This window comes from Amycolatopsis sp. 3B14 (assembly GCF_050958625.1).
GTDB lineage: Bacteria > Actinomycetota > Actinomycetes > Mycobacteriales > Pseudonocardiaceae > Amycolatopsis_E > Amycolatopsis_E thermoflava.
Genome location: NZ_JBHZEN010000045.1, coordinates 1 through 57,671, shown reverse-complemented (window position 1 = coordinate 57,671; position 57,671 = coordinate 1). Strand labels below are relative to the sequence as shown.

At 71.4% G+C, this 57,671-nt stretch carries 48 protein-coding genes, 1 other RNA gene and 1 pseudogene (1 of these 50 running past the window's edge); 31 read left to right on the top strand and 19 right to left on the bottom strand.

Going from position 1 to position 57,671, the window contains the following annotated elements; all coding sequences use genetic code 11:
* The 3 genes in view from ACCP09_RS24805 to ACCP09_RS24795 are tightly spaced (at most 15 nt apart) and all read left to right on the top strand, a layout consistent with a single transcriptional unit that may run on beyond the window.
* Positions 1–714: the 3' portion of a Nif3-like dinuclear metal center hexameric protein gene (locus tag ACCP09_RS24805; protein ID WP_433750649.1), read on the top strand. 93 nt of this gene lie to the left of the window's left edge; only the last 714 of its 807 coding nucleotides appear in the window; its start codon lies beyond the left edge, outside the window; it ends in the stop codon at positions 712–714.
* A 15-nt stretch (positions 715–729) separates the two neighbouring features.
* The gene (locus tag ACCP09_RS24800) at positions 730–1,467 is read left to right on the top strand and encodes a zinc ribbon domain-containing protein (protein ID WP_020419732.1); all 738 of its coding nucleotides are present in this window, start codon (positions 730–732) and stop codon (positions 1,465–1,467) included.
* Between the two features lie 2 nt (positions 1,468–1,469).
* A complete protein-coding gene (locus ACCP09_RS24795) occupies positions 1,470–2,543 on the top strand; it encodes a bifunctional RNase H/acid phosphatase (protein WP_433750748.1) in 1,074 nt (357 codons plus the stop codon).
* Between the two features lie 3 nt (positions 2,544–2,546).
* On the opposite strand, the gene ACCP09_RS24790 is transcribed toward ACCP09_RS24795, so the two are convergent.
* On the bottom strand, positions 2,547–3,407 hold the full coding sequence (locus tag ACCP09_RS24790; protein WP_433750645.1) for an AraC family transcriptional regulator: 861 nt from the start codon (positions 3,405–3,407) through the stop codon (positions 2,547–2,549).
* A 155-nt stretch (positions 3,408–3,562) separates the two neighbouring features.
* On the opposite strand from ACCP09_RS24790, the gene ACCP09_RS24785 reads away from it, so the two are divergent.
* Complete coding sequence (locus ACCP09_RS24785) at positions 3,563–4,633, top strand: aldo/keto reductase (RefSeq protein WP_433750642.1); 1,071 nt, start codon at positions 3,563–3,565, stop codon at positions 4,631–4,633.
* A gap of 268 nt (positions 4,634–4,901) precedes the next feature.
* On the opposite strand, the gene ACCP09_RS24780 is transcribed toward ACCP09_RS24785, so the two are convergent.
* The 3 genes from ACCP09_RS24780 to sfnG all read right to left on the bottom strand — a co-directional run bounded on the left by ACCP09_RS24780 (position 4,902) and on the right by sfnG (position 8,504).
* Entirely contained in the window at positions 4,902–6,071 is a 1,170-nt protein-coding gene (locus tag ACCP09_RS24780) for an SLC13 family permease (protein WP_433750746.1), read from the bottom strand.
* Between the two features lie 139 nt (positions 6,072–6,210).
* A complete protein-coding gene (locus tag ACCP09_RS24775; protein ID WP_433750639.1) occupies positions 6,211–7,386 on the bottom strand; it encodes an acyl-CoA dehydrogenase family protein in 1,176 nt (391 codons plus the stop codon).
* A complete protein-coding gene (gene sfnG, locus ACCP09_RS24770) occupies positions 7,383–8,504 on the bottom strand; it encodes a dimethylsulfone monooxygenase SfnG (RefSeq protein WP_433750636.1) in 1,122 nt (373 codons plus the stop codon). Before sfnG ends, ACCP09_RS24775 begins: the two co-directional genes overlap by 4 nt.
* A gap of 131 nt (positions 8,505–8,635) precedes the next feature.
* On the opposite strand from sfnG, the gene rnpB reads away from it, so the two are divergent.
* The 10 genes from rnpB (at position 8,636) to ACCP09_RS24720 (ending at position 22,184) form a co-directional block, all read left to right on the top strand.
* Positions 8,636–9,020: RNase P RNA component class A (gene rnpB, locus ACCP09_RS24765), an RNA gene on the top strand.
* Positions 9,021–9,061: 41 nt separating this feature from the next.
* Positions 9,062–9,934, top strand: coding sequence for an SCO6745 family protein (locus ACCP09_RS24760; protein ID WP_433750633.1), 873 nt, complete (start codon positions 9,062–9,064; stop codon positions 9,932–9,934).
* A 1,355-nt stretch (positions 9,935–11,289) separates the two neighbouring features.
* On the top strand, positions 11,290–11,556 hold the full coding sequence (locus tag ACCP09_RS24755) for a hypothetical protein (RefSeq protein ID WP_017987022.1): 267 nt from the start codon (positions 11,290–11,292) through the stop codon (positions 11,554–11,556).
* 18 nt (positions 11,557–11,574) lie between these two features.
* A complete protein-coding gene (locus ACCP09_RS24750) occupies positions 11,575–12,030 on the top strand; it encodes a hypothetical protein (protein WP_027932313.1) in 456 nt (151 codons plus the stop codon).
* A 10-nt stretch (positions 12,031–12,040) separates the two neighbouring features.
* The gene (locus tag ACCP09_RS24745) at positions 12,041–14,950 is read left to right on the top strand and encodes an ATP-binding protein (protein WP_433750629.1); all 2,910 of its coding nucleotides are present in this window, start codon (positions 12,041–12,043) and stop codon (positions 14,948–14,950) included.
* Entirely contained in the window at positions 14,947–17,007 is a 2,061-nt protein-coding gene (locus ACCP09_RS24740; protein ID WP_433750626.1) for a magnesium transporter, read from the top strand. Before ACCP09_RS24745 ends, ACCP09_RS24740 begins: the two co-directional genes overlap by 4 nt.
* Before the next feature lie 5 nt (positions 17,008–17,012).
* The gene (locus ACCP09_RS24735) at positions 17,013–17,609 is read left to right on the top strand and encodes a hypothetical protein (RefSeq protein WP_027932310.1); all 597 of its coding nucleotides are present in this window, start codon (positions 17,013–17,015) and stop codon (positions 17,607–17,609) included.
* A gap of 3 nt (positions 17,610–17,612) precedes the next feature.
* A complete protein-coding gene (locus tag ACCP09_RS24730; RefSeq protein ID WP_027932309.1) occupies positions 17,613–18,611 on the top strand; it encodes a C40 family peptidase in 999 nt (332 codons plus the stop codon).
* A 13-nt stretch (positions 18,612–18,624) separates the two neighbouring features.
* Positions 18,625–19,800, top strand: a complete 1,176-nt coding sequence (locus ACCP09_RS24725; protein WP_433750622.1) for a hypothetical protein — start codon at positions 18,625–18,627, stop codon at positions 19,798–19,800.
* Positions 19,801–20,138: 338 nt separating this feature from the next.
* The gene (locus ACCP09_RS24720) at positions 20,139–22,184 is read left to right on the top strand and encodes an NB-ARC domain-containing protein (RefSeq protein WP_433750619.1); all 2,046 of its coding nucleotides are present in this window, start codon (positions 20,139–20,141) and stop codon (positions 22,182–22,184) included.
* On the opposite strand, the gene ACCP09_RS24715 is transcribed toward ACCP09_RS24720, so the two are convergent.
* From ACCP09_RS24715 to ACCP09_RS24705, 3 genes are read right to left on the bottom strand one after another with little or no spacing between them, the layout of a single operon-like run.
* Positions 22,168–23,091, bottom strand: a complete 924-nt coding sequence (locus tag ACCP09_RS24715; protein WP_433750616.1) for a carbohydrate kinase family protein — start codon at positions 23,089–23,091, stop codon at positions 22,168–22,170. The genes ACCP09_RS24720 and ACCP09_RS24715 overlap by 17 nt on opposite strands.
* Positions 23,088–23,387 (bottom strand): hypothetical protein, encoded by a 300-nt coding sequence (locus tag ACCP09_RS24710; protein ID WP_433750613.1) that lies wholly within the window; start codon positions 23,385–23,387, stop codon positions 23,088–23,090. The genes ACCP09_RS24715 and ACCP09_RS24710 overlap by 4 nt, the downstream gene beginning before the upstream one ends.
* Positions 23,380–24,681 carry a hypothetical protein gene (locus tag ACCP09_RS24705; protein ID WP_433750610.1) on the bottom strand — a complete coding sequence of 434 codons (1,302 nt, stop codon included), beginning with the start codon at positions 24,679–24,681 and terminating at the stop codon, positions 23,380–23,382. Before ACCP09_RS24705 ends, ACCP09_RS24710 begins: the two co-directional genes overlap by 8 nt.
* Before the next feature lie 115 nt (positions 24,682–24,796).
* On the opposite strand from ACCP09_RS24705, the pseudogene ACCP09_RS24700 reads away from it, so the two are divergent.
* Together ACCP09_RS24700 and ACCP09_RS24695 are read left to right on the top strand one after the other, a co-directional pair.
* Positions 24,797–27,247: pseudogene (locus ACCP09_RS24700) on the top strand (tetratricopeptide repeat protein); the annotation flags it as partial.
* A 743-nt stretch (positions 27,248–27,990) separates the two neighbouring features.
* Positions 27,991–28,188 (top strand): hypothetical protein, encoded by a 198-nt coding sequence (locus ACCP09_RS24695; RefSeq protein ID WP_017987029.1) that lies wholly within the window; start codon positions 27,991–27,993, stop codon positions 28,186–28,188.
* A gap of 51 nt (positions 28,189–28,239) precedes the next feature.
* Here the strand turns inward: ACCP09_RS24695 and ACCP09_RS24690 are convergent, their stop codons facing one another.
* Positions 28,240–28,632, bottom strand: coding sequence for an SCO5389 family protein (locus tag ACCP09_RS24690; protein ID WP_017987030.1), 393 nt, complete (start codon positions 28,630–28,632; stop codon positions 28,240–28,242).
* Positions 28,633–28,653: 21 nt separating this feature from the next.
* Positions 28,654–29,616 carry an AAA family ATPase gene (locus tag ACCP09_RS24685; protein WP_433750606.1) on the bottom strand — a complete coding sequence of 321 codons (963 nt, stop codon included), beginning with the start codon at positions 29,614–29,616 and terminating at the stop codon, positions 28,654–28,656.
* A 125-nt stretch (positions 29,617–29,741) separates the two neighbouring features.
* On the opposite strand from ACCP09_RS24685, the gene ACCP09_RS24680 reads away from it, so the two are divergent.
* Genes ACCP09_RS24680 through ACCP09_RS24670 form a run of 3 tightly spaced genes read left to right on the top strand, consistent with a single transcriptional unit; the run spans position 29,742 to position 32,283 of the window.
* Positions 29,742–31,145 (top strand): RNB domain-containing ribonuclease, encoded by a 1,404-nt coding sequence (locus ACCP09_RS24680; protein WP_433750603.1) that lies wholly within the window; start codon positions 29,742–29,744, stop codon positions 31,143–31,145.
* A complete protein-coding gene (locus ACCP09_RS24675) occupies positions 31,142–31,516 on the top strand; it encodes a DUF4326 domain-containing protein (protein WP_433750600.1) in 375 nt (124 codons plus the stop codon). Before ACCP09_RS24680 ends, ACCP09_RS24675 begins: the two co-directional genes overlap by 4 nt.
* Positions 31,513–32,283, top strand: coding sequence for a helical backbone metal receptor (locus ACCP09_RS24670; protein WP_433750597.1), 771 nt, complete (start codon positions 31,513–31,515; stop codon positions 32,281–32,283). The genes ACCP09_RS24675 and ACCP09_RS24670 overlap by 4 nt, the downstream gene beginning before the upstream one ends.
* Here ACCP09_RS24670 and ACCP09_RS24665 read toward each other — a convergent pair.
* Positions 32,270–32,998, bottom strand: a complete 729-nt coding sequence (locus ACCP09_RS24665) for a cache domain-containing protein (RefSeq protein ID WP_123683775.1) — start codon at positions 32,996–32,998, stop codon at positions 32,270–32,272. The two genes, ACCP09_RS24670 and ACCP09_RS24665, sit on opposite strands and share 14 nt — an antisense overlap.
* Positions 32,999–33,032: 34 nt before the next feature.
* A complete protein-coding gene (locus ACCP09_RS24660) occupies positions 33,033–33,776 on the bottom strand; it encodes a FadR/GntR family transcriptional regulator (RefSeq protein ID WP_378336888.1) in 744 nt (247 codons plus the stop codon).
* Between the two features lie 134 nt (positions 33,777–33,910).
* Here ACCP09_RS24660 and ACCP09_RS24655 point away from each other — a divergent pair, with 134 nt between their 5' ends.
* Genes ACCP09_RS24655 through ACCP09_RS24630 form a run of 6 tightly spaced genes read left to right on the top strand, consistent with a single transcriptional unit; the run spans position 33,911 to position 40,311 of the window.
* Positions 33,911–35,332 carry a gamma-aminobutyraldehyde dehydrogenase gene (locus ACCP09_RS24655; RefSeq protein WP_123683774.1) on the top strand — a complete coding sequence of 474 codons (1,422 nt, stop codon included), beginning with the start codon at positions 33,911–33,913 and terminating at the stop codon, positions 35,330–35,332.
* Between the two features lie 5 nt (positions 35,333–35,337).
* On the top strand, positions 35,338–36,405 hold the full coding sequence (locus ACCP09_RS24650) for an ABC transporter ATP-binding protein (RefSeq protein ID WP_037324027.1): 1,068 nt from the start codon (positions 35,338–35,340) through the stop codon (positions 36,403–36,405).
* A gap of 12 nt (positions 36,406–36,417) precedes the next feature.
* Entirely contained in the window at positions 36,418–37,629 is a 1,212-nt protein-coding gene (locus ACCP09_RS24645; RefSeq protein WP_027932299.1) for an ABC transporter substrate-binding protein, read from the top strand.
* 1 nt (position 37,630) lies between these two features.
* Positions 37,631–38,488, top strand: a complete 858-nt coding sequence (locus ACCP09_RS24640) for an ABC transporter permease (protein ID WP_027932298.1) — start codon at positions 37,631–37,633, stop codon at positions 38,486–38,488.
* Between the two features lie 9 nt (positions 38,489–38,497).
* Positions 38,498–39,304: an ABC transporter permease gene (locus ACCP09_RS24635; RefSeq protein WP_433750590.1), complete on the top strand. Its 807-nt coding sequence runs from the start codon at positions 38,498–38,500 to the stop codon at positions 39,302–39,304.
* Positions 39,305–39,357: 53 nt separating this feature from the next.
* Positions 39,358–40,311, top strand: a complete 954-nt coding sequence (locus ACCP09_RS24630) for an undecaprenyl-diphosphate phosphatase (RefSeq protein ID WP_433750587.1) — start codon at positions 39,358–39,360, stop codon at positions 40,309–40,311.
* 37 nt (positions 40,312–40,348) lie between these two features.
* On the opposite strand, the gene panB is transcribed toward ACCP09_RS24630, so the two are convergent.
* The 3 genes from panB to ACCP09_RS24615 form a co-directional block, all read right to left on the bottom strand.
* Complete coding sequence (panB, locus tag ACCP09_RS24625) at positions 40,349–41,209, bottom strand: 3-methyl-2-oxobutanoate hydroxymethyltransferase (RefSeq protein WP_017987043.1); 861 nt, start codon at positions 41,207–41,209, stop codon at positions 40,349–40,351.
* A gap of 110 nt (positions 41,210–41,319) precedes the next feature.
* The gene (locus tag ACCP09_RS24620) at positions 41,320–41,901 is read right to left on the bottom strand and encodes a helix-turn-helix domain-containing protein (RefSeq protein WP_433750584.1); all 582 of its coding nucleotides are present in this window, start codon (positions 41,899–41,901) and stop codon (positions 41,320–41,322) included.
* 762 nt (positions 41,902–42,663) lie between these two features.
* Positions 42,664–43,371, bottom strand: a complete 708-nt coding sequence (locus ACCP09_RS24615) for a maleate cis-trans isomerase family protein (protein WP_433750581.1) — start codon at positions 43,369–43,371, stop codon at positions 42,664–42,666.
* 71 nt (positions 43,372–43,442) lie between these two features.
* Here ACCP09_RS24615 and ACCP09_RS24610 point away from each other — a divergent pair, with 71 nt between their 5' ends.
* Together ACCP09_RS24610 and ACCP09_RS24605 are read left to right on the top strand one after the other, a co-directional pair.
* Positions 43,443–43,850, top strand: a complete 408-nt coding sequence (locus ACCP09_RS24610) for an SRPBCC family protein (protein WP_037322648.1) — start codon at positions 43,443–43,445, stop codon at positions 43,848–43,850.
* A 9-nt stretch (positions 43,851–43,859) separates the two neighbouring features.
* A complete protein-coding gene (locus tag ACCP09_RS24605; protein WP_378336880.1) occupies positions 43,860–44,393 on the top strand; it encodes a methylated-DNA--[protein]-cysteine S-methyltransferase in 534 nt (177 codons plus the stop codon).
* A 665-nt stretch (positions 44,394–45,058) separates the two neighbouring features.
* Here ACCP09_RS24605 and ACCP09_RS24600 read toward each other — a convergent pair.
* The 3 genes from ACCP09_RS24600 to secA2 form a co-directional block, all read right to left on the bottom strand.
* Positions 45,059–45,610 carry a DinB family protein gene (locus ACCP09_RS24600; protein WP_433750577.1) on the bottom strand — a complete coding sequence of 184 codons (552 nt, stop codon included), beginning with the start codon at positions 45,608–45,610 and terminating at the stop codon, positions 45,059–45,061.
* Between the two features lie 64 nt (positions 45,611–45,674).
* Positions 45,675–47,384 carry an NAD+ synthase gene (locus tag ACCP09_RS24595; RefSeq protein ID WP_433750574.1) on the bottom strand — a complete coding sequence of 570 codons (1,710 nt, stop codon included), beginning with the start codon at positions 47,382–47,384 and terminating at the stop codon, positions 45,675–45,677.
* A gap of 33 nt (positions 47,385–47,417) precedes the next feature.
* A complete protein-coding gene (secA2, locus tag ACCP09_RS24590; protein WP_433750743.1) occupies positions 47,418–49,718 on the bottom strand; it encodes an accessory Sec system translocase SecA2 in 2,301 nt (766 codons plus the stop codon).
* A gap of 177 nt (positions 49,719–49,895) precedes the next feature.
* Between secA2 and ACCP09_RS24585 the strand changes: the two genes are divergently transcribed.
* On the top strand, positions 49,896–51,446 hold the full coding sequence (locus ACCP09_RS24585; RefSeq protein ID WP_027932289.1) for an alpha/beta hydrolase: 1,551 nt from the start codon (positions 49,896–49,898) through the stop codon (positions 51,444–51,446).
* Between the two features lie 22 nt (positions 51,447–51,468).
* Positions 51,469–53,025, top strand: coding sequence for an alpha/beta hydrolase (locus tag ACCP09_RS24580; protein WP_433750571.1), 1,557 nt, complete (start codon positions 51,469–51,471; stop codon positions 53,023–53,025).
* Here the strand turns inward: ACCP09_RS24580 and ACCP09_RS24575 are convergent.
* Positions 53,022–53,714: an LppX_LprAFG lipoprotein gene (locus ACCP09_RS24575; RefSeq protein ID WP_027932287.1), complete on the bottom strand. Its 693-nt coding sequence runs from the start codon at positions 53,712–53,714 to the stop codon at positions 53,022–53,024. The genes ACCP09_RS24580 and ACCP09_RS24575 overlap by 4 nt on opposite strands.
* 16 nt (positions 53,715–53,730) lie before the next feature.
* Positions 53,731–54,681, bottom strand: coding sequence for a GlxA family transcriptional regulator (locus ACCP09_RS24570; protein ID WP_378365115.1), 951 nt, complete (start codon positions 54,679–54,681; stop codon positions 53,731–53,733).
* On the opposite strand from ACCP09_RS24570, the gene ACCP09_RS24565 reads away from it, so the two are divergent.
* On the top strand, positions 54,680–56,035 hold the full coding sequence (locus tag ACCP09_RS24565) for an MFS transporter (RefSeq protein WP_231960651.1): 1,356 nt from the start codon (positions 54,680–54,682) through the stop codon (positions 56,033–56,035). The genes ACCP09_RS24570 and ACCP09_RS24565 overlap by 2 nt on opposite strands.
* A gap of 9 nt (positions 56,036–56,044) precedes the next feature.
* Positions 56,045–57,388 carry a type I glutamate--ammonia ligase gene (gene glnA, locus ACCP09_RS24560; protein ID WP_017987056.1) on the top strand — a complete coding sequence of 448 codons (1,344 nt, stop codon included), beginning with the start codon at positions 56,045–56,047 and terminating at the stop codon, positions 57,386–57,388.
* Positions 57,389–57,671: the final 283 nt, after the last annotated feature.

Below are 57,671 nucleotides of genomic sequence, written 5' to 3'. Positions count from 1 at the left end.
GACCCCGCCGAGCCGGTCACCGACGTCCTGATCTGCGTCGACCCGGTCGCGGCCACCATCGACGAGGCCATCGAGACCGGGGTCCAGCTGGTCGTCGCGCACCACCCGCTGCTGCTGCGCGGCGTGCACGGCGTGCCGGCCGACACCCCGAAGGGTGCGCTGGTGCACCGCCTCATCCGCGCCGGCATCGCCCTGTACTGCGCGCACACGAACGCCGACTCCGCCAACCCCGGGGTGTCCGACGCGCTCGCCGAGGCGATCGGGCTGCGGGTGCTGCGCCCGCTCGACCCGCACCCGGACGGCTCCACCGGCCTCGGCCGCATCGGCGAGCTGCCCGAGCCCGAGCCGTTCGCCGCGTTCGTGCGCCGGGTGGCCGCCGCCCTGCCCGCCACCGAGCCGGGCGTCCTCGGGGCGGGCGACCCGGACCGTCTCATTAGGACGGTGGCGGTGTCCGGCGGGGCCGGGGACAGCTTCCTCGGCGCCGCGACCGCGGCCGGCGTGGACGCCTACGTCACCGCCGACCTGCGGCACCACCCCGCGGGCGAGCACCTGGAAACCGGCGCGGACGCGCCCGCACTGGTCGGCCTGACCCACTGGGCCAGCGAGTGGCCGTGGTGCGGTCAAGCCTCGGCCGTCCTGCGGGACGCCTTTGCGGGTAACGTCAACGTTCACGTGTCCGCGCGCCGAACCGATCCGTGGACCATCCGTGCGTAATCCGAGGGAGTACCAGTGAAGGCAGAGCCAGCCGTCCAGCGTCAGCTGCTCGAGCTCGCGAAAGTGGATGCCGAGCTGTCCCGGGTCGAGCACCGCCGCCGCACCATGCCCGAGCTCGCCGAGATCGAGGGCATCCAGAAGACCCTGCGCGAGCTGCGCGACACGGCGATCCGGCACGAGACCGCCGCCTCCGACCTGGACCGCGAGATCGCCCGGCAGGAGAAGGAGATCGAGTCCGTCCGCGCCCGCGAGGACCGCGACCGCAAGCTGATCGACGGCGGCACCCTGCCCGCCAAGCAGGTCGCGGACCTGCAGCACGAGCTGGAGACACTGGCCCGGCGCCAGAGCGCGCTCGAGGACGACCTGCTGGAGCTGATGGAGCGCCGCGAAGCGCTCGGCCTGGACGTGCAGCGCACCGGCGCCGAGGTCGACAAGACCGAGCAGGCGCTGGCCGACGTCGAGGGCCGCCGCGACGAGACGCTCAAGGACCTGGACACCACGAAGGCCCGCCGCGAGGAGGACCGCGCCAAGCTGGTGCCGCGGTTCCCGGAGGGGCTGCTGAAGCTGTACGAGCGGGTCCGCGCGCACAAGGGCATCGGCGCCGCGCTGGTGCGGGCCCGGAAGTGCCTGGCCTGCAACATGGAGTTCGACCGCAACACCGTGTCCGAGCTCAAGGCGGCCGCCGAGGACGAGGTCGTGCAGTGCGAGAACTGCGGCGCGATCCTGGTGCGGACGGTGGAGTCGGGCCTGTGAGAGTGGTCGTCGAGGCCGATGGCGGTTCGCGGGGCAACCCCGGGCCTGCCGGGTACGGGGCCGTCGTCCGCGACGCCGTGACGGGCGCGGTCCTGGCCGAGCGCCAGGAGGGGCTCGGGGTGGCGACGAACAACTTCGCCGAGTACTCGGGCCTGATCGCCGGGCTGCGGGCGGCCGCCGAGGCGGGCGCCACCGAGGTGGACGTCCGGATGGACTCGAAGCTGGTGGTCGAGCAGATGTCCGGCCGCTGGAAGATCAAGCACGAGGCGTTGAAGCCGCTCGCCGAGCAGGCGCGTCAGCTGGCCGCCGGGTTCGCGGCCGTGCGCTACGAGTGGATCCCACGCGCGGAGAACGCACACGCCGACCGGCTCGCCAACGAGGCGATGGACACCCAGGCGGGCAAGAGCGCGGGCCCGGAGCGCACGACGCCGCAGAAATGGACCGGCGCGCAGGGCACCCCGACGCGGATGATGCTGCTACGGCACGGGCAGACCGCGATGTCGGTGGACCGCCGGTACTCGGGCCGCGGTGACGTGCCGCTGACCGAGCACGGCCTGCAGCAGGCCGCGGCTGCCGCGAAACGCCTCGCCGCGCTGCCGGACCTCGGCACGGACACCGCGATCGTGACGTCCCCGTTGACCAGGGCGAAGCAGACGGCCCAGTCGGTCGCCGACGCGCTCGGCGCCCGCGTGGAGACCCACCCCGGCCTGCTGGAGACCGATTTCGGCGAGTGGGAGGGGCTGACCTTCACCGAGGCCGCCCAGCGCGACCCCGAGCTGCACGGCCGGTGGCTGCGCGACCCGTCGGTGCCCGCGCCGGGCGGGGAGAGCTTCGACGAGGTGCACCTACGGGTCCGCCGCACGCGGGACGAGCTGGTCGAGAGCCACGCCGGCCGGACGATCATCGTCGTCAGCCACGTCACCCCGATCAAGTCCCTGCTGCGGCTCGGCCTGGACGCGGGGCCGTCGTTGCTGTTCCGGCTGCACCTGGACCTGGCGTCGCTGTCGATCGTGGAGTTCTACCCGGACGGCAACGCGTCGGTGCGCCTGGTCAACGACATCTCGCACCTGGCCTGAGCCTCACGGCAAGGCGGGCGCCGCGGCCCGCAGGCGCGCGGCGTCCCGGCCGGGTGGCGCGCCGAACAGGCGGCGGTACTCCCGGCTGAACTGCGACGGGCTGTCGTAGCCGACGAGGTGCCCGACGCCGGCGACGTCGTCCGGCCGGGCCAGCAGCAGTGACCGCGCCTCCTGCAGCCGGATCCGTTTCTGGAACTGCAGGGGGCTCATCGCGGTGACCGCGCGGAAGTGCCGGTGGAACGCCGAGGCGCTCAGCCCGCACAGCCGCGCGAGCTCCGCGATCCGCATCGGCTCGGCGTAGTTCTCCCTGATCCGGCCGATCGCGCGGCCGACGAGGCTCAGGCTGCTGTCGGCGAGGCCGATCTGACGCAGCGTCGGCCCGCACGGGCCGGTGAGCAGCCGCCAGAGGATCTCCCGCTCGATCAGCGGGGCGAGCACGGGCACGTCGGCGGGCCGGTCGAGCAGCCGCAGCAGCCGGGTCACGGCGTCGAGCAGGTCGGCGTCGGCGTCGCCGGTGTCGATGGCGGGCCCAGCCGGGGCGCGCGGGGCGGGCGCCTCCAGCAGCAGCGGCGCGATCGCCGACGGCCGCAGCACCAGCCCGGCGCCCAGCGACGGCGCCTCCAGGAACCGGCCGGTGACCGGCAACGCGGCGGTGACCAGCAGGAACTGGCCCGCCCGGTACTCGAACACGCGGTCGCCCAGCAGCAGCCGTTTCCCGCCCTGAGCCATCAGCACGAGCAGCGGTTCGGTGAGCGAGTGCTCCGGCTCGGTGGTGTCCACCCGGGACAGCAGCAGGCCGTCGACCGGCGTCCGCAGGTCCGGGCGGGCGTGGGCCGCGATGAGGTCGCGGATCTCGTCGAGCACCCCTCGACGGAACCACCCCGGCCGAGGAGGCACAAGCCCGATCCGGGCGGAGTCGAGAGGATCGTGCAAGAGCCCGCGCGGATCGGTCTACCTGGCACCGGCTGCCGCGGGCTTCGATGGGAGGACCATCCGGACCGACACGAGGAGCACCTCCCATGCCGCTCGACCACTACCTCACCCTGGGCCGATCCGGGCTGCGCGTCAGCCCGTACGCCCTCGGCGCGATGACCTTCGGCGACGACCCCGGTGGCGCCGGGTGCGGCGTCGAGGAGTCGGAGAAGATCCTGGCGACCTACCTCGACCGCGGCGGGAACTTCGTCGACACCGCGAACTTCTACACGAACGGGCATTCCGAGAAGATCCTCGGCGACTGGTTCGCCGCCCACCCGGGACGCCGCGACCGCGTGGTGCTGGCGACGAAGTTCTTCACCAACATGCACCCCGGCGACCCGAACGGCGGCGGCGCCGGACGGCGGTCGGTGATCGCCCAGCTCGACGAGTCGCTGCGCCGCCTGCGGGCCGATCACGTGGACCTGTACTGGCTGCACAACTGGGACCGCCACACCCCGGTCGAGGAGACGCTGCGGGCGCTCGACGACTTGGTCCGCGCCGGCAAGGTCCGCTACGTCGGCTTCTCGAACACGCCTGCGTGGGTCACCGCGCAGGCCCAGACCACGGCGCTGCTGCGGGGCTGGACGCCGCTGATCGCGCTGCAGGTCGAGTACTCGCTGCTGGCGCGCACGGTCGAAGGTGAGATCGCGCCGCTGGCCGCCGACCAGGGCCTCGGGCTGGTCGCGTGGAGCCCGCTGAAGAACGGTTTCCTGTCCGGCAAGTACCGCCGGGGCGCCGCGCCGGCCGATTCCGCCCGGGCGGCCTTCGTGGGCGGTCCCACGGAGTCCGAGTACCCGGTGATCGAGGTGGTGGCTGCGATCGCCGAGGAGCTGGGCACGACGTCCGCCGCGGTGTCGCTGGCGTGGCTGCGGGCGCGGGGAGTGGTGCCGATCCTGGGCGCCCGGCGCTTGAGCCATCTGGAGGACAACCTCGACGAGGTCGCCTTGCTGCCGGAGCACGTGCGCACCTTGGACGAGGTGTCGGCCCCGGAGCTGGCCTACCCGGCCCCGATGCACGGCGAGCAGCGAGCGATGCTCCAGTTCGCGGGCACCACGATCGACGGAGAGCCCTCGACGGTGTACCCGCCACTGGCCCCCGGCACGGTGCGCTACTAGCGTGCTCAGGGGCGGAGGCAGCCGGCCGGGAAGGGCAGTGCGACCGCCCGCGAGCGCCGGATGCGCGGCCTTCACCACACGCTCGCTTCGCGCGACAGGTGGAGGCGCCCGCGGCTTCAGCGCTGCGGCCCACCGGCGCGCCGCGGAACGCACCGCCGAATCCGATCTCCCGGCCAGCCTGGAAGGCCTGCCGGTCCCGGCGGAGGCGCCGCGCGTGTCCACATCTGCGGAGCATGCAGCCGCGCAGGCCGTCCAACATCGTCGGAGGTTAGAGCACCAGCCACAGCGCGACGGTCGCCGCCGCGAGGCTTGCCGGCACCGTCGCCAGGCCGAGCCGCGTGAACTCGCCCAGGCCAGGTGCGTCCCGGCCGAGCACGCGGCGCCACAGCAGCGTCGCGAGCGAGCCGAGGTACGTGGCGTTCGGCCCGATGTTCACGCCCAGCAGCACGGCGAGCAGCACCCCGGGCGCGGGGTGCGGGCCGAGCGCCGCCAGCAGGATCAGCGTCGCCGGGAGGTTGTTGACCAGGTTGGCCAGCGCGGCCGCCACGAACGCCGCCAGCAGCAGCCCGCCGAGGCTCGCCGTGTCCGGCAGCAACGCCCGCAGCGGGCCGCCGAGCAGGTGGTCCGACACCGCCTGCACGACGATCGCCAGCCCGAGCACGAACAGGCTGAGCAGCGGGTTCGCCGCCACCACCAGCTGGCGCGGGCTGGTCTCGCGCCGCGCGAGCGCCCGCACCGCCAGCACGGCGGCGGCGATCGCGGCCACCCACCCCGGCGCGAGCCCGATCAGCGGCCCCACCCCGAACCCGGCCAGCGTCAGCCCGATGACGACCAGCGCGAAGACCGGCGCGGCCCGGTCGACGGCGGGCGGCTCCACGGACCCGGCCAGGTCGCGCCGGAAGAACCACCCGAAGACCGCCAGCTCGACCGCGACGGTGACCAGCCACGGCAGGGCCATCAGCGCGGCGAACCCGGTGAAGGTCAGCCCGGACGCGGCGAAGGCCAGCAGGTTGGTCAGGTTCGAGACGGGCAGCAGCGTGGACGCCGAGTTGGCCAGGTGCGCGCACGCGTAGACGTGCGGCTTGGGCGGCAGGTCGAGCGTCCGCGTGGTGGCCAGGACGACCGGCGTCAGCAGGACGACGGTCGCGTCGAGGCTCAGCACCGCGGTCGTGCCCGCCGCCGCCGCGAAGGTCAACGCCAGCAGCCGTCGCGGACGGCCGCGGGAGGCGGTGGCCAGCCGGGCGCCGAGCCACCGGAACACACCCTCGCGGTCGGCGAGGTCGGCCAGCACGAGGATCGCCGCGAGGAACCCGAGCGTCGGCGCCATCGCGGTGACCTGCGCCAGCGCTTCACCGGGCGAGACCAGCCCGATGGCGAGCACGACGAGCGCGGCGGGCACGGCGACCAGCGCCTCCGGCAACCCGCGCGGGCGCGCCATGGCGAACCCGAGAACGGCGGCGAGCGCTCCGAGACTCCCGACCGCCGCGACCACGCCCTCAACGCTAGCGGCTCCGCCCACGGGTGAAGGCCACCCCCGCGCCCGAGCGCTGCGGGGGTGGCCTTCCGGCAACAGGTGGCTACGTGTACCAGCTCGGCTCGGGGAGGCGGCCGTTCAGCGCGTAGTCCCCGACCTCCCGCCGCTTGTACGGCAGCGGGTCGTGCAGCGAGTGCGTGCGCAGGTTCCGCCAGAACCGGTCCAGCCCGTACTTCGTGGCGCTCGCCCGCGCGCCGGTCAGCTCGAAGATCTTCGTGCCGATCTCCAGCCCGGTGTCCACGATCCGCTGCTTGGCCGCGGCGATCAGCACCGCCACCTCGCCGCGCGCCTCGGGCGTCAGCTCCTCCCGCGGCGCGTGCAGGAGCGGCGAGATCGCCGCCCCGGCCCGGTCCACCAAGGCTTCCGCCGCCCACAGCTTGGCCTGCAGGTCGCCGTAGCCCTCCAGCACGTACCACTCCTCGGTGGCGGACGCCTTGTCGTCCCCGCCGTAGGGCCAGGCGCGGGTCCGCTCACGCGTGTAGGCCAGCGCCGACTCCAGCGCCCCCTGCGCGATACCGAGGTAGAAATTGGTGAACACCAACTGGATGGTGGGCACGTTCAGCGTGTTGTAGACGAGCGGCTGGAATTTCCGGTCCACGTATCCGGCGGCGTCCGACCACGGCACGCGCACGTCGGAAATGGTCACGCTGCCCGATTCGGTGAGCCGTTGCCCGATGTTGTCCCAGTCGTCGTGGAACACGATTCCCGGCTGTTTCGACGGCACGATCGCGAAGATGTGCTCGTCGGTCCCTTCCAGGACGCCCTCCAGCACGGTCAGGTCCGACACCTTGCTGCCGGTGGAGAACGACTTGTGCCCGTGGTAGACGAGCTCGTCGCCGTCCTGCGTGATCTTCAGGTCCGAGTCGCGCGGGTTGACCGCGCCGCCGAAGAAGAAGTTGTTCTTCGTGTACAGCTCCTCGACCGCGGCGATCTGCGCGTCGGTGCCGACCAGGCGCGCCGCCCACGCCCACAGGTAGTGGTAGCCGAGGAGCTGGCCGATCGAGCCGTCCGCCTTGGCGATCTCCCGGATCACCTGGTAGGCGGTCTCCCAGGTCTGCCCGCCGCCGCCGTGCTCGGCGGGCCCGAGCAGGGTGACCAGGCCGTGGTCCTTGAGCAGCTGGACTTCGGCGTAGGGCGTGTTGTTCGCACGGTCGCGCTCGACGGCGTCGACCGCCAGCTGGGCGGCGACCTCGCGGGCGCGGGCGATCCAGTCGGTCACGAGAAGCTCCCTACGGGCTCGGGGGTGGCGGCGGTGGCGTCGAGCTCCTTCTCGAGCTCGCGGATGACGGGCAGCACTTCGCGGCCGAAGTACTCGACGTCCTCGTGGTAGTGCAGGAAACCGAGCAGCAGCAGGTCCGCCCCGCGCCGCTTGTACTCCACCGCCCGGCGCGCGATCTGCTCCGGCGTGCCGATGAGCCCGGTGCGGAACCCGTCGTTGTACTGGACCAGGTCGGCGAACTCGGAGTCCGCCCACATGCCCTTCTTGTCCGATGTCGAGCGCCCGGCCTGCTGGACCGCGGACCGGAAGCCCTCGACGGCCTGGACGTCGGCCTTGTCCACGATCTCGCGCAGCACGTCCCGCGCCTCGGCCTCGGTGTCCCTGGCGATCACGAACCCGTTCAGCCCGAACCGCACCGCGTGGTTGTGCTCCGCCGCGTAACCGCGGACCTCGGCGACCTGCTCGCTGAAGCCGTCGAAGTCCTTGCCGTTGCTGAAGTACCAGTCCGACACACGGCCGGCCAGCTTGCGCGCGGCGGTCGAGTTGCCGCCCTGGAACACCTCCGGGTGCGGACGGTCCGGTGTGGACAGCGGTTTGGGCTTGATGTCGAAGTCGTGGATCCGGTAGAAGTCGCCGCGGAACTCGGCCGCGTCGTTCGTCCACAGTTCCTTGAGGACGCGGATGAACTCCTCGGACCGCCGGTAGCGTTCGTCGTGCTCCAGCCACGGCTCGCCGAGGCCGGTGAACTCGTCCTTGAACCAGCCGCTCACCACGTTCACCGCGGCCCGGCCGCCGGACAGCACGTCCGCGCTGGCCACGAACTTCGCCAGCACCCCGGGGTGCCACAGTCCGGGGTGGACGGCCGCGATCACCTTGAGCCGCTGGGTCGCCAGCAGCAGCGCCAGGCTGAACCCGGTGGACTCGTGCTGATAGGCGGCGCCGTAACTGGCGGTGTAGCGGACCTGGGTGAGGGCGTACTCGAATCCGTTGTTCTCGGCGAGCACGGCGAGCTCTCGGTTGTAGTCGTAACCCCAGTCGGTGCGTTGTTCGATGCGGCTGGTGACCAGTCCGCCACTGACGTTGGGCACCCAATATGCGAATTTGAGTGGTGCGGGCATGAAGGCTCCACAGAAATGGTTTCGGGAATTGTGCGTCGACGGCCGCGCGATCTGATTCCGAGTAAAGCGGCGGGCAGGGGGAGGGGCAACCGACGTCCACGGCGTGGGAACGGTTACCCTGAGTGGGCGGACGAGTTGGCCGGGCGGTCGCGAGGGGTCACTCCCTCGAGGAAAGTCCGGACTCCACAGGGCAGGGTGGTTGCTAACCGCAACCCGGGGCGACCCGCGGGACAGTGCCACAGAAAACAGACCGCCCCGGCTTCACCGCCGGGGTAAGGGTGAAACGGTGGTGTAAGAGACCACCAGCACCCCGGGTGACCGGGGTGGCTAGGTAAACCCCACCCGGAGCAAGGCCAAGAGGGCGCCGCGAGGCGCCTGCGCAGGCGATCGAGGGCGGCCCGTCCGATGCCTGCGGGTAGGCCGCTCGAGCCTGCCGGCAACGGCAGGCCTAGATGGATGGCCGCCGCCGCGGTTCCGGCCGCGGAACAGGATCCGGCTTACAGGCCAACTCGTCCGCCCCTTTCCCGCCGGCCCGCCGGTGGCCTACGGTCGGGCTCGTGGATCACGCAGAAGCCCGCGACGTCGCGTTCCGGTGCCACCGGGTGCTCGAACCGCTGCACTCGTTCGTCTACTTCGCGCCCGAGGCGGAGCAGGAGCTGACCGCGACCGGGCTGCGGCCCGGCCGGATGGGCTACTTCGCCAGCCGGGCCGCGCCGATGGGCCCGGTCGGCGCGGGCGTCGTCGCGGCCACGTTCTACAACTTCAACCCGGAGCTGGTCGCCAGGCACATCCCGCGGGCGTGGACGCTCGCCTCGCCGGGGCGGATCCTGGAGGCCCGGCTGGCCGCGGCCGACGCCGGGCTGCGCCGCGTGCTGGGCGAGGAGCTGATCACCTCGCCGCGGCTCGCGGAGGCGGCGGAGCTGGCGCGCTCGGCGGCGTCGGTGTTGAGTCCGGAGGGGCGCCCGTTGTACGCGGGGCACGCGGAGCTGGAGTGGCCGTCGGAGCCGCACCTGGTCCTCTGGCACGCGGCGACGCTGCTGCGGGAGTACCGCGGCGACGGGCACATCGCGGCGCTGGTCGGGCACGGGCTGAGCGGGCTGGCCGCGCTGATCACCTACACGGCGACCGGGAAGGGCTTCCTGGAGCCGGTCGCGAAGACGACGCGCGGCTGGTCTGATGAGCAGTGGGCCACGGGCGTCGAGCAGCTGCGCGAGCAGGGCCTGCTCGACGCCGACGGCCGGCTCACGTCGGAGGGCGCCGTGCTGCGGCAGAGCATCGAAGAGCAGACGAACGCCTCCGCGACGGCCCCGTGGCGCCACCTGGGCGCCGAGAAGGCCGCGCGACTGCACGAGCTGGCCCGCGAACTGTCGCGGCACGCGGTCGCCCACGGCGCCTTCCCAGACGGAATCTTCGCGACGGCGCGGGCCTGAGCCCGGTCCGCGCCGCGTCGCGGGCGAGGCTTCCCGCCGCTACCAGCGGCTGAGGCCTGTCCCAAGCACGCTCACTCCCGCGCGGCTGCGCCCTGCTCACCGGCTGTGCGAGCTGGCGCGGCGGCCGTCACCTGTGGCGTCCTGCCGGGCGGAATCTTTGCGACGGCGCGGGCGTGCGCCCGGTCCGCGCCGCGTGGCGGGCGCGGCTTCCCGTGGGCGCCCGCGACCGAGGCAAGCCAAGCGGCTGCGTCCTGCTCACCGCACGCCCACGCGGCTGCGCGATCTGGCGCTCGAGCTGTTGCTTATTTCCCGGGTTGCGCACGCTGCCCCATCCAGCACTGGTGCGCGCCCTGCGCGGCGGGCCGTCGCCCACTGCGCTCACCTCCCGGATTGGATCTTCGCGGCGGCGCGAACCCGCCCCGGCCCACCCGTGGCCACGCCCCGGCGTCCCGCGGCCGCTGCCCGAGGCCGAGTGGCTTCACCCGCTCCGCCTGCTCCCCGCGCAGCCGCGAAGCAGTGGCCGACCGGCCGCGCCGAGCTCGCCTTCCCGGGTTGCGCACGCTGATCCCCGCGATTGCGGCAGGATGTCGCCACGGTGCTTCCCCAGAACAATCTCCGTGGCGGGGCCCAACCGCTCGCAGCCACGGCCGACGCCGGCCCGTAGCACCGCACCGGCGAAATCTCACCTTCCGTGAGAACGCAAGCGTTCGCGCTCGCCCTCCGTCACCGCGGCGCCCTCGGAAACTGCTCCCCACCCACCTGGCGCCGCGCTGCACATGTCGATCACCCGCTGTTCACCGCGCTCTCCGGACCACCGCGTCCCACCGCGTCCCACCGCGGCGCTCGCCACAGTGAGCGCTTACACCTGAGTCCACCCGAAAGTGCGTACCGATCACGGATCGTGAGGGCAAAACGGGTCCACCTGGGCGCTGCGTGACCGCGTTCGCCGGATCGAATGATCGACTCGCCCGGAGAAGTCGTCACGCCCGGGTACATGCCATGCGGCCGATCGGGGCATGCCACACTGTTGCTCGCGCCATCGAGGAGCGATACCGCACACCCAGAGTGAAGCGTGATTGCGCCTGTGGGTGAGTCCCTACCCACACTAGGAAATCCGGGTGCAGGGGGTTAACCCTGAGCGGTCTTGCCACGATGATGGAGGGCGACGAGTTCAGGAGAAGTGGCCGTACTGTGCCTGGTGTGGATGGACTGCCGTTCGACAGAGAGCGCTTTGACCGTCACAGCTTGTGACGCCATGATGGGCTAGAACAGACCGGACCGGACTTTCCGACCTCGTGGGCCTGCCCCGCGCCGACCCACCCGACACCCACACTCCTCGCACCTGGGAGTACGCGATGACCATGATGACACTTGTGCAGCAGCTGGCGCAGGGCGAGATCAGGACCCGTGGAGTCCAGCAGTGGCTCCTCGACAACATCATCCCCCTGGTCCTGCTCGCCGTCGCGCTGCTGCTGCTCTGGCTCGGTGGCGGCAAAGGCGACAACGCCGGCGTCATGCGCCGCCTGGCCGGTGTGGTGATCGCGCTTGCGATCGTCGGCCTCGCCGTGAGCGGGCTCGGCGTCAACGTCGGCGAGTGGATCGCCGGCTTGTTCACCAGCTGACGGCGCGGGGTAACGCGCGTGCGGATTCGAACCGATGACGAGGTCTACCGGGTCGACGCGGTCTGGCTCGGCCCGCCGAAGGCGACGTTCCCGTGGCGGGCCCGCTACGTGGCCTGGGGCGTCGGCATCCCGGTGTTCCTCGTCGTCCTGGCGGTGGAACGGCAGCTCGGCTTCGGGTTCGGCTTCTTCTCCACCGCGTGGGCGTTCGTCATCACGATCTTGATCACCCGGATGATCACCGCCAAGATCAGTCACGAGCGTCCGCTCGGAGCCGTCATGACGATGTGGCTGCGCGAGCTGCAGACGCCCCGCGAGAAGACCTCCGGAGAGGGCGGTGCGGTCACGGCCACGAAGATCCGCGTGCGGAACCAGCGGCCGCTGCCCAAGCACAAACGGCACCTCGCCGCGGCGGGGTCGCATCCTCACCACCAGACAGCACGACCGCGTGGCGCGCGCTCTTCGGCGCCACGGTAGGAGGTAGAGGTTGTTCGGAAGCGGCGGACGCCGGAAGGCCGGGAAGTCCGACCCGAGCGGGGCTGCGCAGTGGCCGCCGCAGCCGGGTCGCGCCCCCGGCAAGCAGGGCCGCCGGCTCCCCGGTGAGCAGGCGATTCCCAGCTATACCCCGTCGATCTCCCTGCGAACCATCGACGGGCACCTGGTGCGCACCGAGAACGAGGTCTACGCCTGGTACCGGCTGGCGCCGCAGCGGTGGTCGTTCCGGTCGGACTCGCAGCGGCGCGACCTCATCGCCGCGATCGCCGGCCAGTATGCGGAGCTGCAGGGCCGCTGGCTGCACCTGCGCGTCACCACCCGCCCGTACCCGATCCGGATGTGGGCCGAGGCGCACGTCCACAACGCCATCCGCCGCCCGCCGGACGTGCCGGGCGCGCTGTCGTTCGACGACTACCTGATCGGCGAGCAGCAGCAGCTCCTCGGCCGGTCGATGGCGGAGAAAGAGGTCTACATCGGGGTGCAGGTGCAGACCCGGCGGGTCGTCGACCGCGCGGTCGAGCGCGCCGCCCCGCTGCTCCGCCGCATCCTGCCCGAGGCCGTCGACGCCGAGCTGGCCGCGCTGGACTCCGAGGTCGAGCACCTGGACCAGGTGATCGGATCGTCCGGCCTGGAAGGCCGCCCGGTGCACGCCGAGGAGATGTCCTGGCTGATGCACCGCTCGTGCTCGCTCGGCCTGCCCGCGCCCCGGCACCTGCCCGCCGTGCCCGGCGCGGCGTGGGAGCCGGAGGACCTGGCCAGCTTCACCGACGCGGCGGATTTCCACGCCGAGCCGTACGCCCCGACCCTCACGGTGCGCGGCCGCACCGGGTCGAACGCCGGGGTGCAGCGGCACCTCGCGGTGCTGACCGTCGGGCAGATGCACGGCCTGCAGATCCCCGAGGTCGACGACCCGTGGGTGCAGCACGCCGACCGGCTGCCCGCCTCGGTGGAGTGGTCGGCCCGCATCTACGTGCGCCGCCCCGAGGAGGTGGCCGGCGAGCTGCAGCGCCAGATGAACAAGGTGCGCTCGCAGGTCAAGCACTACACCGACGAGCACGAGCTGGAGCCGCCGCAGTCGCTGGCGCGGCAGGCGACCCGCGTGCTGGAGATCGACGACGAGATGACGTCGGGCTTCACGGCGCTGGCCACGCGAGTGCGGTCGTGGTGGCGGCTGGCGGTGTCCGGCGACAGCGAGCGCGAGGCGCTGCGGCTGGCCCAGCAGCTGCTCGACCTGTACAAGCCGAAGATCGCGATCGAGCACCCGGAGGCGCAGTACGCGCTGGCGCGGGAGTTCATCCCGGGCGAGCCGCTGTCCTCGTCGGCGTACATGCGCCGCGGTTCGGTGGTGTGGGCCGCGGCGGCGGTGCCGACGGCGACGGCCGAGGTCGGCGACCGGCGCGGCATCCTGCTCGGCGAGACGGTCACCGCGACCCGGCGCCCGGTGGCCTGGGACCCGTGGATGGCGCAGGAGATCCGGGACGGCTCCGGTCTGACCGCGATGGTGGCCGGTCTTGGTGGCGGCAAGTCGTTCCTCGGCGGCGGCATCGTCTACAAGACGCTGCGGGCCGGGGCGCACTGGACGCTGCTGGACCCGTCCGGCCCGCTGTCCCGGTTGTGCGACCTGCCGGAGATCCGGCCGTACGCGCGGCCCATCAACTTGCTGAATGCACAACCCGGCATCCTGAACCCGTACCGCGTGGTGGCCGAGCCGCTGCTCGAGCACTTCATGGACGAGGAGGACCCGGAGCGGGCGTGGCGGCGTGAGCGGGCGCTGGCCGGCGCGACCCGGCGGCGGCTCGTGCTGGACGTGCTCACCGGCGTGCTGCCGTATGAGGTCGCGCGGATGCCGCAGAGCCGGATCGTGCTGCTCCGGGCGGTGCGTGCCGTCGGCGGCCGCTACGACGCCGACCCCGGCCAGGTGATCGACGCGCTGCGCCGGGACTCCAGCGAGCACCACGAGCACGCGGTGGTGGTGGCGGACTTCCTGGACGAGATGCGCGAGCGCATGTCGCTGCTGATCCCGGAGAACGACGCCGACCCGTACTCGGAGACGCGGGACGACCGGCTGACGGTGCTGACGATGGCCGGGCTGACGCTGCCGAAGGACGGCGTGGGCCGCGAGCACTGGACCGACGCCGAGGCGCTCGGTGTCGAGATGCTGAACCTGGCGGCGTGGCTGACGCAGCGGTCGGTGTACGAGAAGCCGAAGGACCTGCGCAAGGGCGTGTGGATCGACGAGGCGTTCTTCCTGTCCGAGGTGCCGACCGGTCGGGTGCTGATGAACCGGTTCGCGCGTGACTCGCGGAAGTGGAACGTCCGGGTGCTGCTGTCTTCGCAGATCCCCGCGGACTTCCTGAAGATCCAGGGTTTCGTCGCGCTGCTGGACTCGGTGTTCGTCGGGCGCCTCGACGACGACGAGGCGCAGGCCGACGCGCTGCGGCTGTTGAAGGTGCCGGTCGGGGTCGGGTACGAGCAGGTGGTCGCGTCGCTGGGCAGGCGGCCCGGCGCGCAGCGCGGCCTGGAGCGCGACCGCGAGCCGAGGCAGTTCATCTTCGGCGACGGCGCCGGTGGCGTGGAGCGGATCCGGGTGGACTTCTCCGGGCCGCACCTGGCCCACCTGCGCGCGTCGCTGGACACGACGCCGGGTTCGAAGGACGCCCTGCCCGCGGACACGCACGCCCGGGACGCGGAGGCGCCGCGCGAGCAGCAGCACGTGGCGGCCCCGCCCCCGGACGACGAGCTCGAGCCGGACCTGGAGCTGGCCGCCGAGCGCGACCTGGGGCTCACGGAGGAGCAGATCCTCGCCGAGGACGTGCCGGGCTCCGGGAGTTCTGCGGGCTCGGACGGCGCCGAGGGCGAACGAGCCGGTGCGGGCAAGCGCGGCGGCTGGGACGCCGCATGACGCTCGTGACGATCCTGAGCGTGCTAGCGCTGGCCGGTGGCTGGCACGCGCTGCGGAGGGGCTTGAAGAACCGGGGCGGCCGGCGCAAGAGACCGTCCCGGTGGGCGGCCGTCGTGGCGGTCGCACTGCTGATGGGCTTCCAGACGACGGTGATGGCGCCGTCCGCCGCCGCGGCGGCGTGTGGTGAGGCGCCGAATCCCGAGCGGCCCGGTTCCGGTCTGGTGGGTGCTCTCGACCCACCCGCCCGGCACGGTGAGAACGGCAGCGCCTACCTGGACTACAGCTACGCCGGGACGGTCTGGTACGTCTACCAGACCGACTGCGGACCGTTGTCCGGCATCACGAACCCGAACACGACCATCGACACCTGGGCGGGCAACCAGCTTTTCAACATCGGCAAGAACATCGTCGGTGCGACGAACTCCCTGCACTACACGGTGATGGAGGGCGGGCTCCTCAACCCGATCTACAACGCGGTGAAGTCGGGCGCGGAGAAGGTCTACAACAACGTCTACGCGCAGCTCTTCGGCTTGTTCGCCCTGGTGCTCGCCATCATGATGTTCCGCAACATCTGGCGTGGCGACCTGTCGACGGTGAGCAAACGCGGGCTCTACGCCCTCGGTGCCGTGTGGCTGGCGGCCTCGTCGATGGCGATGTTGCAGTACTTCGACCCCATCGACCGGGCCATCGTGCAGACCAGCACCAACATCCAGGCCGGGTTCGTCGACAACTCGGGTGACCGGATCGTCCGCGAAGTGCTGCCGACGGACCTGTACAACCAGGTCATCTACAACAACTGGCTGCGTGGCGAGTTCGGCGCGCCGGACGCGCCGCAGGCGCAGCAGTTCGGGCGCCCGCTGCTCGACGCGCAGGCCTTCACGTGGACGCAGATCCGCAACGGCGACGACGCCAACCAGGGTGTGGTGGACGCGAAGAAGGCCGCGTACAAGAACATCTCCACGCAGCTGGGGCCCGCGACCCAGTACTTCACGGGTGAGGGCGGCAGCCGGACGGGGTCCGGGTTCCTCGCACTCGGCCAGAGCCTGGTCTACGCGTTGTTCCAGCTGCTGGCCAAGGCTTCGGTGCTGCTGGCTCAGGTGCTGATCCGGCTGTTCGTCCTGACGGCGCCGTTGATCGGTCTGGTCGCCCTGGTCCACCACGACATCCTGCGCCGCGTAGCGCGGTTGCTCGGGGCGGTCGGTTTCAACCTGCTCGTCCTCTCCGTGCTCGCCGGCGTGCACGCCCTTCTCCTGCAGGCGATCTTCGCCGCGGGGAACTCGCTGTCGATCCTCACCCAGATGGTCATGGCGGGCCTCGTGACCGTCCTGCTGTTCCTCGTCGGCAGGCCCGTTCGCCGTCTGTGGCAGATGGTCGAGATGTCCGTCGGCATGGTGGGGTCCTCCATTCCGGCCCCGAGCGGTGGCCTGTTCAGCCGCTTCCGGAAGAAGCAGGGGCCGACCCCGCAGGACGAGTTCTGGGAGAGCGTCCGCGAGGGCGAGGAGAGCGAGGTCGCCAGTCCGACCGGGTCGGCGGGCCGCGGGCGTCCCGAGGCGACCGTCTTCGCCACGGCTCAGCGTCTCGACGGCGCCGGCGCCATGGCCGCCCGCCCGGCCGCCGCCTGGTCCGGCGCGCCCTGGCCCGGTGGTGGGCCGGCGCTGCCGGGACACGCCAGGCCGGGCCTGCCCGCCGGCGGCGGCCACCAGCCCGCGTATGCCGGCTACACACCGGAGGGCGCGGACCCGGACGCGTTCGTCTACTCCGCGCCACCCGGCACCACCCGCCGCGCGGATGGCTGGATGCCGCCCGTCGCGCAGCGGCCCAGCCGCCGCGTCGACACCTCGCCCGTCTACGACCGCGGCTGGGACGAACCCGACCCCGTCGTCGTCCCGTCGCGCATCTCGCGGCCGGGCATGAGCGCCACCCCGGCGCAGCGGCCGGAACCGCGCCGCGCCGGGCAGGAACTCGTCGGCGGCAAGCCGGTCCACGTGCTGTACCGGCCCTCGCGCGGGCTCGAGGTGCGCGACGACTCCCGTGACACCGACCGGATCGTGCGGTGATGTAGATGCCGATCCGCACCAACCGCGGCCGCGCCGCCGTCTACCGCCGCATCTGGGGTTTCCCGCTGCGCTCGCCCGCCCACCTCGTCGGCACCGCCGTCGCGGTGATCGCGTTGATCGTGGCCATCGGCATCGTCGTGCCGCAGCTCCTCGGCAACCCGAACCGCTCGGGGCCGGAGCCGGTCCGCATCCAGGACCCCGGCGCGAGCAGCAGCCCGACCAGCGCGGGCTCCTCGCCGGCCCCGATGTCGACCCGGCTCACCGCGCCTCTGCTGCAGCCGACCTCCGCCGCGCCTGACCCGGCGGCCCTGCAGACCGCGAAGCAGTGGGCCACCGCGTGGGCGACCCACCCGGCAGGCATGACCAACGCGCAGTGGCTGGAGGGCCTCCGTCCACTCACGACGGAGGAGTACCTGCCGGAGATGTCCACTGTGGACCCGGCGAACATCCCGGCCACGAGGGTCACCGGCGAACCCACCGTCACGAAGTCCTACACCAGTTCCGTCGAGGTGCTCGTCCCGACGGACGGCCCGAAGCTGTCGATCACCGTCGCGAAGACCCCGTCCGGCTGGCTCGTCACCGGCTACGACCAGGCGAGCTGATCCATGCGGCTGGGTGTCCTCGTCGGCGTTCTCGTCGCCGTCCTCTTCGCAGGGGTCGCGACCGTCGGTGTCGTGACGAAGGTCGTCAGCGACCAGCAGCAGGCCCAGATGCAGGCCGCCTACACCAACGTCAGCTGCGACGCGGCGATCGGCCCGAGCGTGCCGGGTACCGACCAAGGCGCCGCGCAGGCCGCGAAGCTCAACGACGAGCAGCGCTACATCATCAGCCAGATCATCGAGATCGGCAAGCAGCGCGGCCTGTCACCGCGGGCGTGGCAGATCGCGATCCAGGCCGGCATGACCGAATCCGGCATGCGGAACCTGAACTACGGCGACCGCGACTCGCTGGGCATCTTCCAGATGCGCCCGTCGATGGGCTGGGGCACGGTCGCGCAGCTGCAGGACATCCCGTACCAGATCAACAAGTTCTACAACGTCCTGCTCACCGTGCCGGACTGGGACAAGCAGCGTCCCGGCGCGTCGGCGCAGGACGTGGAGCGGTCCGCGTTCCCCGAGCGCTACCACAAGTGGGAGCAGATGGCGGCCCACCTGGTCGAGAACCTGGGCCAGGTCGCGGACATGGTCGGCTGCGGTCAGAGCGCGGGCCTGGTGCTGCCGCCCAACAACGCCGCGGCCGCCGCGATCCAGTTCGCGCTGGGGGAGCAGGGCAAGCCGTACGTGTGGGGCGCGACCGGGCCGAACTCCTACGACTGCTCCGGCCTGATGCTGCGGGCCTACGAGGCGGCGGGCATCACGCTCAGCCGGGTGTCGCGGGACCAGTACAAGAACGGCGCGATGCTTCCGGTGCGTGACGCCCAACCCGGTGACCTGCTCTTCTGGGCGTACGACCCGTCGAACCCGGCGACCATCCACCACGTCGCGATGTACCTTGGCGACGGGAAGATCGTGGAGGCCCAGCAGACCGGCGTGCCGGTGCACACCCGGAAGGTCTCCTGGAACGAAGACGAGCTTGTGCCGCAGGCAGTCCGGCCCGGCGTGTAGAAGGTGGTGCCCCGTGGCGAAGAAGTTCGGTAAGCGCAACAAGAAGCCGGCGCAACTCAACGACCTGTTCGGCGCCCCGCCGCCCCCGCCGCGGCCGGGCCCGCCCGCGTCGAGCACGCCTCTCGCCGACTACTTGTCGCAGGGGTTGCCGGGGGTGGACGAGGGTTACGTCGTGCTGCCGCGTTCGCTCGCGGAGTCGATGTCGCTGCCGTGGCAGCAGCAGATGGCCGGGTTGCTGTCGCAGTTCCACCAGACGCACCGGTCACTGTCCTGGCCGGTCTACCGCACCGTGCCGTCGCGCTACGAGAAGCTCGTCGACCTGGACGAGGAGCAGCTCGCCGAGGTCGGCTACCTGGTCGAGATCGACGCCGACGGCGACATGGTCTACCGCGAGCGCAGCGGGCGGAAGGTGGAGGAGCCGGAGAACACGACGGTCCTGGTGCCCTGCCTCGACCCGATCCCGCCGCGCGGGCAGGCCCGCCGTGAGGCCGCGGCGCCCGCCCCGGACCCGGACGCCCCCCGCGCCGCGCCGATGATCATCCCGCCCGCGCCGGTGTGGCGGACCACGCCGACCACGCCGTCACCCGAGGTGCCGCCGCTGCCGGAGCCGCCGAAGAAGCTCGCCGCGCCACGCACGCCACCCGGAACAGGCCCGGCCGAGGCCGCTCCGGCCGCCGCGCCGGCGGGAGGCGCGATGCCGGGCACGCCCGGCCCGGCTGCGCCCGACGCCGGTCCGGGCGCTGTGCCTTCGGGAGCTGCGATGCCAGGCACGCCCGGCCCCGCCGCCCCCGACGCCGGTCCGGCCGCTGCTCCGGCTGGAGCCGCGACGCCGGGTCAGGCCGCGCCGCCCGGAACCGGGCCGGCCGCGCCCGAGGCCGGCCCAGCCACGCCGGCGGGTGGCGCGATGCCGGGCCAGGGCACGCCGCCCGAGCAGCGCGTGACGGACCCGAAGGCCTGGCGCACGATGGAGCCCCCGGAGGAGCCGCCCCGGTTCACAAAGCCGCTGCCCCCGCAGCCCCAGCCGACCCCCGCGGCCGGCATCCCGCTCACCAGGGCCACCGACCCGGAGCCGACGCCGCCGCAGGGCACGCCGCAGGTGAACCGCGACTGGTTCGAGCCGGACAACCCGGAGCACGAGTTCGGCCCGACCGGCCAGCCGACGGAGCTGCCGTACCGATACCGCCCCTGACCGACTAGCGGGCGTGTAGCCGCGCCCGCTAGCACCACGGCGCCGGCTCCGGCGACTGTGCCGCGCCGCGAAGCTGCGTCGACTACCACCATCGCGCTGGGTGCGCTCACTGCCGTGGCTGTGCTGAGGTGCGGAGTCGCACAGCTGTCACGGCCGTGCAGTGCCGTGCGGAGCACCGATCGCGCTGACTGCTGCAACGGGTCTGCCGACCCACTACCACGACCGCGCCCAGCCGCGGAGCGCTGCTCGTCACAGCGCCACGGTGCATTTTTCCGACGCCGCCTGTTGCACGCCGTACTACTTTGGAGTGAGTAGGGCAGCGTGACGGGGGGTTGACGGTGCGTGATCACCTGAACTCGGTGTCGGGAGCGGTCGAGGGCGCCGTGGTCCAGGCCCGCTCGGTGCACGGCAACGTCTACATCTCGCAACCCGCGTCGATCTCGGTCGTGCCGCGGCAGCTCTCGCCACCGCCTGCCGGGTTCGTCGGCCGCGACGCGGAACTGGCCCTGCTGGACGAAACACCGGCCGAAGGCGGTGTCGTCGTGCTCAAGGGGCCGGGCGGGGTCGGCAAGACAGCCCTTGCGCTGGCCTGGCTCGACCACGTCCAGCACCGCTTCCCCGCCGGGCAGCTGCACGGTGAGCTCGCTCTCCCCACAGGTGAACCGGTGGCGCCGGAGGACGTGCTCGGCCAGTTCCTCCGCGCGCTCGGCGTGCCGGCCGCGCAGGTCCCGGCCGGGCTGGCCGAGCGGACCGCGCTGTACCGGTCCGTGACGGCAGGCAAGGCGCTCGCCGTTCTGCTCGACGACGCGGTCTCGGCCGCGCAGGTCCGGGTGCTGGTCCCGGTGTCCGGTGTCGCGGTCGTGACCACGCGCCGTGCGCTGCTCGGACTCCTCGCCACCGGGGCGCGAGTGGTGCCGGTCGGCCCGCTCGCGGTGGAGGCCGCGTTGACGCTCCTGGAAGCGCGCATCGGGACCGCCCGGCTGGCGGAGGAGGAGGAAGCCGCGCGCGAACTGGTCGGCTTCTGCGGCGGGCTGCCCATCGCGTTGTGCGTCGTAGCCGCCAGGGTCGCGGCGCGGCCCCGACGTCCGTTGGCCCGGTTGGTGGCCGAGCTGGCGGACGAGCACGCCCGGCTCGACCGGCTGTCAGCGGAGGGGGACCTGTCAGTGCGTTCTACTTTGGACGGTGCGTACGACGATCTGCCGGAGGACCTCGGACGCCTCTACCGCGCCCTGGCCCTGCACCCCGGCGACGGCTTCGGCCCCGAGGTCGTCGCCGCGATGCTCGCCGTCGATGTCGGCACGGCTCAGGACGGGCTGGACGCGCTGGTCGACGCCAGCCTCGCCGAGGAGATCGAGGAGGGTTGCTACCGGCTGCACGATCTGGTCCGCGTGCACGCGCACGGCCAGGCGCTCGCCCAGGACAGCGAGGACGAGCGTGCTGGCGTGGTGCGCCGGATCGCCCGCTGGTACCTGTATGCGGCGCACCGGGCGAACCGCGTCGTGATGCCGGCCAGGGAGATCATCAGTTCCGGGCCCGAACCCGCGGAGTTCGCCTGGCCGCGCGCGCTGGCGCAGCACAACTCCGCACTGGACTGGCTGGAGGCGCACCGCGCCACCGTGCTCGCACTGGGGAGGGAAGCGCTGGGGCGGTCCTGGCCGCGGCTGGCCCTCGAACTGGCGGATGCGCTGCAGCCGTTGCTGAAACTGCACAAGCACCGCGCCGACATGTTCGCGAGCATCGACCTGGCACTGCGAGCCGCCGACGCCGATGGTGACGCCGCCCTGCGGGACCGAATGCGCAAACGACTGGCGCGCCAGCATCTCGCCCGCGGCGAATGGGAGGTCGCGCAGGCGCACGCGGTCGATCTCCTGCGTGGTAGCCAGGCCCGCGGCGACCGGCGCGGTGAAGCCGGCGCACTGAAGACCCTCGGCCTGGTCGCGGTCGAACGCGGTGACCTGACGGACGCGGTCACATCGTTTCGCTCGACGGCCGAGATCCTGCGCTCACTCGGCCGAAGCCGCGGTGAGGCCCTCGCACTGATCAATCTGAGCGAAGCGCTCGTGGGCCTGGGCCACCATGGGCCTGCGATCGAGGAGGCGAGCCGGGCGCGCCAGCTGCTGACGACGCTCAATCGGCCGGATCCGTACAACGTCGCCAGAGCTGTCGCCGCTCTTGGGCGAGCGCACCTCGCGGCCGGCGAAATCGGTCAGGCGCGCCCGCTACTCGAACACGCCCTGACCGCTTTCGCCGACCAAGGTGCCGACCACGAACGGGCCCGCGCGCACCAGCTGCTCGCCCAGCTGGCCCGCCGTGTCGGCGACGAGGACCAAGCCCGGCGGCACGACGACCTCGCCCAGACGCTGCTCGCTACGCGAGCGTGGTGATCGGTGGCAGGCCTGGCGACCGGCACAGTTCGGCCAGGAGGGCCGCATCGAGCCCGGGTTCCTCGTCGGGCCGGCCACCGACCTTCCAGCCTGCCGCCAGCACCGCCCGCCGCAGCGCCCGACCGGGATCCCCCGAGGCGAAATAGCCGTGTGTGAAGGTGCCGAGCAACGTGTCTCCGGCTCCCGCCATGAAGCGGACACCACGCGGGCTGACCGATCCGACGCGCCAGATGCGCCGGTGCGCCCTGAGCCCGAGGACAGCTCCATCCGCGCCGCATCCGACCAGGACCACGTCGGTTCCGTAGCGGGTCCACATGGCGCGGACCCAGTCCTCGGGGCTCATCGGAAGTTTTTCGTGCGAGCACGCCAGCACGTGCGCGCTGCGCATCCAGTCCCGGTTGTGCCGGGACTCGGCATCGTCCACCAGGTGGAGGTCCGTGACGATCGGGATGCCACGCTCGGTGGCGGCGGGGATGAGCGGACGGGTAAACCCGATGTTCGTCAGGATCGCTGCTGTGCAGCCGTCGGTTACAGCCCGCTCGAACCGCTCTGCGGGATACGAGAGGCGGGCCGTGCCGCGGAGGTCGGTGGCGCCACACCGGGTTCCGCCGCGGTCGTAAAGCACCATCGACCGGGGCTGGCTAGCGCACTGCAAGGTGGTGGGCCCGGCCAGTCCGTGGCGGCTCAGCCCCGACTCGGCCATCCGGCCCAGCAGGTCGGTGCCGACGAAGGTGGCGAGAGTGACTCGCTCACCGAGTCGCTGGAGGGTGCGGGCGACGGTCCAGCCGACCCCCGCGAGGCGGACGTCGATGTCGCCGGGGTGTGTCGTGCTGGACACGAGCGGGATGGGAAAGGACTCGAACTGGCGCGCCATCCGCACAGTGACCGCACCGGCGACGAAGATCATGACGTCACCGCCTTCCGGTGCGTCTCGCGAGCGTGTTCGCCGAGCGTCTGCCAGTTGATGCGTCCGCCGAAGACGGGTCTGACGACATGTGGAGCGTGCCCGCGCGCGGCGAGGAGCGCCCACTGACCGCTCTCGTGCCGGACCGCGACGACCAGGCAACCGGGGAAGTTGGCGAAGGCACTGCACAACTGCCAGGACGCCCGCGCCAGGGTGTGGGCCTCCAAGAGGAGGATGTCCGCGCATTGCAGACAGCAACGGCTCGCGGAACCAAGACGGGCGAGGACTTCGTCAGACACCGCGGCCTCCGTGGGTGCGCAGGGAAGCCGGCGCGACGGCCCGGTGCTTTCCGGGCACCGGGAGCCGCAAGAGGCGGTACATCTCTTCGCGGAGCAGCCGGTGTGCTTGTCCTGGCCGGGAGGTCAGCCGCTGCGCCACCTGCGGTCCCCAGTTCGCCGGTGGTGCCTGGTGGAGCTGCGGCTCGATCGGCTGGAAGCGCAGCAGGCGCGGCGCATGCCGGCCGACGTACGCCTGCGCGGACTCGTCGTCCAGCTCTCCGAGCGGGATGTCGGTGTGCAAGACCGGTTTGCCCAGCGCCGCCGCGTACACGGTTGTCGAGCCGTGATCGCCGATGACGCGGTCGGCTGCCACGACGACGGCCTTCCAGTCGGTCTCGGGTTCGATCAGCAACAGGCCGGCCGCGCGCTCTTCGGCCAGCCAGGCCTTCAGCTGGCGTCGTCCGTGACCGGCCCACGCTGCCGGGTGGACCATCGCCGCCACCCGATACCGATCCGGATCGAGTTGGCTCAGCAGAGTTCCGAGCAGTTCCGGATGCCGGCCGAACAAGGAGTGGCGCCCCCAGGTCGAGGTGACGAGGACCAGTTCCTGGTCGGGGCCGATGTCGAGCTCGCGCCGGTAGTCGTTCCGGTGTCCGGCGCTCGCGGCGAGCTGGTCGAAGCACGGATCGCCGGCGACCAGCGCGACGCCGGTCGCCTCCGGGCACTGCTCGGCGAGCACCGCGAGCTGGGCCTCGTGAGAGAGCACGATCGACGCCGGCACGACTCGTCCGGCCTTGACCAGGTGTTCCGGGCCGAGACCGTACACGCTGCGGCGACCTGGAGCTCCGGTTCCGGCCAGCGGGGTCTTCTTCGCGTGTCCCGCGCCGTGCGGCAGGACGAGCATCGGTGCGTGTACTTCGGCGATCCCGCCGTAGGCTGCCGCGAGACCGAGGTCGAACCGTTCGCGGACCGCCTGCTCCCACGGGATCTCCAGCGCCCCGGCGCTGCGCAGCAAGTCGCTGACGCCTTCGCTGAACACATCCGGCGCCTGGGTGAAGACGGCCTGAACCGCATGGTCCTCTTCGACCAAGCCGAGCACGTCGAGCAACCGCTGCCCGGTGACGATGGTGTGCACGACGACGAGGACCGTGCGGCAGCCACGGCGGGTCACCCAGCGGTCGGCGTCCGGCCCCACCGGCACGGCCGACCATCTTTTGTCGATCATCTCTCGCTCCCCTCTGCGATGGTGCGGTCCAGCATCGGGAGGGGCACGACCAAAACAGTTGCAACAACCGGGCAACGCATTGCTCGCCATTGCGCCGGATAACGATGGAGTATCGGAAAGAGGCGCGGTCGGCGGATCGTTGCCGCAGAGGTGACACTTCTTGTCGAGTGGGCCGCATCCGAACGGTGTGCGGGGGCGAATACCAATGGAATTTCGAATTCTGGGGCCGGTGCGCGTCAACGCGCCGGAAGCACTCGGTGAGCTTCGTTCGGTGAAGCGCCGTGGACTGCTGTCGATCGTGCTGCTGCACGCGAATCAGCGCATGCACGAGGAAAAGCTGCTGAACTGGCTGTGGCGGGACGAGGACGGCAGCGAAAACCTCGCGGAGTTGCGCCGGACCATCACGAAGGTCCGTGGTGTTCTGAGGCGCACATCCAGCCGTCCGGAACTGCGCCGGGAAGGTGAATTCCTCCGCCTCGAGGTGGACCCGGAGCTGGTCGATTTCCACGTCTTCCAGCGGCTCGCTCAGGAAGGCGCCGTCGCGTTGGAAAGGCGAGAGCACCGGGCGGCGGTGTCTCTTCTGGGCAGGGCACTGGAACTCTGGCCGGAACCCGTCGCCTTCGAAAACGTTCCGCTGTCCTGGGCGCGCCGGACCAGCGAACGGCTGATCGGACGCGAGCTGGTTCCCGCGTGCCGCAACTACTACGCGGCGCACCTCGCGCTGGAGCACCACGATCTCGTCGTTTCTCAACTACGCCAACGTTCGGCGTTGCTCGAGCGTGACGAAACGATCGCGGCCGTCTACGCCCAGGCGCTCGCCGTCGTCGAGGATGCGGACGCGGTGGCGGACTTCCGCGAGCAGTTCACCGACGGGTTCCGTGAGCAGTTCGGGACCGAGCCGAGCGAACGTTTCTTCGCGCTCTGCAGCCGGCTGATCGACGAGCAGCCGCCCGCTTCGGCGTACGGTCTTCCCGAGCCGCCCTGCCTGCTGCCCCGCGACGTTCCTGAGTTCGTCGGCCGGGAGAACCTCCTCGCCACGCTGGATGACTGGCTCGTCGCCGACGACGTACCAGCTGTCGCCGCACTGGACGGTCTACCTGGCGCGGGCAAGACCGCGATCGCTAAACACTGGGCGCGAACCCGGGCCGATCACTTCGTGCACGGCCAGCTCTACGCGGATCTCGAGGGCTTCGGTCCCGCGCGTCCGCTGGCTCCCTCTGCCGTCCTGGCCCGGTTCCTCACGGTGCTGGGTGTGCGCCAGGAGGATCTACCGCACACCGTCGAGGAACGGGTGATGTTGCTCCGGCACAAGCTCCGTGGCCGCCGGGTGCTCGTGGTCCTCGACAACGTCCGCGACGCGACGCACGTGCGGCCCCTGCTCGACGCCACCGCGCCGTGCTCGGTGGTGGTGACGAGCCGGAACAGGCTGGGGCTGGCGGATTGCCGACATCTGACGGTTCCCAGCATGTCCGCGCACGAGGCGATCGCGCTGCTGCACCGGCGGATCCGCGACGCACGGGCTAGGCGCGAGGTCGGCGCGCTGCGGAACCTCGCGCGCCTGTGCGATGGGCTTCCGCTGGGGCTGAGGATCGCTGCCGAATACGTGGCCGCGCGGTCCGACGTCGCGATCGGGGACCTGGTGGGTCAGCTCGGTTCCCGGCAACGGCTCCTGGACCTGACCAGTCCGGGGGACAGCGAATACCGAAGTCTGCGCGCGGTCTTCGCGTCGTCGTTCGCGCTCCTGCGCCCGGACGCGCAGAGATTGTTGCGCCTGCTCGGGATGCACCCGAGCGCGTCCGTCACCATCCCGGTGGCGGCGGCGATGGCCGGAACGCCGCTGACGGAAATCGAGGATGCCTTCGCGATCCTGCTCGGCGCACGGCTGGTCGACCAGAAGACCGTGGCAGGTTACCGGCTGCACGATCTGGTCCACGCCTACGCGGGCGACAGCGCGCGCCGCTACCTCGGTGAGGCGGAGCGACGTGAGGCCTTCGTGCGGATGGTGGAGTTCTACCGGACCACCGTCGACAACGCTGTGCGCGTGATCGCGCCATCGCTGACCGAGGTCCCGGCGATGGCGGTGCCGCCAGGCGTGACGCCCCTCGAATTCGCCGGCCCGGATGATGCGCTGGAGTGGTGCACCGAACAGCGAGCGCAGGTGCTGGCAGTCAGCCGGGTGGCCGCGGAGGAGGGGCTGCACGAACAGGTGTGGCGCATCATCGGCCGTTTCGCGGAGATCCTGAAGCGACACGGTGACCCGCGGGAAGTCGTCGAGGTGCACGAAGTGGCGCTGCGCTCGGCCCAGATCGCGGCGTCGCGACTGGGGGAGGCGATGCTCACGAACAACCTGGGTTCGGTGCTCCTCCGGGTTGAGGAGTTCGAGCAGGCGGAGATCGCGTTCAAGCGCGCGCTGGAGTTGAGCCGGGAACTGGGGGATGACCTCGGGTTAGCCGTCGCGTTGCACAACTCGGGTCACGCGGCGTTCCTGCGCGGGAACCTCGCGCGTGCCGGCCGGCTGTTCGCCGAAGGTCTCGAACTCTTCACCAGACTCGAGTTCGGGCCCGGCCGGTGCAAGGCTTACCTCCACCTCGGCGACATCGAGTGGCGGCTGGGCCGGCGCGACGCGGCGTCGCTCTGCTACCAGCACGCTCTGGCCATCGAACGCGACCCGGACGTGCTGGCCAAGCTGGCCGCGTTCCACCAGGAGGCCGGTGAGCCGGCAGTTGCCGCCGAGTACGGCCGGGAGGCTCTCCGCATGCACCGGGAGGCGCGGCACGAGCGGGCGACGTGCGGCGATCTGATCGTCCTGGCCAAGGCGCTGCACGACCTGGCTGACCACGAAGAGGCGATGAGTTGCGCGCGCGAGGCGACGGGGCTGGCTGAGGGCTGCGGGGACTTGCGGTCGAAAGCCGCGGCCCTGGAGTGGACGGCTGCTTGTGAGCAGGCGCTGGGGGCTTGGGACCGGGCGGTGGACTCCTGGACCAGCGCCGCGGACCTGTTCGAAGAACTTGGGGACAGCCGGGCGGCGCGGGTACGCGCCCGGCTGGCGGAGGCCGGCGCTGCCCGGGTGATGCCCGAACAGCGTCAGGCCGGAGACGGGTCAGTTGAGGATCTGCGTGATCTGCCAGCAGGCCGGAGCCATGACGAGCGTCGTGACGAAGGGCTTCGACCGGCTGAGCCGGATCAGGCAGCGGCCGAGGGCCGCGGTGATCGTCGTGATCATGCCGCACATTGGAGCACTGTGACGCGGTTTACCAATCCACGGGGCGTCCCTCCGGGGTAGCCCGATTGTGGGTACAATGGGTGTTTCCGCTACTCCTGATAGCACAGTGTTCAAGGCGCATCGCTCGCCGGTGTCGACCGGGTGACAGCGGGGCCGCTGGGTGCGAAGCTCGGTGCATGGCGAAGAGCAAGGACCCGAACCCGGACCAGGGCTGGTACTACAACACCCGCACCGGCGAGGTCGAGCACCTCGAGCGGTCGCGGTCCATCGACCTCCTCGGCCCCTACCCCGACGAGGCCACGGCCAAGCGCGCGCTCGAGATCGCCCGTGAGCGCACCAAGAAGGCCGACGAGGAAGACGCCAAGTGGCGCTGACGTGACAGGGCCCCGGACCGCAGCCGGTCCGGGGCCCTTCCGTCGGGAACCTCAGCAGTCGCGCAGTGCGGGGCTCTGGTTGCGCAGCTGGCCGGCCGGGGAGATGAACTCCCGGTACGCGTCGCTGTCCACGGCGGCCGGGCGGAAGGCCGCGACGCGGTGGCAGTTCTGGAACGCCAGCTTCATGCCGAAGTGCCGCTCCAGCCCACCGCGGATCGCGTCCGAAGCCAGCGCCCGCAGCAGCTGGCCCCGTTCCTTCTCGCTCGGCGGCGGGGTCGCGTGGTCGGCGAAGTCGGCGGCGCCGCCCTCGAGGTCCGCGGCCACTTCGCTGATCACCTGCCACGCGTAGGGCAGCGAGTCGCGCACGCAGGCGACGAACTCGGCGTCGCTCACCTCACCGGATTCGGCTCGGGCGAGCAGGTCGGCGGGTACATCGAGGGACATCTTGCTCCTTTCGATTTCTTCCTACGCCCCGGCCAGCGCTGGCGGGCCGGGCACGAACTCGGGGTCCACCTGCTCGGCCAGGTCCACTCCCGCGCGCTCGTTGCCCCACGACCGGGCGTTGCGCAGGTGGAACTCGACGGCCTGGCGGTGGAACTTCGCCCAGTCCCGCGGTGTGGCATCCACAGTGGACTGGATGGTGGCGAGGGCGTCCAGGTTGTGCGGCTCCAGCGCGGTGATCGGCCGCGCCCGGCCGCGCTCGGCGGCGCGCACGTGCGACGATCCGGACAGCCAGCACAGCAGGTCCGAACCCAGCTGGTCGCGCAGGAACTCGACGTCCTCGTCGTCGGTGACCTTGTTCCCGACCACCGCGAGCCGCACGCCGAAGTCACGCGCGTACTCGGCGTACTGCCGGTACACGCCGACGCTGCGCAGCGTCGGCTCGCAGACCAGGAACGTCACGTCGAAGCGGGTGAACAGGCCGGAGGCGAACGCGTCGGCGCCCGCGGTCATGTCCATCACCACGTACTCGCCCGTGTCGTCGACCAGGTGGTTCAGCAGCAGCTCCGCCGCGCCGACCTTCGAGTGGTAGCAGGCCACCCCCAGATCGTCTTCGGTGAACTGCCCGGTCACGCCCAGCCGCACCCCGGCGACGTCGCGGAAGCACGCCGCGAAGACCGGGTTGTCCTCGAACGGCCGCACCAGCCGCGAACCGCGCCCCGGCGGCGTCGTCTTGATCATCGCCTCGGCGCTCGTGATCCGCGGGTTGTCGCCGCGCAGCCAGTCCTTGATCAGGGGGAGGTGCTCGCCGAGCGTCGGCAGCGCGGCCGCCTCCTCCGTGGAGGCGCCCAGCGCGACGGCGAGGTGCTGGTTGATGTCGGCGTCGATGGCCAGTACGGGGTGGCCGGAACCGGAGAGATAAGCGGCGAACAGCGAGGTCAGCGTCGTCTTCCCGCTTCCGCCCTTGCCGACAAAGGCGACTTTCACAGTGTGCGCACCCTTCAGGTAGATGAAAACGATATCGCTTTTCGACGGTGTGCGGGCAAGATACACCCGTCCGGCTCAACCCCGAACGGGCGACCGGAACGGCCATACCGGGTTAGGGTCTAGGTGTGCCCCACGTCGTGACCAGCACGAACTCGGCGGACGGCGGGTTCGCCCGGCTGCGCGCCGAGTTCGAGCTGCCGGAGGACTTCGACCCGGCCGTACTGGCCGAGGCCGAGGGCGTCGTGATGGACCCGTCCGGACTGGCCGCAGACCGCGCCGACGCGACCGACCTGCCCCTGGTCACGCTCGATCCGCCGGGCGCGAAGGACCTCGACCAGGCCATCCTGATCGAGCGGCGCGCAGGCGGCTTCCGCGTGCACTACGCGATCGCCGACCTCGCCGCGTTCGTCGCGCCGGGCGGCCCGATCGACCGCGAGGCCCGCCGCCGCGGCCAGACCCTCTACCTGCCCGACGGCACCGTGCCGCTGCACCCGCCGGTGCTGTCGGAGGGCGCGGCGAGCCTGCTGCCGCGCGAGGTCCGGCCCGCCGTGCTGTGGACCCTGGACCTCGACCGCGACGGCGAACTCCTCCACGCCACCGTGCGCCGCGCGCTCGTCCGCTCCACCGACCAACTCGACTACGCGACCGAGGACCCGGCCGCGCCGCACCCGTCGATCGCCGCCCTGCCCGAGCTGGGCACGCTCCGCCGGGAACTGGCGGTGCGCCGCGGCGCGGTCGAACCGCAGCTGCCGGACCGGATCATCGGCGCGAACGGCGGCGACTGGGTGCTCGGCATGCGGCCGCGCACGAGACTCGAGGCCTGGAACGCGGAGATCTCCCTGCTCACCGGGATGGCCGCGGCGCGGATGATGATCGACGCAAAGATCGGCCTGCTGCGCACCTTGCCCGAGCCGGACGCCGAAACCCTCCACTGGCTGCGTGGCGCGGCCCGCGCGCTGGGCATCGACTGGCCCGCCGGGACGAGCGTGGCCGAGCTGCTCGCCGGGCTCGATCCGGCCCAGCCGGAGTCGATGGCCTTCTACACCGACACCACCCGCCTGCTGCGCGGCGCCGGCTACACCACATTCGACGGCGAACTGCCCGAGGTCGTCACGCACGCCGGCATCGGCGCCCCGTACGCGCACGTCACCGCGCCCATCCGGCGACTGGCCGACCGGTTCGCCACCGAGGTGTGCCTGGCCGTCAGCGCCGGCGACCCGGTTCCCGCGTGGGCCCGCACCGCGCTGACCGAGCTGCCCGGCCTGATGAGCGCGTCGGACCTGCTCGCCGCGCGGGTGGAGAAGGCCTGCCTGGACCAGGTCGAGGCGTGGATGCTGGCCGACCGCGTCGGCGAGACCTTCGAGGCGGTCGTCCTGCGGGCGGAGGAGAACCGCGCGGAGATCCTGCTGGCCGATCCGCCGGTGATGGCGCGGTGCGCGGGGGAGAACCTGCCGGAGGGCCGCCGCATCAGCGTCCGGCTCACCGCGGTGGACGTCGACAAGCGGAAGGTGTCGTTCGAGCGGGCATGAGCGACTGGACCGACGAGGAACGCGAGCTGGCGCAGCGCGTGCGCGACGGCCACGCGGTGGTCGTCAACGTGCGGAAGTCGGGCCCGCACAAGAACCTCGTGCCGTGGTTGGTGGAGCACGACCTGATCACCTACATCGGGCACAGGGGCAACCGGCACTCCTGGCCGGAGTCCGACTTCGCGAACCCGTTCGTCAAAGAGGGCAAGACCGACCGCGCCGCCATGGTGCGCCACTACCGCGAGTACCTGGACGGGCGGCCGGACCTGCTGGCCCGGCTGGACGAACTGTCCGGCCGGGCGCTGGGCTGCTGGTGCGTGCCGGAACCCTGCCACGGCGACGTCCTGCTGGCACACCTCGAAGGAGACCGATGACGCTGTTCGACGACCTCGGGGAGGACGTGCCGCTGCGTGGCACGCCCCGGCGCGTGGTCTCGCTGGTCCCGGCGCTGACGGAAGCGGTCGAGGCGACCGTGCCGGGCCGCATCGCCGGCGCCACCGACTACTGCACCCACCCGGACAGCCTGCAGGTGTCGCGAGTGGGCGGCTCGAAGTACCCGAAGGTCGACGACGTCCTCGCGCTGCGCCCGGACCTGGTGCTCGCCAACTCCGAGGAGAACCGCCCGGAGGACGTGGAACGCCTGCGCGCCAACGGTGTCCCGGTGTGGGTGATGGAGGCGCCGGCGACCGTTCCGCACGCGCTGGCGTCGCTGCGCCGCCTGCTGACCCAGGCGTTCGAGGTGTCCGAACCGGACTGGCTGGTGACCGCCGAGGAACTGTGGCGGGAGGCGGCGCCCGAGCGCGTGCGTGCCGTGATCCCGGTGTGGCGCAAGCCGTGGATCGTGCTCGGCCGGGACACGTTCGGCGGCGACGTGCTGCACCGCCTCGGGGTCGCCAACGTCTACGCCGACCACGAAGACCGGTACCCGCGCCCGAAGATCGACGAGCTGCGGGCGCGGTTCGCCGACGGCGCCGACCTGCTGGTGCTGCCCGACGAGCCGTACCTGTTCACCGACATCGACGGCCCCGAGGCGTTCCCGGACGTGCCGTACGTGCTGGTCTCCGGCCGCTACCTGACCTGGTACGGACCGTCCCTCGTGGACGCCCACCGCGAGCTGTCGGCAGCGTTCAGCGCCTGGTGACGAGCAGCGCGATCGGCGCGTCCCCGCAGCGCAGCAGCACCGTGTCCGCGTCGTGCACCGGCTGCGCGCCGCCGTTCCACCAGGACGCGATGTCCGGATCCCGCACCAGCGAACCGGTCGCCTGGCGGGCCGTGTTGGCGGCGATCACGCGGCCCTGCGCGTTGATCACCGCCGCCCGTCCGTCGACCCGCCGCAGCTTCGGCAGCAGCAGCCGCTCGAACTCGTGCACGAACACGTCCGCGCCGACGACCCCGGCGAACGCGCCGTCGCGCAGCACCGGGACGGTGAAGGTCAGCGTGTACTCGTCGGTGCACAGGTAGTCGACGTACGGCCCGGTGATGTGGCGGCGACCGGAATCCCGCGGCACGGTGAACCACGACTGCCGCGTGTAGTCCAGGAAGTGGTCGCTGGCCGGGTCGAGGCTGATGAACAGCTGCGCGGGCGGGCCGCCCGGCGTGCACGTCCACCATTCGAACCCGAAACGCTGGTCGGCGAGCGCGTCCGGGGCGGCGATGAAACCGGCGCCCACCACCCGTTCGCCCAGCGCCGCGAGCACGTCCGGGCGCAGCGCGTCCAGGTCGGCGGCGCGGACCGGGCCCGGTCTGCCGAGGATCGCGGTGGCCGCGGCGACGGCAGGCGCCAGCCGCCCGAAGACGCCCTCGACGATGCCGGACACCTCTTCGGCGATGTCCTCGCCGGCCAGCGTGTCGTTCACGATGCCGCCCCTGGTGTAGTCGAGGTGTCGAAGCTTAGGACCCGAGTAGGTCAAGATGCACCTCACCCAATCGGTCGATGGTGTCCAGGATGTGCTGCTCGGTCAGCTTGCGGGCGAGTTCGCCGTCGGCCTGGGAGATCGCCGCGGCGATGGCCCGGTGCTCGGTGCACGCCGTCACCGGATCGTGGTGCCCGAGCGGCAGCCACAGCAGCGCGCCCTGTTCGCTCTGCAACCGGATCTCCTGGTGCGTGAGGCGCGGGGACTGGGACGCGGCGGCGACCTCCAGGTGGAACTGCCGCTCGGCGCGGGCGGCCGCGGTGCCGGCCGCGCCGTCCATGTCCTCGGCGGCGAGCTGGAGGCGCGCGATGTCCTCGGTGGAGCTGCGCTCGGCCGCCAGCCGGGCCGCGGCGCCGGCGATCGCCACGTAGTCGTCGCCGATGTCCCGCAGCTCGCTGAGCGAGACCTCACGCAGGCGCGCCCGCCACGTCTCGTCGTTCTCCTCCGGCGGCGCGCAGACGAAGCTGCCGCCGCCGCGGCCTCTCTTCGTCTGCACCAGACCCTGCTGCCGGAGGGCCACCAGCGCCTCCCGCACGGTCACGGTCGACACCCCGAACTGCTCGGCGAGCTCGGCCTCGCTGGGCAGTTGCTCCTGGTCGGCGAGGACACCCAGCGTGATCGCGTCCACCAGCCGCCGGGCGACGAGCTCGGCCCGCCCGGTCTGGTCCAGGGGCGCGAACAGGACTGATCGCGCGCTGGGGGACGTCAACGGCCTTCGCATCGGGCTCCTTCTTTCGGGTACCGCCGCGAACAATCCTGCCTCAAAGACTTGTCCTATGAAATATGGTCTTATATGTTTTCCGGCCATCGGGGTGACCGACACCGCACCGTCCCCGCTGAGCCAGGAGCCTGCCCGTGCACCAGCTGAAGCACTTCATCGACGGCGAACCCGCGGATTCCGCGGACGGCGCCGTCGCCGAGATCATCGATCCGGTCACCGGACGGCCGTACTGCACCGCGCCGGTCGGCGGCGCGCAGGACGTGGACCGCGCCCTGCGTGCGGCGGCCCGGGCCTTCGAGCAGTGGCGCGAGACCACACCCGGCGACCGCCAGGCCGCGTTGCTGAAGATCGCCGACGCCGTCGAGCGCCGCGCCGAGGAGATCGTCCGCGTCGAGTCGGCGAACACGGGCAAGCCGCTGGCCGTGACCACAGCCGAAGAGATCCCCGTGCTCATCGACCAGTTGCGGTTCTTCGCCGGGGCCGCCCGCGCGCTGGAAGGCCGCGCCGCGGGGGAATACCTCACCGGGCACACCTCCTACGTCCGGCGCGAGCCGATCGGGGTGTGCGCGCAGGTGACGCCGTGGAACTACCCGCTGATGATGGCGATCTGGAAGATCGCGCCCGCGCTGGCGGCCGGGAACACCGTGGTGCTCAAGCCGTCCGACACGACGCCGGCGTCCACTGTGCTCCTCGCCGAGATCGCCGCGGAGTTCCTGCCGCCGGGCGTGCTCAACGTCGTCTGCGGTGACCGGGCCACCGGCAGGGCGCTGGTCGAGCACGACATCCCGGCGATGGTGTCGATCACCGGCTCGGTCCGGGCAGGCATCGAGGTCGCCGGCTCCGCGGCCGCCGACCTCAAGCGCGTCCACCTGGAACTGGGCGGCAAGGCGCCGGTGATCGTCTTCCCGGACGCCGACATCGACGACGCGGCCGAGACCATCGCGGGCGCCGGCTTCTTCAACGCGGGCCAGGACTGCACGGCCGCCACCCGCGTGCTCGTCCACGACGACGTGCACGACGAGTTCGTGGCCGCGCTGACCCGGCACGCGGAGGCGACGAAGACCGGGCTGCCGGACGACCCGGACGTGCTCTACGGGCCGCTCAACAGCGCCGCGCACCTCGCGAAGGTCGCCGGGTTCATCGAGCGGCTGCCCGCGCACGCGACCGTCCACACTGGCGGCAAGCGCGCCCGCGACGAGGGTTTCTTCTTCGAGCCCACCGTGGTCTCCGGTGTCCGGCAGGACGACGAGATCTCGCAGAACGAGGTGTTCGGCCCGGTCATCACGGTGCAGCGGTTCAGCGGCGACGACGAGGCGCTGGCCGCGGCCAACGGCGTCGAGTACGGGCTCGCGTCGTCGATCTGGACCGCCGACCACCGCCGCGCGATGCGCCTGTCCGCGAAGCTCGACTTCGGCTGCGTGTGGATCAACACGCACATCCCGCTGGTGGCCGAGATGCCGCACGGCGGGTTCAAGAAGTCCGGCTACGGCAAGGACCTCTCGCTCTACGGGCTCGAGGACTACACCCGTGTCAAGCACGTCATGACGGCCTGGTGATCGACATGTCGCCCAACCAAGCTCCCGCACTGGCCGAAAAGACCGCCCCGGCGGAGACCACGAGCGCGATCCGGCTGCGTGGCCTGCGCAAGGAGTTCGGCTCCGTGGTCGCCGTCGAAGGCGTCGACCTGGACATCGCGCAGGGCGAGTTCTTCTCGATGCTCGGCCCGTCCGGCTCGGGCAAGACGACCGTGCTGCGCATGATCGCCGGGTTCGAGCTGCCCACGTCCGGGACGGTCGAACTGGCCGGCCGCGACGTCACCCGGCTGGCGCCGTTCGAGCGGGACGTCAACACCGTGTTCCAGGACTACGCGCTGTTCCCCCACATGACCGTGCAGCAGAACGTCGAGTACGGGTTGCGGGTCAAGAAGGTGCCCCGCGCGCAGCGCCGCGAACGCGCCCGCGAGGCGCTGCGGACCGTCCACTTGGAAGGGTTCGAGGGCCGCAAACCCACACAGCTCTCCGGCGGTCAGCGGCAACGCGTGGCGCTGGCCCGCGCGCTCGTCAACCGCCCCAAGGTGCTGCTGCTCGACGAACCCCTCGGCGCGCTGGACCTGAAACTGCGGCACGCCATGCAGACCGAGCTGAAGCAGATCCAGCGCGACGTCGGCATCACGTTCATCTTCGTGACGCACGACCAGGACGAGGCGCTGACGATGAGCGACCGCATCGCCGTGTTCAACACCGGCGGGATCGAACAGGTCGGCACCCCGAGCGAGGTGTACGAGGAGCCGGCCACCGCGTTCGTCGCCGGGTTCGTCGGCACGTCGAACCTGCTGTCCGGCGACAGCGCCGAGGCGGTGCTCGGCACGCGCGGCGTGTTCAGCATCCGGCCGGAGAAGATCCGCATCGACCCGGACCTGTCACAACCGGCCGCCGTCGGCGAAATCTCCGCGACGGGCACGGTGACCAGCACCTCCTACGCCGGCGCCACCGTCCGCTACGTGGTGGCGCTCGACGTCGGCGGGCAGCTCTCGGTGGTCCGGCAGAACGCCGGCGCACCCCTCGAACTTGCCGACAACCGAGTCCGCCTGTGTTGGCGGCAAGAGCACAACTTCCGCATAACCGAGTAAGGAGCCATCCAGATGCGCAACAGCCGGACCCTGCGCTTGATCGCGGGGCTGATGTGTGCGGGGACCGCGGTCGCGGCCTGCGGCACGTCGAGCACTTCGTCCAGCTCGTCCAGCGCGGGCGGGCAGGGCTTCACCCCGCCCAAGCTCGAAGCCCTCTCCCAGCTCGGTCAGCCCGAGGGCGCGCTGAACATCCTGGCCTGGCCCGGTTACGCGGAAAACGGGTCCAACGACCCCAACGTCGACTGGGTGACCCCGTTCGAGCAGGCCACCGGCTGCAAGGTCAACGTCAAGACCTTCGGCACCTCCGACGAGGCCGTCAGCCTCATGAAGACCGGCCAGTACGACGTCATCTCCGCCTCCGGTGACGCCTCGCTGCGGCTCATCGCCGCCGGCGACACCGAACCGGTCAACACCAGCCTCATCCCGAACTACGCCGACGTCTTCGACTTCCTCAAGAACAAGCCGTGGAACAGCGTGAACAACGTCTCCTACGGCGTGCCGCACGGCTGGGGCGCCAACGTCCTCACCTACCGCACCGACCAGGTCAGCCCCGCGCCGACGTCGTGGTCGGTGGTCTTCGACGCGAACTCCCCGTACAAGGGCAAGGTCACCGCGTACGACTCGCCGATCTACATCGCCGACGCCGCGCTGTACCTGATGAAGACCAAGCCGGAACTGGGCATCAAGAACCCCTACGCACTGGACGACAAGCAGTTCCAGGCCGCGGTCGACCTGCTCAAGCAGCAGCGCCCGCTGGTGTCGGAGTACTGGTCGGACTACCTCAAGGAAAGCCAGGCGCTGAAGAACGGCGACGCCGTCATCGGCACCGCGTGGCAGGTGACGGTCAACCTGACCAAGTCCGAGGGCGCGCCGCTCGAGTCGACCCTGCCCGTCGAGGGCGCCACCGGCTGGTCGGACACCTGGATGGTGGCCACCAAGTCGCCGCACAAGACCTGCGCCTACAAGTGGCTCGACCACATCGTCAGCCCGCAGGCCAACGCGAAGGTCGCCGAGTACTTCGGCGAGGCCCCGGCCAACCCGAAGGCCTGCTCGCTGACCGCGGACGCCAAGCACTGCGAGACCTACCACGCCGGTGACGCCGCCTACGCGAGCCAGATCTGGTACTGGACCACGCCGATCGCGCAGTGCGTCGACGGCCGCACCGACGTCAAGTGCAAGGACTACGGCGAGTGGACTCGCGCGTGGACGGAGATCAAGGGCTGACATGAGCATCGCCGCCAGTGTGTCGGGATTCCTGTACCGCAAACCCAGGTTGCGGCTGGGCATGCTGCTCAGCGCGCCACTGCTCTGGCTGGGCCTGGCCTACCTCGGCGCACTGGCGGCGTTGTTCGTCACCGCCTTCTGGCACACCGACACGTTCACCGGCCAGGTCGTCACCGAGTGGTCGCTGGACAACTTCGCGACCCTGTTCACCGACGAGGTCTACCGCACGATCACGTTCCGCACCCTCGGGATCGCGGTGGCGGTGACGGTGATCGACGCGGTCATCGCCTTCCCGATGGCCTTCTACATGGCCAAGTTCGCCTCGCCGCGGGCGCAGCGGATCCTGGTGATCGCGGTGATGACGCCGCTGTGGGCCAGTTACCTCGTCAAGGCGTACTCGTGGCGGGTCATGCTGTCGGGCAATGGGCTGGTTGGGTGGCTCTTCGGCGCCACCCCCGGCTACGGCCTGACCGCCACCATCCTCACGCTGTCCTACCTGTGGCTGCCCTACATGATCCTGCCGATCTACGCGGGACTGGACCGGTTGCCGAACTCGCTCGTCGAGGCGTCGAGCGACCTGGGCGGCCGGTCGTGGCGGACGTTCCGGTCGGTGGTGCTGCCGCTGACGTTCCCCGCGATCGTGGCCGGGTCGATCTTCACGTTCTCGCTGACGCTGGGCGACTACATCACCGTCAAGATCGTCGGTGGCGCCGGCCAGATGCTCGGCAACGTCGTCTACGACAACATCGGCGCGGCGAACAACCTCCCCTTCGCGGCGACGGTCGCGACGGTGCCGGTCGTGATCATGCTCGTCTACCTCGCCGCGGTGCGCCGGACCGGTGCGCTGGACAACCTCTAGGCGGTCCCCATGATGCTTTCGAAGAAGACCAAGTACGTGCTGCTCGCCGCGCTGGTGCTCGGGCTCGCCGTGATCTACGTGCCGCTGCTGGTGGTGCTGCTGAACTCGGTCAACAGCGACACCACGTTCGGCTGGCCGCCGTCCGGGTTCACGCTCGAATGGTGGGGCCGCGCGGCGCAGAACGAGGGTGTGCTGCGGGCGTTGTGGACCAGCCTGCAGGCGGGGCTGGCGGCCACCGCGATCGCCCTGGTGCTCGGCATGATGGCGGCGTTCGCGCTGCAGCGGTACCGGTTCTTCGGCAAGGACACGGTTTCGCTGCTGATCATCCTGCCGATCGCGCTGCCCGGCATCGTCACCGGCATCGCGCTGAACAACGCCTTCCTCACCATCCTGGGTGTCGACCTCGGCCTGTTCACCGCGATCGTCGCGCACGCCACGTTCTGCATCGTCGTGGTGTTCAACAACGTCGTCGCGCGGCTGCGGCGGATGGGCGGCAACCTCGAAGAGGCGTCCATGGACCTCGGGGCCGACGGGATCACCACGTTCCGGCTGGTCACGTTCCCGATGCTGCGGTCGGCGCTGCTCGCGGGCGGGCTGCTGGCGTTCGCGCTGTCGTTCGACGAGATCATCGTGACCACGTTCACCCTCGGCGCCGGGCTGCAGACGCTGCCGATCTGGATCCTGGACAACCTGTTCCGGCCCAACCAGGCGCCGGTGGTCAACGTGGTCGCCGCGGTGCTGATCGTGGTGTCGACGGTCCCGGTGTACCTGGCGCAGCGGCTGTCCGGGGACACGGCCAGCGGCGGGCGGCTGTAGCGCCTCGGGTATTTTCGGCGGACGGTTTCCGGCGGTCGGAAAAGAGGTCCGCGATGTCCGCTGTGACATATTTCGAGGCGATTGTCGTCGGCGCTTTGCAGGGCGTGTCGGAATTGTTTCCGGTGTCCAGCCTCGGGCACAGCATCCTGATTCCGGCGTGGCTGGGCGGTTCCTGGGCGCAGGACCTGAGCATGGGCGGCGAATCGCCGTACCTGGCGGTGCTGGTCGCGATGCACGTCGCGACCGCACTGGCGCTGGTGGTTTTCTACCGGCGGGACTGGGTGCGCATCGTGCGCGGGTTGTGGACTTCGGTGCGTGACCGCCGTGTGTCCGACGCCGACCAGCGGTTGGCGTGGTTGCTGGTGCTGGCGACGATCCCGGTCGGGCTGGCCGGGTTGCTGCTGGAAAGCGCGTTGCGGGACTTCCTCGGCAAACCGGTGCCGACCGCGGTGTTCCTGGCGCTCAACGGGGTCGTGCTGCTGGCCGTGGAGCGGTCCGCGCGTGCTGCACGCCGGCCGGTCCCGGTCGCGCCGGTGCCCGAGCCGTCGGAGGTGACGCGGGACTTTTCGGCGGAGATCACGATGCCGATCCGGATCATCCGGGCCGAGGAGGCCGCCGACCGCCGTCTGGCGCGGCTCGGCGTCGGCGAGGCGGTGCTGATCGGGGCGGCGCAAATCCTCGCGTTGTTCCCCGGGATCAGCCGGTCCGGCATCACGATGGTGGCCGGCCTGCGGCGGGGTTTGTCGCACGAGGACGCCGCGCGGTTCGCGTTCCTGCTGGCCACGCCGGTGATTCTGGCCGCGGGGGTGCTGAAGTTGCCGTCGCTGTTCACGCCGGCGAACCAGGCCTCCCTCGGGCCTGCGCTGGTGGGCAGCCTGGTTGCCGGGGTGGCCGCGTACCTGGCGCTGCGATTCCTGACGCGTTATTTCGAGACGCGCACTTTGACGCCGTTCGCGATTTATTGCGTGATCGCCGGGCTCGGGAGTCTCGCGTATTTCCTGGCGTGACTGCCGCCCGCCACATGAGGGCGGGCGGCAGGGGCCGTCAGTGGAAGGCGTGCTCGGGCGCGGGGAACTCGCCGCGGCGCACTTCGTCGGCGAAGGCGGCCGCCGCGCCGGACAGGGCGCCGGCGAGGTCGGCGTACCGCTTGACGAAGCGGGGCGCCTTGCCGCGGCGCAGGCCGGCCATGTCCTGCCACACCAGCACCTGGGCGTCGCAGTCCGGGCCAGCCCCGATGCCGACCGTCGGGATCTTCAGCTCGTGCGTGACCTGCTTCGCGACTTCGGCCGGCACCATCTCCATGACCACGGCGAACGCGCCGGCTTCCTGGAGCGCGAGCGCGTCGGCGATCAGGTCGGCGCCCGCCTCGCCGCGGCCCTGGACCCGGTAGCCGCCGAGGTTGTGCTCGCTCTGCGGGGTGAAGCCGATGTGACCCATGACGGGCACGCCCGCGCCGGTGAGGGCCTCGACGTGCGGCGCGAACCGGCGGCCGCCTTCGAGTTTGACCGCGTGCGCTCGGCCTTCCTTCATGAAGCGGACGGCGGTGGCGAGGGCCTGTTCGGGGGAGAGCTGGTAGGAGCCGAACGGCAGGTCCGCGACGACGAGCGCGCGTTTCGCGGCGCGGGTGACGGCGCGGACGAGGGGGAGCAGCTCGTCGACGGTCACCGGGAGCGAGGTCTCGTAGCCGAAGACGTTGTTGGCGGCCGAGTCGCCGACGAGGAGCACCGGGATGCCGGCCTCGTCGAACAGTTCGGCCGTGTACATGTCGTAGGTGGTGAGCATGGGCCACGGCTCGCCGCGGCGCTTGAGTTCCTGCAGGTGGGGGATGCGGACCTTCTTGGCCGGGGCGCCGGAAGCCGGGCCGGAGCCGTACGGGGCCGCGGTCTCGCCGCTGGTGGTGGACATCTTCGTCGACCGTCCTTCCCTCGAGGCCCTCGTCGGGTCCCCGGGTCGTGGATCTGGGAAACCAAGCGTGACACCAGGACGTGAGGCATCCCAAGGAGCTGCGATGAGCTTCACACGTCGGTGGTTCCGAGCAGCCGCCGGAGGGCCGTCGGCGGGCGGCCGACGTGTTCCTTGACGGTCCGGGTGAGGTGGGCCTGGTCGGCGAAGCCGAGGTCGGCCGCGAGTCCTGCCAGGTCGGTTTCGCCGCCTTCGAGGCGTTCCAGCACCACCCCGACGCGGACCCGGTTGCGGTAGCGGGTGAGGGGCACGCCCATTTCGCGGGTGAAGGCGCGGCTGAGCCGGAAGGGGGAGACGTGGAGTAGTTCGGCGAGGGAGAGGAGGGTGCCGGCGGCCGGGTGCCGCTCGACGATGGCGATGCGCGCTCTGGCGACGATGTCCCGGTCGGTGGCCCGGGCGCCGAGGTGCGGTGACGCCCGGGTGTCGAGGTGGGGCGCAGGCCCGATGGCGGCGCGGGTGAGGGCGAGGAGGCTTTCCGGCAGCGCGTAGTCGGAGTCGGCCTGCCGGGTGGACGCGATGAACCGCCGGTGGGCGAGCTCGAGCGCGGCGTCGACGTAGACGGCCGGAGTGGCCGGCCGATGCTCCCCGAAGAGCGAGGCCCACAGCGAGGGCGCGAACTGGATGGCGGTGCACACGTCACCACCCCCGGGATGAGCGAAGGTCTCTTCTTGATCCGGCAGCGAGAGGTAGCCAACGGTCGGATCGGCCTCGAAGACCCCGGCGCGCGTCCGGCGCCGGAACCAGCCCCGCCGAACGAGCACCAGTTCCGGCGCGGAGCGCCCCTCAGGCGCCGACCACCCGCGATGCCGACCCCCACAACGCACAACCCGCACCGCGACGCCCGCCCGCGAGGCAATCGAGAGAACGGCCACCATGCGCGCGACGGTACCCCGCAGGTACGACAATTCCGGGGCGTCTTGGTGCGGCACCGGCGCCCTTGAGACCCGCCCCCGGAGGCTCGACGCCTGCCGCTCTACCGCCCCGGCGCTCTGCGGTGCCGGCGCTCTGCCGTGCCGGCACGGTGCCGTGCTGCGCTCTACCGCCCCGGCGCTTTGCCGTGCCGGCGCTCTGCCGTGCTGCGCTCTACAGCCCCGGCGCTCTGCCGCCCCGGCGCTTTGCCGCCCCGGCGCTTTGCCGTGCTGGCGCTTTGCCGTGCCGCGCTCTGCCGTGCTGGCACTCTGCCGTGCCGAAGCCCTGCCGCCCCCGGGGCCCTGCCGCTCGGGCACCCAAGCATCCAGCCACCCTGCCGCCTCGGCGGCGTGCAGTGCACTGCACCGGGTGTCCGTGCTCGGCACCCGGTCAGCGAGTCGCCCTGTCCGCCCTACCGGGCGCTGTTTGTCCCGGCGGCCTGCCCTCTGGCGCGGGCACCCAACGTGCGGCGCTCCGCCCCGCTGGGTTCAGCTCACCAGCAGGTGTTGTCCCTGGCCGAGTGCCTTTTCGCCCACGGTGTGGAGCAGTGCCCACATCGTGGCCTGGTTCGCGGTGACCACGGGCTTGCCCAGCTCCCGCTCCAGCGGCGCGATCACGTCGTAGGTGGGCAGGCCGGTGCAGCTCACGAACACCGCCTCGGCCGTGGGGCTGTCGCCCTCGCGGATCAGGTCCGTCACCTCCTCGGGCTGGACGTCGGGGACTTCGTCGACTGCCAGGGCGAAACCGGTGATCCTGGTGATTTCGAAGCCGTGCGCCGTCAGGTACGTCTGCAGGCGTCGGCCCACCGCGGGCGCGTACGGGTGCACCACGGCCACCCGCTGCGCGCCCACGCTCCGCAGGGCGTCGACAACCGCCCCGGACGTGGTCAGCGCCCGGGGCGCGCCGCACGACTCCATCGCTTCCCGCAGGGCGCGTTCGCCCGCCTCACCGCCGACGAAACTGCACGCGGTGCAGGCGTAGGCGATCGCCGCCGCGCCCGTGTCGCACAGCGCGCGAACCGGGGCCGCCAGGTACGCGGGATCGGACAGCGCGGACACCATCGTCAGGTTGTCGTCGGCCGGCGCCTCGGCCGTCCGGCGCACCTCCAACTCGACCCCGTCCGGCAGCCAGCGGCGGATCTCGTCGTCCCGGGTGAAGTCGAACGACGCGACGACGCCGACCCGCAGTGTGCCCATGACGCCGGGTACCCGCCGAGCAGCGCAAGAATCTTCAAGACCCCAGGCCGGCGGCGCGGCACGCTGACCGCATGGCTTCGATACGTACGGAAATCCTGATCGACACTCCTCTCGACGTGGTCTGGGCGGCTCTTCGGGACTGGGGCGCGCTGCACGAACGCCTCGCCCCCGGCTTCGTCACCGACACGCGCCTGGACGGCACGGACCGGATCGTCACCTTCTTCGACGGCACGGTCGTGCGTGAGGTGCTGGTCGACCTCGACGACGACGCGCACCGGCTCGTCTGGTCCGTCGTCGGCGGGCCCTACACCCACCACAACGGCGTCGCGCAGGTGTTCGCCGACGGGCCGGGCCGGACGCGGTTCGTCTGGGTCGCCGACCTCCTCCCCGGAGACCTCGCGGCACGCACCGGTGCTTTGATGGAGCAAGGCACCGCGGTCATCAAGGAGACGCTGGAGGCACAGGCCCTCCCGGCCTGAGGGGACACCATGACAGCACTGGGTTACGCGCTCTTCGACACCGCGATCGGTCACTGCGGCATCGCCTGGGGTGAGCACGGCGTCACCGGAGTCCGCCTGCCCGACGGCGCGCCCGCCACTACGCGGGCCCGTCTCCGGGCCGACTTCCCCGGGGCCGTCGAGTCGGCGCCGCCCGACGAGATTCAGGCCGCGATCGACGAGATCACCGCCCTCCTTCGTGGTGAGCGCCGCGACCTGCTCGGGATCGTTCTCGACTACCAGGGCGTGCCGGACTTCAACCGACGCGTGTACGAGATCGCGCGGAACATCCCGCCCGGGCGGACCCTCACCTACGGCGACATCGCCCACCGGCTCGGCATGCCGGGGTCGGCGCAGGCAGTCGGCCAGGCACTGGGGCACAACCCCTTCCCGATCGTCGTGCCGTGCCACCGGGTGCTGGCCGCCGGACGCCGCATGGGCGGGTTCTCCGCCCGTGGTGGCGTCGAGACCAAGCGGCAGATGCTCATCATCGAAGGTGCGGACGTCCAGCCGACCCTCTTCTGACGCGGGCGCGTCCGGCGCCCGGGGGAGCACGCCCGGTGGGGCGGCCGGCGTGTGAGTGGTGGTTCAAGGATCTCCTTTCACGTTGGTTCAGAACCGAAGCGCGGGACTGGACGTGGCGGGTGGAACGGTGGGTTCTTCCGCGGCCCTCTTGCGTGGGAAGGCATGGGAGGGCGCCGGGCATCGTGTCGGGTCACGGCTCGACGGGTTATCCGTGGCCGCGGCCACGTACGGATTTCCAGTGGGCGTATTCGGCGCGCCCGGGGGAGCGCGTCCGGTGGGGCGGCCGGCGTGTGAGTGGTGGTTCAAGGGATCTCCTTCGACGTTGGTTCGGGATCGGCTTGTGAAGCCCGGCCTGCGTGCGGTGGTGGGACGGTGGGTTCTCGCGCGGTCCTCTCGCGTGGGACGGCGGCCTTCTGTGGGAGGGCAGCGGGCATCGTGTCGGGTCACGGCCCGACCGGTTACCCGTGGCCGCGCGCGGATTCAAGGGGTACTCGGGACGCATCCGGCGGGGCGGCCGGCGTGTACTTGCATTCGAGCGGCGGGCATCGTGTCGGGAGGAGCGCACGTTGCGCCCGGCGGGCGTGCAACCAAAGGCGGCGAAAGCAGGCGCCGTCAACTGCTCGCTTGCGAGCGCGTCAGCAGCGAGCGCAACCGAATCAGCGTCGTCAGCCGCTGGGGGAGCGGGGGTTCAGCCACGGTCTGACCGGCCACCCCTCCGCCGCGGCCATCAGCGGCACCGCGGTCGCACCGTCGATGTGTTCTCGCAGGATGTCCGCGTGCCCGGCGTGCCGCGCGGTTTCCTGGATCAGGTGCAGCAGCACCCACCGCACGGTCCACGCGTCCACCTCGTCCGGGAGCCACGGCACCCGCACCGGCTGCCCCAGATCCGGGATCCCGGCGACGATCTCCTCGGTCTCGCTGGCCGCCGAGTCGTAGGCGGTCAGCACCTCGGACAGCGTTTCCCCTTGACCCACAACGAAATCCGCCACGTCCTCGCCGTCCGCCGGGGAGCCCCGCACCGCCGCCATCCACCGTCGCTCGGCGCTCGTCACGTGTTTCACCAACCCGCCGATGCTCAGCGCGCTCCGCGTGGGCGTCAGCCGCGCCTGCGCATCGCTCAGACCACGCGCCGCCAGGCGCAGGACGTACCGCTGCTGCGCGAGAAAAGTGAGCAGGCCGTCGCGCTCGTCGGCCACCGGACGGACATTCCCAGCCATGACAACAGTTCCTTCCAGAAGGGGCATGGCGGAATGATGGCACCCGGGTCCGACAGTTTCCGGCTCAGAACTCCCCTTCGCGCCAGCAATTCGTGATGGGCAGCCGTCGATCTCGCCCGAAAGCCTTAAAAGTTGTCTTCGTACCGATCGGGTACTGGCGGCGTTTGTACTCCGCACGGTCTACCATCCGGATCACCCGATCGATCGTTTCCGGCGAAAACCCCGCCTCGACCAACTCGGCGTAACCCCGGTCGCCTTCGACGTAGTCGTCGAGGATGTCGTCCAGCAACCCGTAGTTCGGCAAGGAATCCGTGTCGAGCTGCCCCGGCCGCAGCTCCGCCGACGGCGGCTTGGCGATCGAGTTCTCCGGGATCGGCGGCACCTCGCCGCGTTTCTCGGCCGCGGCGTTCCGCCACCGGGCCAGCGCCCACACCTGCGTCTTGAACACGTCCTTGATCGGCGCGAACCCACCCACCGCGTCGCCGTACATCGTCGAGTACCCGACCGCCAGCTCCGTCTTGTTCCCGGTCGCCAGCACCAGATGTCCCTCCAGGTTGGACAGTGACATCAGGATCATGCCGCGCACCCGCGCCTGGATGTTCTCCTCCGCCAGACCGGACAACCCGAGCTGTGCCACGTACACCCGCACCATGTCGTCGACCGGCTCCACCCGGAAGTGGCAACCCAGCCGCCGCGCCAGTTCCGCCGCGTCGTCCCGCGAATGCGCCGACGAGTACCGCGACGGCATCGACACCCCGTGCACCGAATCCGGTCCCAGCGCGTCCACCGCCAGCGCCGCCGTCACCGCGGAGTCGATCCCGCCGGAGAACCCGAAGATCACCGAGCGGAACCCGTTCTTGTGCACGTAGTCCCGCAACCCGACGACCAGCGCCGACCACACCTCCGCCTCCTGGGACAACGGCTCCCGCACCGCCGCGGCCAAGGGTTCGTACGCCGGCACCGGATCCGCGGACAGCACCCGCCGCCGCACCTCGAGCCCCTCGTACGTGCCCGGCGCGCAACCACCTGCCGCCCCAGCCAAATCAGCGACCAGCAGGTGCTCCACGAACTGCGGCGCACGCGCGAGCAACGACCCGTCCGCGCCCACCACGAACGAGTCTCCGTCGAACACGAGGTCGTCCTGACCGCCGACCTGGTTCGCGTAGACCAGGGGAGCGCCGGCCTCCGCCGCCCGCCGCGCGACCAGCGGCAGCCGGATGTCGTCCTTGGACCGTTCGTACGGCGAGGCGTTCGGCGACACCACCACGCCGACCCCGGCCGCCCCGAGCGCGGACACCGGCCCGCCCTCCTGCCAGAGGTCCTCGCAGATCACCATCCCGATGTCGCAGCCGTGGAACCGCAGCACGTCCATCGTCCGCCCCGCCTTGAACCACCGCTGCTCGTCGAACACGCCGTAGTTGGGCAGGTGGTGCTTGAACTGCCGCGCGACCACCTCACCGCGCCACAGGGCGGCCGCCGCGTCGCGGGGGCCGACGTCGTCCACGTCGAGGTAGCCCACGTACACGAGCAGCTCGCCGCAACCCGCGTCCGCAAGCGAAGCAGCCAACGCCCGCAACGCCGAGCGCGACGCCTCCGCGAAGGTCCCGCGCAACGCGAGGTCCTCGACCGGGTACCCGGTCAGCGACATCTCGGGGAACACGACGACGTGCGCCCCCGCCTCGGCGGCCTTTCGGGCCCACGTCACGGTCTGCGCCGCGTTGGCCGTGAGGTCGCCGACGGTCGGGTTCACCTGGGCCAGCGCGATCCGGAGCATGGCCTCATTGTCGGCCACGCCCCGGATGCCCGCTCAGTTCTTCTTGCGCCGCAAGAGGCTGCGCACCTGCCGCAGCGTCTCCTCGAAGCCCGCGTCGAACGGCGCGTCGTGCACCAGGTACGTCCACGTCGAGCTGGCCCGCCGCACGCCGGAGGCCGCGAGGTCGATGCCGTCGTCGCCGATCTCGGCGTCGGCGAGCGTCTCGGCGGACCGCTCCTTGATCGCGGGCACGATCTTGCGGAACTCCGGGATCGCGATGCGGTGGAACTCGTCCAGCGGCGTCTCCCGCGCCAGCGCGCGCAGGTGGATGCTCTCCCGCACGTCGGTGAGGAACGCGAGATGGTCCGACCACATCTGGTCCAGGTGGTACAGCATGATCTCGCGGCAGACCTGCTTCGCCTTCTCCTCACCGACCTTCTCGGTCAGCTCGTCGTAGCGCTTCTCGCCGGACAGCGCCTCCGCGGCCGCGTCGGTCCGGAGCAGCTCGTCGCGGTACTCCAGCAGCTCGCGCCGCTGGTGCTCGATCAGGCGCGTGTAGCGCCAGGTGTTGCGGTGGATCTCCAGGTCCACGCCCTCGGCGACGCGCTGCGCGTGGTCGATGTGCCGCTTCGCCGCCGGGTCGGTGATCTCGCCCGTCTCGTCGTCGGCGGTGATGCCGTCCGGCACGTCCGGCGCGTTCGAGGTGACCAGCTCGTCGTTCAGGCTCGCGAAGAACACCGCGCTGCCCGGGTCGCCCTGGCGGCCGGACCGGCCGCGCAGCTGACCGTCCAGGCGGCTCGACGGGTACCGCGCGGTGCCGATGACGTGCAGACCGCCCAGCTCGGCGACGCGTTCGCGGTCCTTGCCGTCCGCGCCGCCCAGCCGGATGTCGGTGCCGCGGCCTGCCATCTGGGTGGACACGGTGATCGCGCCGTACTTGCCCGCCTCGGCGATGATCGCGGCTTCCTCGGCGTCGTTGCGCGCGTTGAGGACGACGCACGGCAGGTCGGCCTTCGCCAGCTTCTCGGCGAGCTCCTCGGACTCCGCGACGTCCTGCGTGCCGACGAGGATCGGCCGCCCGGTCTCGTGCACCTCGCGGATCTCCTTGACGATCGCGCGCAGCTTGTGCGACGGCGAGGCGAAGATCCGGTCGTCGAGGTCCTCGCGGACGTTCGGCTTGTTCGGCGGGATGACCGCCACCTCGAGCTGGTAGAACTCGCGCAGCTGCTCGGCGACCGCGACCGCGGTGCCGGTCATGCCGGCGACCTGCGGGTACCGGGCGATCAGCGCCTGCACCGTGATCGAGTCGAGGATCTCGCCGCTGTCGGTGGGCGCGACCTGCTCCTTCGCCTCGACCGCGGCCTGCAGCCCGTCCGGCCAGCGCTGCAGCTCGGCGACCCGGCCGCGGGAGGCGTTGATCAGCTCGACCTTTCCGTCGCGCACCAGGTAGTCGACGTCGCGGGTGAGCAGCGCGTGTGCGTGCAGGGCGACGTTGACCGCCGCCAGCCGCTCGGAGCCGGACTCGCTGTACAGGTCGACCCCGCCGAGGGCCTTCTCCACGACGGACGCGCCTGCCGTGGTCAGCCACGCGTTGCGGCCGTCGGTGTCGGTCTCGTAGTGCAGGCCGAGCCGCAGCCGCCGGACCACGTTGGCGACCTCGGTGTCGGCGACGGCCTGGTCCACCGAGCCGGCCATGACCAGCGGGACCCGCGCCTCGTCGACCAGCACCGAGTCGGCCTCGTCGATGATCGCGACCTCGGGGGCGGGCTGGACGACGTCCTCGGCGCGGGTGACGAGCCGGTCGCGCAGCATGTCGAACCCGATCTCGCTGACCGCGCCGTAGGTGACCTCGGCGTCGTAGGCCACACGCCGCTCCTCGCGGGTGAGGCTGCCGTCGACCCAGCCGACCGTGACGCCGAGCAGGTCGTACACCGGCTTCATCCACTCGCCGTCGCGGCGGGCCAGGTAGTCGTTGACGGAGATGACGTGCACGCGCTTGCCCTGCAGCGCGTACCCCGCGGCGGCGAGCGCGCCGGCCAGCGTCTTGCCCTCACCGGTCTGCATCTGCACGACGTGTCCGGACAGCAGGCCCATCGTGCCGAGCAGCTGCACGTCGAACGCGCGCTCGTCCAGCGCCCGCCGCGCGGCTTCGCGGCCGAGCGCGCACAGCTCCACCAGCTGCGGGTCGCCGAGCTCGGCCTCCAGGCGGAGCTTGCCCGCGCGCTCGGTCAGCTCCGCGTCGCTCAGGGCCTCCAGCTCGGGTTCGAGCGCCTCGATGTCCGGCAGCAGCGCCTCGTACTTGGTCAGCTCGACGCTGCCCGGCCGCTCGATGAGCTTGCGCAACCGCTTGCCCATCCGGCTGATCAGTGCTGGCACCCGTGGTCTCCTGTCCTTCTCGCGCGCAACCCACCAGCCAACGAGGTGGCGGTGCACCTGTGTTCCCACTCAGGATGGCACGATCACGACGTGCGCTTCCTTCCGCGAGCCAGGTCCCGGTCCGTACGAGCCGCCGTCCTCGGCGCCTGCCTGCTGGTGCCGGTCGCGGCCTGCACCTCGCCGGGGCCCACGCCGGCTCCGGCGCCGACGGCAACCACCGAGTCGGCCGGGCCGGCCGGGGTGGTGCCGGCCGGGCTGGAGCGGTTCTACGCACAGCCGTTGACCTGGGGCGACTGTGCACCTTACGCGAGTTCGGACGACGTCAGGTCCGCCTTCAGCAGTAATGATCTCCAGTGCGCCCGGCTGACCGTGCCGCTGGACTACACGAAGCCGCAGGGCGACACGATCACGATCGGCGTGCTCCGGCACAAGGCGACGGGCAACCGGCTCGGGGCGCTCGTGCTCAACCCGGGCGGCCCCGGCGCGTCCGGCATGTACGCCGCCGCCGGTCTCGCGCCGCAGGTCGCGAACACCGACCTCGGCAAGCGCTTCGACATCGTCGGCTTCGACCCGCGGGGGATCGGCGCCAGCGAACCGGACGTGACCTGCCTGACCGACGCCGAGCGGGACGAGCAGCGCGCCGAGGACCTGGAGGCCGACGGCAGCCCGGCAGGCGTGGCCAAGCAGGACGCCGAGTCCAAGGAGTTCGCCGACAAGTGCGCCGAGCGGACCCGGTTCGGCACCGCGATGCTCGCGAACCTGGGCACCCGCGACGTCGTCAAGGACATGGACGTCCTGCGGTCGGCGCTGGGCGAGGAGAAGCTGACCTACCTCGGCTACTCCTACGGCACGCGGATCGGCTACACCTACGCCGAGACGTTCCCGCAGAACGTGCGCGCCATGGTGCTCGACGGCGCGCTCGACCCGAGCCAGGACGAGGTCGAGTCGCTGGTCGCGCAGGGGCAGGGCTTCGGCGTCGCGTTCAACGACTTCGCCAAGTGGTGCGCCGCCCGCCGCGATTGCGCGCTCGGCGCCGACCCGGCACGCGCGACGCAGGCCTTCCAGAACCTGGTGCGGCCGCTGATCGACAACCCGGTCCGCCTCCGCGACGGCCGGGTCCTCAGCTACGACGACGCCACGCTCGGCGCGATCCAGGCGCTGTACTCGCAGCAGTTGTGGGCGCCGCTGAACGCAGGCCTCAACGAGCTGAAGAGCGGCCAGGGCGCCACGTTGATGGCGCTGGCCGACCAGTACAACGAGCGCGACTCCAGCGGCAACTACGCCAACACGCAGGACGCCTTCACCGCGATCCGCTGCGTCGACGACCCGCCGGTGACCGACCGCGCCGAGATCCTCGAGGCGGAGAACCGCTACGACCAGGTGGCGCCCTTCCTCGACGACGGCAGGCCCAACGGCGCCGCGCTGGACCCGTGCGCGTTCTGGCCGGTGCCCAACACCTCGGAGCCGCACGAGCCGAACGTCGCCGGCGTGCCGCCGGTTCTGGTGATCTCGACCACGAACGATCCGGCCACCCCGTACCAGGCGGGGGTGAACCTCGCGAAGGCGATGAAGGGCGCGCTGCTGACGTTCGAGGGCACCCAGCACACCGTCTTCCTGCAGGGAGTCGACTGTGTGGACGACATCGGCAGCGCGTACCTGATCGACGGGACCCTGCCCGCGGAAGGCGCGCGCTGTACCTCTCGGTGACCGGACTGGCACGATGTGAACGATGCGTTTTCCCCGCCGACGGAGGCTGCTCGCCGCGGGCCTGGTGGCCGCCGCGCTGACCGCGTGCACCACGCAGACCCCCGCACCGCCGCCGTCACCCTCGCCGGTGGCGGCGGACGCCCACGCGCTCGACCGCTTCTACGACCAGCAGCTCGCGTGGGGTGACTGCGCGGCGTACGCGACGGGGCAGCAGAGCGCGGACGCGTTCCGCACGCCCGGTGTGGAGTGCACCCGGCTGACCGTTCCGCTGGACTACGCGAACCCGCGCGGCGAGACGATCACCGTCGGCGTGCTGCGGCACAAGGCGCTCGACCCGGCGCACCGCATCGGCTCGCTGGTCATGAACCCGGGCGGCCCCGGCGGTTCCGGCATGGAGGCGGCCGCCCGGCTGGTGCCGACAGTCTCGAACAACGCGATCGGGCTGCGGTTCGACTTCGTCGGCTTCGACCCGCGCGGTGTGGGTGCCAGCCAACCGCGCGTGCGGTGCCTGACCGACGCCGAACGCGACGCCGAGCGGGCGAGCAACCCGGGCGCCTCGGACGCCGCGTGGACCGGGCAGGCGACGGACTTCGCGGCGAAGTGCGCCCAGCGCACCGAGCACGGCGACGCGATGCTGGCCAACATGGGCACGCGGGACGTGGTCAAGGACCTCGACGTCCTGCGGGCCGCGCTGGGCGAGGCGAAGCTGAGCTACCTCGGCTACTCCTACGGCACCCAGATCGGTTACAGCTACGCCGAGGCCTTCCCGGAGCGGGTCCGCGCGTTGCTGCTGGACGGTGCGATCGACCCGGCGGCGAACGACCCGGACTCGCTGGTCGCGCAGGGCGCCGGGTTCTCGCGCGCGTTCGGCGAGTTCGCCGCCGAGTGCGCGCGGCACGACGGCTGCGCGCTGGGCCGCGACCCGGCGAAGGCGGCGGCCGAGTTCCAGAACCTGGTCCAGCCGCTGGTCGGCGCGCCGGCGAAGACCGGCGACGGCAGGCACCTGTCCTACCGGGACGCCATCACGGGCGTGGTCGAGGCGATGTACTCGAGCCAGTCCTGGCCGTTCCTCAACACCGGGCTCGGCTTGCTGCGCGGCGGTGACGGCTCGGTCCTGCTCCGGCTCGCCGACGGCTACTACGAGCGCGACGCCGACGGCCGGTACTCCTCGTTGCAGGACGCCTACTACGCGGTGCGCTGCGTGGACAACCCGCGTGCGGTCGATCCGGCGGTGTCCCGGCAGCGGATGGCCGACGCCGCGCCGTTCCTCGGCTGGGGCCGCCCCGACCAGGGCGAACTCGACGTGTGCGCGTCCTGGCCGGTGCCCAGCACGTCGCAGCCGCACCGGCCGACGGTCACCTCCGCCGCGCCACCGCTGGTCATCTCGACGACCGGCGACCCGGTGACCCCGTACCAGGCGGGTGTCAACCTCGCGAACGTCTTCCGGGGCGGGCTGCTCACGGTCGACGGCACGCAGCACACCGCGTTCCTGCACGGCAACATGTGCGTGGACGTAGCCGGCCTGGACTACCTGGTGGACGGCTCCCAGCCGCCACCGGGCACCCGCTGCCAGGCCTAACCGCCGGTCGTGGTTCCGACCGGCACGTTCTGGTCGGACAGCGCGAGCTCCAGCTGGATGGCGCCTTCGTTCGGCTGCCGCGGCGGCACCTGGATCCACACGCGCACCAGGTTGCGTGGCTCGGCCTTGGTGACCCAGAACTTGATGTCCACGTCAGCCTGGATGCCGGGGATGACGCTGGAGATGACGTCCTTCGCCAGCTCGCCGGTGACCCGGTAGGCCTCGACGCCGAGGACGTCCTCCTTCGTCTCCGTCTTCAGCGCGGTCGCCTCCGACATCAGCTTGGGCAGGCCGCGCTCGGAGTCGAGCAGCGTCATCGGGTTGTAGTCGGCGGGCACCGGGGCCTGCCGCTGCTGGCCCTTGGTGTCGGTGAGGAAAAGCGTCTCGCCGACGAGCACGTAGTCCAGCTCGAACCGGTCGGCCGAGGCCTGCACGTCCGCCTGCCCGATCGCCGTGCCGTGCGGCCCGCCGTCCTTGCTGGCCTGCCCCTTGACCTCGCGGATGTCCAGGCCGGGGATGGTCGAGCTGACGCTGAAGTCGAACCGCACGCTGCGGATCCCGTTCAGGCTCGTCTCGGCGGCGTCCACGAGCGCGCGCCCGTCGGGGAGTGGTTCCTCTGGCGCGGCCGAACAGGCGGTGGACAGCGCCAGGACCAGGGCGAGGACACCGGCGGTGCGTCGGCGGAGCATGCGTCCAAGGTAGCGATCAGCGGCGGGCGAACGTCCGGCGGTATGCCAGCGGTGCGACGCCGATCGCGGCGTTGAGGTGCTGCCGCAGCGACGCCGCGGTGCCCAGCCCCGACTCGGCCGCCACCCGGTCGACGGGCAGATCCGTGGTCTCCAGGAGGTGGCGGGCGTGCAGCACCCGCTGCTGGTTCAGCCAGGCGCGGGGCGACTGCCCGGTCTCCGCGCGGAAGCGGCGGCTGAAGGTGCGCACGCTCATGCCCGCGTGCTTCGCGAGCGCGGCCAGGTCGAGCGGTTCGCCGAGCCGTTCCAGCACCCACGCGCGCGTCGCGGCGGTGCTGCCGTCGGCCTCGGGCAGCGGCTGCTCGATGAACTGCGACTGCCCGCCGTCGCGCCACGGCGGCACGACGCAGTAGCGGGCGACCTGATTGGCGACCGCGCTGCCGTGGTCGGACCGCACGAGGTGCAGGCACAGGTCCACGCCGGCGGCCAGCCCGGCCGAGGTCAGGACGTCGCCGTCGTCCACGAACAACACGTTCTCGTCCAGGTCGACCCGCGGGTAGAGGCGCCGGAAGGCGGGCGCGTGCGCCCAGTGGGTGGTCGCGCGGCGCCCGTCGAGCACGCCGGCGGCGGCCAGCACGAACGCGCCGGTGCAGATCGACACGAGCCGCGCCGACGACGGGATCCGGGCCATCGCCGCGGCCAGGTCGGGCGGCAGCACGCCCTCCTGCCGCGGCCCGTGCACGCGGGTGCCGGGGATGACGACGGTGTCGGCGTCCTCCAGTGCTTCCGGACCGTGGTCGAGGTGCGCCTCGTACCCGTGGCTTACCCGCACCGGCCGGTCGTCGACCCCGCAAACCCGCACGTCGTAGAGCCGTTCGCCGTCCTGTGTGGCGGTGCCGAACACGAGCGGCGCGATGTTCAGGTCGTACCCGACCACTTCGGAGACCGCGAGGACCACAACCCGGTGCATGGCCGGATTCTTGCACATATTGGCGCTCCGGCCACTCGTCCGGGTGATCGCGATCGGGGAGCATGTACCGGTGACAAGAACGAAGTCGCGCATCCACCCGGCCTGGTTCGTCGCCTTCGCGGCATTCGTCGCGCTGGTGGGCGCCGCCGGTTTCCGCGCCACCCCGAGCGTGCTGATCGACCCGCTGCACGAGGAGTTCGGCTGGTCGACGGCCACGATCTCGGCCGCCGTGTCGATCAACCTCCTGCTCTACGGCCTGACCGCGCCGTTCGCCGCGGCGCTGATGGAGCGGCTCGGCATGCGCAAGGTCGTGACCGGCGCGCTGGTCCTGGTCGCCGCGGGCAGCGGGCTGACGGTCTTCATGACCGCGAGCTGGCAGCTGCTGCTGTGCTGGGGCGTGCTGGTCGGGCTGGGGACCGGCTCGATGGCGCTGGCGTTCGTGGCGACCGTGACCGCGCGCTGGTTCGTCCGCCACCGCGGCCTGGTCAGCGGAATCCTGACCGCGGCGGGCGCGGCCGGGCAGCTGGTGTTCCTGCCCCTGCTCGCCGCGCTGGCCACGAACGACGGCTGGCGCACCGCGTCGCTGGTGGTCGCGTTCGCCGCGCTGGCCGTCGTGCCGATCACGTTGATCTTCCTGCGCGACCACCCGAGCGAGATCGGGACGACCGCGTACGGGGCGACCGAGCCGGCGGAGGCGCCGCCGCACTCCTCCGGTGCCGCGCGGCGTGCGCTGCAGGTGCTGGGGCAGGCCGCGAAGACGCCGACGTTCTGGCTCCTCGCGGGCGGGTTCGCGATCTGCGGGGCGTCCACGAACGGCCTGGTCGGCACCCACTTCGTGCCGGCCGCGCACGAGCACGGGATGCCGGCGACCACGGCCGCTTCGCTGCTCGCGCTGGTGGGCATCTTCGACGTGGCCGGCACCATCGCGTCCGGCTGGTTCACCGACCGCGTCAACCCGCGGATCCTGCTCGGCGTGTACTACTTCCTGCGCGGCGGGTCGCTGGTCCTGCTGCCGCAGCTGTTCGCGCCCACCACCGAGCCGCCGATGTGGGCGTTCATCATCTTCTACGGACTGGACTGGGTCGCCACCGTGCCGCCCACGGTGGCGCTGGCCCGTGAGCACTTCGGCCTGAGCGGTCCCATCGTGTTCGGCTGGGTCTTCGCGTCCCACCAGGTCGGCGCGTCGATCGCCGCGGTGGGCGCCGGCCTGATCCACGACCACGCCGGGAGTTACGACCTCGCGTGGTACATCTCGGGCGGTCTGTGCGCGCTGGCTGCGGTGATGTCGCTGGTCATTCCCTCCGTCAGGGCAACACCGGAACCACGAAACATGCCGTTAACACGCCATGCGTAGGGTGCGGCCATGGATCGCCAGCAGGAGTTCGTGCTGCGCACGCTGGAAGAACGTGACATCCGGTTCGTTCGTCTGTGGTTCACCGACGTCCTCGGTTTCCTGAAGTCGGTGGCGGTGGCCCCCGCCGAGCTCGAGGGCGCCTTCAGCGACGGGATCGGGTTCGACGGATCGGCCATCGAAGGCTTCGCGCGCGTCTACGAATCGGACATGGTCGCGAAGCCCGACCCGTCGACGTTCCAGGTGCTGCCCTGGGAGACCCCGGAGGGCGGGCACTACTCGGCGCGGATGTTCTGCGACATCGCGATGCCCGACGGGTCGCCGTCCTGGGCCGACCCTCGGCACGTGCTGCGGCGCCAGCTGTCGAAGGCGGGGGAGGCCGGGTTCACCTGCTACGTGCACCCGGAGATCGAGTTCTTCCTGCTCTCGTCGTTGCCGTCGGACGGCAGCGAGCCCGAGCCCGCGGACAACGGCGGGTACTTCGACCAGGCCAGCCACGCGACCGCGACGCACTTCCGCCGCCACGCCATCGAGGCGCTGGAGGCGATGGGCATCTCGGTGGAGTTCAGCCACCACGAGGGCGCGCCGGGGCAGCAGGAGATCGACCTGCGCTACGCCGACGCGCTGACCATGGCCGACAACGTCATGACGTTCCGGTACGTGGTCAAGGAGGTCGCGCTGACCCAGGGGGTGCGCGCGACGTTCATGCCGAAACCGTTCACCGAGCAGCCCGGCTCGGGGATGCACACGCACGTGTCGTTGTTCGAGGGCGACCGCAACGCGTTCCACAACCCGGAAGATCCGTACGAGTTGTCCGAGACGGGCAAAGCCTTCGTGGCCGGCCTGCTCCACCACGCGCGGGAGATCTCCGCCGTGACCAACCAGTGGGTGAACTCGTACAAGCGGTTGATCAGCGGGGGAGAGGCGCCGACCACGGTGTCGTGGGGCCGGGCGAACCGCTCCGCGCTGGTCCGGGTGCCGAACTACTCGCCGGGCAAGGCGTCGTCGCGACGGGTCGAGATCCGCACGATCGACTCCGCCTGCAACCCCTATCTGGCGTACTCGGTCGTGATCGCCGCCGGGTTGAAGGGGATCGAGAAGGGCTACGAGCTGCCGCCGGCGGCCGAGGACAACATCTGGTCGATGAGCGACGCCGAGCGCCGCGCGGCCGGGTACGACCAGCTGCCGCAGAACCTCGGCGAGGCCCTCGCCGAGATGGAGAAGTCCGAGCTGCTGCCCGACGCGCTGGGCGAGCACGTCTACGACTTCTTCCTCCGGAACAAGCGCGCCGAGTGGGACGCCTACCGGCGCTCGGTCACGCCGTACGAGCTCAAGACGCTCCTACCGGTGCTCTGACCAGGGGAAATGCCGTTAAGGGACCCCCCTGTTTCAGGGGGGTTTCGGGGCATGTAATCTTCTCTTCGTCGCCAGGGAGACCGGGACGACGGGGCCGAAAGCCCCGGCGGACGGGCCAGGGTCGGGCGGTGTTGACACCGCGAACCGAACCGGGTAAAGTTCTTGGTCGGCCCGCGGGTGGGTCGCCAACCACTACTACTAAACCAGTAGGGTTGCTGACGCCCTCCGCGAGAACAAAAAAGCTTTGTAGAAGCAGCAGCTTCGTGTTGTTTGAGAACTCAAC

Bases quoted from the DNA above. Each gene is read 5' to 3' on its own strand.
- ACCP09_RS24595 (WP_433750574.1), bottom strand. From the start codon at position 47,384: ATGCTCCGGATCGCGCTGGCCCAGGTGAACCCGACCGTCGGCGACCTC.
- ACCP09_RS24565 (WP_231960651.1), top strand. From the start codon at position 54,680: ATGGCCGGATTCTTGCACATATTGGCGCTCCGGCCACTCGTCCGGGTG.
- secA2 (WP_433750743.1), bottom strand. From the start codon at position 49,718: ATGGGCAAGCGGTTGCGCAAGCTCATCGAGCGGCCGGGCAGCGTCGAG.
- ACCP09_RS24640 (WP_027932298.1), top strand. From the start codon at position 37,631: ATGAGCATCGCCGCCAGTGTGTCGGGATTCCTGTACCGCAAACCCAGG.
- ACCP09_RS24615 (WP_433750581.1), bottom strand. From the start codon at position 43,371: ATGGGCACACTGCGGGTCGGCGTCGTCGCGTCGTTCGACTTCACCCGG.
- ACCP09_RS24675 (WP_433750600.1), top strand. From the start codon at position 31,142: ATGAGCGACTGGACCGACGAGGAACGCGAGCTGGCGCAGCGCGTGCGC.
- ACCP09_RS24780 (WP_433750746.1), bottom strand. From the start codon at position 6,071: ATGGCGCGCCCGCGCGGGTTGCCGGAGGCGCTGGTCGCCGTGCCCGCC.
- ACCP09_RS24575 (WP_027932287.1), bottom strand. From the start codon at position 53,714: ATGCTCCGCCGACGCACCGCCGGTGTCCTCGCCCTGGTCCTGGCGCTG.
- ACCP09_RS24600 (WP_433750577.1), bottom strand. From the start codon at position 45,610: ATGGCTGGGAATGTCCGTCCGGTGGCCGACGAGCGCGACGGCCTGCTC.
- ACCP09_RS24735 (WP_027932310.1), top strand. From the start codon at position 17,013: ATGCCGATCCGCACCAACCGCGGCCGCGCCGCCGTCTACCGCCGCATC.
- ACCP09_RS24705 (WP_433750610.1), bottom strand. From the start codon at position 24,681: ATGGCGAGCAATGCGTTGCCCGGTTGTTGCAACTGTTTTGGTCGTGCC.
- ACCP09_RS24650 (WP_037324027.1), top strand. From the start codon at position 35,338: ATGTCGCCCAACCAAGCTCCCGCACTGGCCGAAAAGACCGCCCCGGCG.
- ACCP09_RS24740 (WP_433750626.1), top strand. From the start codon at position 14,947: ATGACGCTCGTGACGATCCTGAGCGTGCTAGCGCTGGCCGGTGGCTGG.
- ACCP09_RS24660 (WP_378336888.1), bottom strand. From the start codon at position 33,776: ATGCGAAGGCCGTTGACGTCCCCCAGCGCGCGATCAGTCCTGTTCGCG.
- ACCP09_RS24630 (WP_433750587.1), top strand. From the start codon at position 39,358: ATGTCCGCTGTGACATATTTCGAGGCGATTGTCGTCGGCGCTTTGCAG.
- ACCP09_RS24570 (WP_378365115.1), bottom strand. From the start codon at position 54,681: ATGCACCGGGTTGTGGTCCTCGCGGTCTCCGAAGTGGTCGGGTACGAC.
- ACCP09_RS24605 (WP_378336880.1), top strand. From the start codon at position 43,860: ATGACAGCACTGGGTTACGCGCTCTTCGACACCGCGATCGGTCACTGC.
- ACCP09_RS24670 (WP_433750597.1), top strand. From the start codon at position 31,513: ATGACGCTGTTCGACGACCTCGGGGAGGACGTGCCGCTGCGTGGCACG.
- glnA (WP_017987056.1), top strand. From the start codon at position 56,045: ATGGATCGCCAGCAGGAGTTCGTGCTGCGCACGCTGGAAGAACGTGAC.
- ACCP09_RS24610 (WP_037322648.1), top strand. From the start codon at position 43,443: ATGGCTTCGATACGTACGGAAATCCTGATCGACACTCCTCTCGACGTG.
- ACCP09_RS24645 (WP_027932299.1), top strand. From the start codon at position 36,418: ATGCGCAACAGCCGGACCCTGCGCTTGATCGCGGGGCTGATGTGTGCG.
- ACCP09_RS24580 (WP_433750571.1), top strand. From the start codon at position 51,469: ATGCGTTTTCCCCGCCGACGGAGGCTGCTCGCCGCGGGCCTGGTGGCC.
- ACCP09_RS24715 (WP_433750616.1), bottom strand. From the start codon at position 23,091: ATGATCTTCGTCGCCGGTGCGGTCACTGTGCGGATGGCGCGCCAGTTC.
- ACCP09_RS24695 (WP_017987029.1), top strand. From the start codon at position 27,991: ATGGCGAAGAGCAAGGACCCGAACCCGGACCAGGGCTGGTACTACAAC.
- ACCP09_RS24730 (WP_027932309.1), top strand. From the start codon at position 17,613: ATGCGGCTGGGTGTCCTCGTCGGCGTTCTCGTCGCCGTCCTCTTCGCA.
- ACCP09_RS24690 (WP_017987030.1), bottom strand. From the start codon at position 28,632: ATGTCCCTCGATGTACCCGCCGACCTGCTCGCCCGAGCCGAATCCGGT.
- panB (WP_017987043.1), bottom strand. From the start codon at position 41,209: ATGTCCACCACCAGCGGCGAGACCGCGGCCCCGTACGGCTCCGGCCCG.
- ACCP09_RS24785 (WP_433750642.1), top strand. From the start codon at position 3,563: ATGCCGCTCGACCACTACCTCACCCTGGGCCGATCCGGGCTGCGCGTC.
- ACCP09_RS24755 (WP_017987022.1), top strand. From the start codon at position 11,290: ATGACCATGATGACACTTGTGCAGCAGCTGGCGCAGGGCGAGATCAGG.
- sfnG (WP_433750636.1), bottom strand. From the start codon at position 8,504: ATGCCCGCACCACTCAAATTCGCATATTGGGTGCCCAACGTCAGTGGC.
- ACCP09_RS24635 (WP_433750590.1), top strand. From the start codon at position 38,498: ATGATGCTTTCGAAGAAGACCAAGTACGTGCTGCTCGCCGCGCTGGTG.